Origin of the sequence: Brasilonema octagenarum UFV-OR1 (assembly GCF_963888615.1) — a bacterium.
Classification (GTDB): Bacteria; Cyanobacteriota; Cyanobacteriia; order Cyanobacteriales; family Nostocaceae; genus Brasilonema; species Brasilonema sennae.
The window spans coordinates 1-57671 of sequence record NZ_CAWPKW010000206.1 but is presented as its reverse complement, the minus strand read 5'-3'; the positions used below and the strand labels follow the sequence as shown (position 1 = coordinate 57671).

Genomic DNA, 57671 nt, shown 5'->3' with positions numbered 1-57671 from the left:
ATCTAAAATCAGGATTGGTGGATCTGTGACAATGGCTCGTGCGATCGCCAATCGTTGACGTTGTCCACCTGAAATATTTGCGCCAAATTCCCCTAAAATAGTTTGATATTTGTCAGGAAGTCTACTAATAAAATCATCAGCATGAGCAATTTCACAAGCTCTGACAATCTGCTCAAAAGTAACGTAGGGCGTTCCTAGGCGAAAGTTTTCTACAATAGAACGGCTCCAAAAGTGAGCATCTTGGGGAACAAGAATCACCTGCTGACGTAGACAATCAAGAGAAAGATCATTCAGGTTATAAATTCCAATGCGGATATTGCCAGATTCCAGTGGATATAAACCAGCAATCACTTTAGCTAAAGAACTTTTACCACAACCAGACTTACCGATGAGGGCGATAACTTTACCACCGGGAATTGTTAGTGAAAAGTCCTGTAGCAAGTCAAGCCGACCAGCATAGTGAAAGTTCACATCTGTACAAACAATGTCAGCATCTCCAGGAAGATTAGCCAAAGGTCTTTTCCCATCGCCTTTATTTTCTGGAGTGGTGTCTATAACTTCGGTTAAGCGTTGAGTTGCCGTTTTCGCACGAGTAAATTCATCGACAAAACTAATCAAACTACCAATAAACCCGAGAAAATTACCATTCATCGAGTTAAAGGCAAAGAGTTGTCCAATACTCAAGTTTTCCGCTGGGTTAATTACTAAATTTCCACCGCACCAGAGCAAGACAACACTGCCAATAGCAGAAACTAAGCTAGAAAAGGTATGATTGATAATGCTTATCTGAATTGTGCGTAATGTCAAGCTAGCAAGACGACCAAATCTACTTTGGAACTCATCCCAAAATTGCGGTGTTGCTGTCGTCGTTTTGAGGGTCAGTGCGCCTTTAAAAGTTTCTACTAAAACGCCTTGTGTTTCTGCTTCTGTGACTAAAAGTTCACGAGTTTTTTGCTGCAAAGTCGGCTGGAATATGATTGTAGAGATTGACATGACTACAGCAAACAACACAGCCACCAATGTCAGTTTCCAGCTATAAAAAAGCATGAAAGCAAAAGAAACCAGCGCAATAAAAAATTGGCTGGGTAAACCAACAACGATTTGAGCAACTAACTGATTAATCTGGTCAATATCCCGCAGACGGCTAACGATTTCTCCACTGCGACGAGATTCATAATAAGAAAGAGGTAAGTGCAGAATAGATCTTCCAAATTCCAGAACTAACCCTAATTGCAAACGTTGGGCAAAGTGAGCGATTAAATGAGACTGGACATAAGAAAGGCTGCTGGAAATAAAATGCATCACAACCACACAAATTGCTACAGTTGTGAGCAGCTTGGTGTCACCGCGAACCAGTACATCATCAGTAAGAATTTGCAGCAGAAAAGGCGAAGCTAAAGAGAGTAGTCCCAAGATGAGGTTTAAGGGGAACGCTTGCGCCAGAATTGAGCGAAAAGTCCAAACGCGCTTAAAGAAACGCCAAAACCCACCAACTTGATCATTTTCTTGAGCAAAAAAGCGTATTGGATCTGGTTCCAATAACAGCATCAACCAATCTGTCCAATTCTCTGCTAAATCTTGTTTAGAGAGATAACGGATACCTACAGCAGGATCAGCGACAACACATTTTCTGCCTTTCTTACCATATAGTACAACCCAATGATTTCCCTTCCAGTGAATAATTGCTGGAAGGGGTGCTTCTTTTATCCGATCTAACAATTCTGGAGAAGTTTTGACTGGACGAGCATTAAACCCAAGTGTTTCTGCACCTCGCCTCAGCCCCAATAAAGTTGTACCTAATTGTCCAGTACCTACGGCTTCACGGATATGATTTACAGTAAAAGTACGTCCATAATGTTTGGCTATTGAAGCTAAACAAGCTGCACCGCAGTCTTCCTCACTATGCTGTCGAATAAACTGGTATTTCATCGGCAAATCACCCAAAAGAATAAAACCTAGAGGTGTGGTTCATCTTTTGATCTCAGTTAATGCGTGTATATATTACAGTTTTTAAACTAAAGAAAAAACACAGAATCCAGCAGTCAGTAGTCAGAATCAGAAACTCATTACAAAAGTCGAATGACTCTCGCTGACGCTGTCAAATTCCCTAATTTTCTAGAGATGCATTCTGTGTTTTGCGCTCTTGTTAACTACCTGGCTGATACTATCATCAAGAGTGCAAAAGAGTGTAAAGCAAGAAAGATAAGAAATTATTACCACTCAAACCTCTTGATCTACGGCTGCGTCCACTACCCATAAACAAAGAACCAATTGCGAGAGTAGTTTGTGAATACATATATCCACTTTGATCTGAGAGGGAAGCGCCACTCTGCAAAGCATTAAAGCCGCTATTTGCAAAACTTCTTACGTTTGTCCTTTGAAAGAAAAAATCGCGTAACTCAAATGATGAACGTGAACGTCCACCTGATACAACCTCCTGTTCTTGCTCAGACAACTCTGTTAGCAATTCACAATTCTTAGATGTGATATCGTTAGACATACTCTTACCTTTCTGATTTGGCAGTCCGTGTACTTTACAATAGTATAAGGATTAGACAAATCTTTTCGTTCTACAAAACCGACCTGGTAGTAATAATAAAGAGTGGTAGAGAGGTGAGAAATTGCCTCTCTACTATTGCTCTCAATCTAGCTGATAGCTAATAGTAGCTAACTCATCTAGACAAAGCTACCCAATTCTTCGCTTAAGAAAGAAATTCAGTCTACCGAATTAGATCGTTACTTTCAGCTCACTTATACCAAGGCTAGCAAGTTGTTGGAAGGCTGTCTGAGACGCTGTTGCAGCGCCACCAGGACCTGCAGCAGTTCCTACTTGTCTAATTGCAGCCAAGGCATTAAATTGGCTGAGGTCTTTAGTTAAGGCATCCAGACCTTGACCACCAGCTACGATTTCTTGTTGCTCTGCGGATAAATCGGTAAATAGTTGAGACATGGTTGAAAACCTCTTAAGTTTATGTTGACTTGTCGCTCGTCGTTGATTGCCTCTTTTTGGCTGTTCAACTCCTCGCTTGATTAATACGATATATGCAAGCAACTAACTGAGTCATTCCCTTTTTATGCAAACTTAAGTACCAAATTTGGAAAGAGGAATTACACAATTCTGAAGCGCGGCATTTCCGAAAAATACATAAGAATGTGTTATTTTAGCTAACACAAGTAACCACAAAAGGTTGATAAAGATATTGTAAATGATTAAGCTCAAAATAAACTTTTAAAATTACTGCTACTTTGATAAAGATATTGTAAATTATTAAGCAACAAAACAATACTAAGTTGCGTTGAGATGACACACAAACCCTCACCGCAACCCCTACCTTAAGCTGTGCATACAGGGATTTCGGGCTTCTGTGACAAATCAGCGCACTTGGGATAGATTCGGCACTTATGCAAACAAATGAAAGAAATCAAGTTTTTGGCTTGTGTTAAATTCCTCAGTGACACCTCAACGTTTGTAAGGATAGCTCAAATCTTGCGCCATACTTATAGCAGTCGCCAACTCTATTAGGACATATAACAGGGAACAGGGTTGAAAATTTAGTGATGTCCGTATTTTATTATTAGTTCATGTCCTAATCTACCTGGCAACGGCTATATCGTCTGCCAAGAAATAAATTTCTTGGCTCAAAGTTCAAGTGAGTTAAAACTGACTGGGTAAGTCTTTTAGTCCGTTTTAACTCACTTGAATTATTAGCCTTGAACTTGAGTTCAAGGGGTACTATGGGTAAGGTGCAAGATCCGAGATAGGGCGGGTGGGGTTATCTGTCGCAAACATTTTTTGAATGGATATTAGTTACCTTTGGTGAAAGCCTTGCTATATAGGGATTATAGAATGTGTATCCTAAGCCCGCCCCATCAGTATCGATAAGCCCTTGGCTGATCGCATGTGGTATCGCGCAAAGCAACAGACGCTGCTAGGCGTATCGCCACCCACTACGAATAAAAGAAACACTCTTTCCCTGTTCCCTGTTCCCTGTGCATCTTCACAGTTAACCAGTGATAGTTTGATTATGGGAAACATGTCAGATTTTTTCAGAAAAACTTATTCTATAAATAAGCAAAAACCTTTATAGTAGAGCAATGAGTAACTTCCACCGTGGGCAATCACGTCGTGATACCTCAAAAGATATAAAGAAAGCGTCCTTTCTTAAGACACTGCAAGAACTTGGCGGAACTTTAGGTGAAGTCAGTTCTCAAATCAGTGAGGATATGGTTAGCGAGGTAACAAAGTTAAAGCGAGACATTGTCCAATCAGTTAAGTCAGCTACAGATTTTGGACAAGACGTGGTGCAATCTGCGATTGAACGAGGGAAAACAGCACAACAGGAAACACGTCAGTTTTTTGGAAACAAGCTGGAACAGAATCAAGAATCTCTCAGGAAGAAACTAGACGAGAACCAAACAGCAAAGGAAGCTGCTGCAAGGGCACATATCGAACTGATTGATCTAGATGCAGTTGAGAAATTTGTCACTCTTGTTTTAACAAAATCTCCCAACGCAACGCCTGAACAAATGACTCAGCGTCTGCTTCGCCGACAGCTTTTCCGCGTCAGCAGAACTTCTGTAGTCATGAGTGTTGTTCCATCAAAAATGGCAGAGTCTGTGGGAGTTGATCATGTTGAAATTGCTCTGATCCAAGCTGAAATTATTTTTCAGATCGCAGTCGCTTACGGTTTTGAACTACAAATTCCAGAGTGTAAAAATGAAGCGTTTGCAATTCTTGATCGCGTACTGAGAGCCAATAGATTAGCCACAATCGGTTTAAGTGCAACACAAATGATTCCAGTTGCTGGAGGATTTATTAATACAGGAACTGATACTTATTTAGTTTATCAAATTGGAAATACGGCTCAGCAGTTCTATAAATCTTTAACTGAAGAAGAGGTTCCGGGCGAAACTTTAGAGGTTTTTATAGAAGAGACACAAAGGCGCTACAACCAACGTTTATGGTAGGAGGAAATTAATTGGATTGTAACGAATTGTATAAGATATCCGACTTCTTTAAAAAGTCGGATATTTGGCTTAACTTGACACAAATAACTCTAAGCTTACCCCACAACATTTATCTTGCACTCAAGCAAGAACCGGGATATTTGCTATCTCAAAACCAATACTCTTAAAATTTGCCAACATCAACTCATCACGTTTGTGCCAAACGCTAAATATTTTTTGCCTACCATCATAGAGTGTTTCAGAGTCAATTTGATAAACTGCATTATTTATCCGCTTCAGCTTTAACCCTAATAAACTCAACAGTTGCTTAAGTATTTTTATAGGTGAAATATACTCTTTTTGCTGCAATAAATTAATACCAATGGATCTTTTGATATGTTGACTACATTGAAAAGTTACATTTCTCAACAATAATAAATCTGCATCATTTTCACTAAAAACTCGTTTTGGTTCGAGATACTGTAGCACTCCTAATGCTCTCAAAGCTTCAACTTTAAGTTTATAAGTCTTCAAATCTGGCAGAAAAACTTTACCTTCACCCCAAGTTAATTGCTGATACCATTCTTGCTTGTCTCTCAGGCAGAGATACTCGCTTTCATGAGTTAGATAATAATGTATTAATAGTTGGTAATAATATCCTTTGTCGTCACGTAATTTCAGTAAGGGAGTGACTTCGACACCATACTTTTGTCTCAGAATATATTTCTGAATTTGATTACGTTCCTCTTCAGTCAACGAGTGTTTCAGCAATAGCTGCTCATATTCTACATAATCAATATCTTTAGCATCAGCTACAGTAGTTGCAGATCCTAATTGATTGCGTTGCTTAATTTCTCTGATTTTCTCATCAATCTCTTTTGATTTTTTCCGACTTTTAAACCAATCTTTTTGAACTTGGAATATTTCTAGGATTAATCTTTTACGGGTTATTATGTCGCTAGGTTCAGTTGCTAAAAAGGCTAGACGTAAATCTCGGATAATATTCTTTTGAACATCATTACCTCGTACATGAATTTGATGTCCATCAGCTATCAAACCGTCTTTCAGAGATTTACGGTAAAGCGTAATAGAAGCATTGACTCTAGCAGACAATTTTGCCCAAGTTCGTAGATGAATAGGATCATACACCAATGGTAAATCGACATCAACTTTATGTAGTGGACTGAGCAAAGCTATGTTTTCTTTTTGATTTTCTTGATACCAATAAGACAATGAACGATAATTTGTACTACCACTACCAATTAAGCCAATTCCTCGCTTTGCACACCAGACAATACGCGGCACATCGTCGCGTACTCTTGCTAAAGCTTGTCGTGCTTCACAGTCAGGAATAACGCCTTGAAAAATACCATAAACGCGGTCAAAATGTTGAACATCAATACTAATTCCAGTACCAAGGGTAGGAGTCACAAAAACAGCGTTATATTCAGTTACTTTTTGATTTATACCTGCAACAAAATCAACCGCTTCATGACCTAGTGTATTTGTTGTGTGACTACTAACAACCAAAGTTTTTGGAAATTCTTTTTGCAATCTTTCTAAACGTTCTTGAAGATAACGTTCAATCGTTTCACAACTGTAACGTCCAGAGCGACTATCCGTCGTCACATAACATTTGTGTCCTGTAATTAAATCCAATTCCAACTGATGAATTAAGGGAGTTGGGTTAGGAGAATCATAGAAAGTCACATCCCAACCTTGCTGGGGTTTCCACTGATTTTCAACAATCCAAGGAATGATTTTCATTCCTGCCAATCCTTGTAAATATTCTAAGGAAACATTTGATAAATCTGCATCTTGGGCAATCACTAATCCTCCACTTATCAACACGGTAGAAATAAGCTGCTGGAAGACTTTTAAAATTTTGACGCGTTTATCTTTACAAGTGTTGCTGTTAAGTAAATGCCATAAAGACTGTTCTACTTCGTCCAAAATGATGATTGCCCCTCGCCAATCCTCTGGATTTAGCTTCCAAATAGAATCAATACATAATCCAAGAGAATCAGGAGATGAAGAGAGTGTGGGAGTGTGGGAAAATATCCTTCCCTCCTTCCTTTTCTCTCTCCTTCCCATTCCCCACTGAATGCCAATTTTTTCGCATAAAAAACGTCCCAGTTGGATTCTGTGAGTAATGAGTAATACGGGTTTGTTTCTACTTTTGGCTTGATTCACAACAGTTTGCAGTGTTGTGGTTTTTCCTGTTCCTTTTGCAGAATTGACTGCAACTAATCCAGAGGAGGGGAACGGTATTTCTCCTAAATAGCGACGGTTGAGGGTGAGTGCAGCCGGAATGGTTAACTCGGTGTGAGGCTTGGTTTGAGCAAGGTAAACTTCTAAATCAACACTTTGGCGGTAGACTGTCTCAAAAGCACTTGCACCTTTGGCGACGAGAAAGTCATCAATCCCTTTTTCTATTCCTGGAAGTTTGATGACTCGCACGGAACAATTTTTTGCTTGAAACAGAAATCCTAGCTGGGAGATAGCATTAGTGACTGCTGCAATTTTCTTAGGTTCAGTTTCAAAATCAAAGCAGATGTAAAAGATACGCTCAGTGTTCGCAAATGCTGCTAAATCTGGGATAAGCTGGCGACTGATAACTTTGCCAAAGCCATCCTTGATGACGCGGTAACCACTGGTAATTCCAGGGATAGCAACAGCTGCATATCCTTGTGTCAATAGTGCTGCAGCTTTCTTAACACCTTCGCAAATAATAATGGGAATGTTCCGTTCCATCACCCATTGCCAAAAGCTTTCAGCTTCACCATTGCCAGCAATGTTGATACTGTTGGGCATGGGTACATTGTAACGTTGAGCCACTTGCTGCCAGATATCGAGTGATACTCGCAGACAAAATACTCGCGTTGCTGTAGTAGGGGGATGTTCGTACTTTACCAACTTGCCATTTTCATTTAATCGAGGTTGGTTGGGCTTAAAACACCCCCACTCCATGGCTTGCCAATGATTTAGGGAGTCAAGTCCAGAACACCACCAACCACCTTCAGTGATGTGGGCATAACGCTGTAACCACCCATTTTTGACCATCCCAGTATTTGTGCGGGGAAGATGTTCAGAAATTAGCAGGTAATCATAAGTGTTTCTGCCTTTCAAAGACACAAAATTGAGTTTTGCAAGGTTTAAATCTATACCGCTACCTTGGACTAATTCCTCAAGGTGTTGGGACTCTAGATAGTACAAATGCATTAGTTACGGCGTTCGGAAAAAACAGTGCATAACACCTTATCATGCATATGCAATTTTGAGATGAGGGAGTATGAAAGTACTGTGAGGCTTATTACACCATTCCAAAGAATACACTGAAAATGATGGTTTAATCTAAATTGATAACTGCTATCTTGAACTGCCAGAAGTCATACGTTTATAGACAAGAGCAGACATCTTGGGGAAAATCTGTCCATCATCAGCGTATGCCGAATCTGGAGCAAAAACTGCCAAAATATAAGCAGTTTTGTTATCTTCTGTAACAACCATTGCGGCTTCTGATCGAGAAGCAGAAGTCGCCCCTGCTTTAGAATAGAATCGAACACGAGTGTCGGGTAAAGATTCACCAAAAAAACTGCGTACCGGGTTGAAATCATAAGAATCTGGTGGTTGCCAAATTTTAGGATTTAAATCTCTTTTGAGCCATCCACACATTTTTCTGCTGGCTTGCAAAGAGACAGCGTGTTCAGCGTAACACATTTCATACAATAGTCTGGCTGCGTGTTTTGTCGTTATCTTATTCCAATTTCCAACTGGGTTATTAAGTAGCTGCGATTCACTTCCCTCAGGCTCTTGAAGATTAAGATAGTCAACGGGAAATGTTTTTTGAATAATATTAAGATTTTTGTAACCTGCTTCTTGAAAAAATCGATTAAGTTGTTGGCGTTTGTTTTTCCAAAGTTGAAATTTTTCGCTCTTTAGTTCTGATTCCGAACGTGTTCCTGTGACTTGATCTATAATAAAGCTAGCAGCCTCATTATCAGACTCCTGAATCATTTTAGCCAAATAAGGAGCAAAATCTCTTTCATTTTGCCAAATACCGCTATCTATTTGGGCATATAAAACCACCATCCAAAACATCTTAACTACGCTCGCAGGATATCTTGGTATATCTTGTTGGTATCCGGCTGTTTCACCAGTTTTTGCATTTATTAAGGTAACAGATAAAGCCTCTTTAGGCAGATTTTCGTCAGCAGCAAGCTCCACAAGATTGTTAACAATCCCTTGCAACTCTTGAGAGTCTTTAAAATTTGGAGGTTTTTTGAGGTTGTAGACGACTTGTGAATTTTGTTTCCCAGCTTGACGAGAGGGAATAGACAGTGATTTGGCGATCGGCGTAGCGTCAAGCCTCCGGCTTATCGCCCAATCAGGAACTGGCACAGCTGGAGTTACTGATTTCGAATTTTGTTTGCTGGATGATTTGACAGCAACTTGGATAACAGGAATTGGCGAAGTGGCTGTTGGTGCATGTAACGATTGTTGGGTAGATGGTTTGATAGATTGTTTTGATCCATATCTAGTTATCAAAACAGCTAGTAATACACCTAAAGTTATCACTCTTACTGTCACATGGTTTAGTTTGACAGCAAAGTTCTGCTTGGGAGATCTATTCCGGAATTTTTGAGATCGACGCCTTTTCGGCATTATGTCTGAGTTATATTTTGTTTTTAGAAGGAAAAAATCGTTAATCTGCTAAATTTTAGCAGAAGGATCTTATTTCTCACAAACATTAAAATAAATTGACAATCCACTCTTGCGACAACCAGCGTGCTCTTCTGGACATACAGCAAAAGAAGATCTGATAAAAAAGTTGGAAAAGTCCGGAACAGATGACTAAGCTTTCGTTATATTACAGTACATAAAACCAAAAGCTGCAGGTAGGTCGAGATGCAACTGGCTCCCTTTTTTCCGATTTTCTATCGCATCCTCAAACCAACGTTTCCTAACTGTCTTTGGTGTGGTGATCCAAGTTCCAAAATGATCGCACTGACATTTGATGATGGTCCACATCCTCAATACACGCCACAACTGCTGAAAGTTTTAGAGCGTTACAGTGTTAGGGCAAGTTTCTTCTGGCTAGGTGCTTGTGTTAACCGATCGCCAGGTATAGCCAAACAGGTGTGCGATCGCGGACATTGGATCGGATTGCATGGCTATGATCATCAAAATTTTCCCATGCTGTCCCCAACAGAACTTCAACAGAGCTTACAAAAAACCCAAGCTGCTATTTACAATGCTTGTGCTCTGACACCCGATAAAGTGCGCGATGTCCGTCCACCCAATGGCTTGTTTACACCTACAACATTAAAATTACTAAATCAATGGAACTATCGACCTGTTATGTGGAGCGTTGTACCGGAGGACTGGGTAAGACCAGGAATCCCCACAGTAGTGCAGCGAATTCTCCAGCAGGTGTGTAATGGTTCACTAATTGTTTTGCATGACGGTATGTGCGGCGGACAAGATGTCACCGCAACGACAGAAATCCTCATTCCTCAACTTATGGAACAAGGCTATCAATTTGTAACGGTAGACACTCTCTGGCAGGAACTGAGGGGGATGGGGGCAATGGAGGTCTTCTTTGGGGATGGGTTACAGAAATAATAACTGATCACCCTTGAGCTTGATTTTTGTACTAATGACTAACTTAGCGTTTTGGAACAGCTTCAGATTCAAAGCTGGGAGTGAGGGAAACCTCCTCTGTCCCTAATAAATGATGTATCTCGCTTAATGAACTAGGTTTTGCAGCAGGCTCCTCTAGTGAATCGCTTATATATTGAACTAAATCTTCCACTTGGCAATTCAGAGCTTTGCAAAATCTAATAATTCTCTCAATATGTTCTGTCCCCGTCCTTCCGCTTTCCCAGTTCTGAATAGTACTTTCAGTCACGCCCACGAGGCGTGAAAGCTCAAGTTGGGTCAGTCCTGCCTTTTCACGTAGAAAAGCTATCCGTGGTTTTGCCTTTTGTTTCACAGCTAAGCGCGTATATATAACCTTTAGCCGTAGATCCTAGCACCAAAAAAAACTTGTGCCCAAAAAATTTTGTCCAAAAACTTTTGTCCAGATCTTGACGCACTAAAAATCTTTGGTTAAAACATTAAGGTATAGGATTCACTTCTATCTCTAGTCATCTGTAGGGGGGAAGGGTCAACAGAGGGCAAATAAACGGCTTCAAATATTTTTCAAAAATCTTTTGGATAATTGCGGAATGATGTAACTCGACAATGTAGCTCTCAATAGCAAAACAAACAGAGAAACAAACACCACAAGGAACTCCTTAAGGTAGAAATACATCTAAATACCTACGTATAGTGACAACGGTGTTCACTCTCACAAAAAAGAACAACACACAAAAACAACACACACAACTAACAAGGTTAAAAAAATTATGTTGAACAAATCTATTGCTTTCGGTTTACTGGCTGCTGGTTTGATGATCGCTCCCACCGCCGCATTCGCCGGTCAACAATCACAGAACGTTGACCAGTACACAGAGCAAAACGCTGCTGCTACCAACGGTAGTACTGCAGTTCAAACTTCCATCACCAATAGCAGTCAAGTCCAAAATCGTACACACTCCCGTCCTGGTAACTACTACGGTGGTTCCCGCAGAACTCCTCAAGACCAAGGTGCTCGTCAAACCACCATTCAAAATGGTGCAGCACTTGATGGTTCTTACACTAACCAATACAGCGAGACCAACAACAACCAGCGTCAAAATGCTACCAATCGTGGTAGATCCTACCATCGCTAATCATTGATGTCATCAAAAGGCGTTGCCGAGTGTTTGGTATCAGTTAATTCTTTTACTATTCAAGCAACGCCACTGTTTCACAATTCATTCATAATTTAGGACATAGTTATGGTAAAGAAAACGTTGACTCTGGGTCTTTTGGTCGCTGCTGTGATGGTAATACCAACTGTAGCTTTCGCAGGCGAAGCCGTGACCAGGCAGGAGATTAATCAAAACTCTACAGTTGGTGGTGAAAATAGCCGAGTGAATCAGGCAGCGGACCAATACAGCATTCAGCAAAAAACTGGTCACCCCCGTTCTGGAAGACAAAATGCTAACCAGCGCATCGACCAAAATGCTGCCGCGCGTGATAACAGTAATGTTGACCAGTATGCTTCTCAAAAAAGCGAGCAACTGCAACGAAATAGACAAAACAGAGGATCTTCTATTCCTTACCGCCGTTAAGCCGTGCTGTACTAGTCTGTATTTAGTTTGCTGTCTCAAGCTGCTGTTGGTATTGGGTTACGCATCTGCCAAAATCCTGATGAGTTCAACTCCGGAAATATATAGCGGTTCCGGCTAATTAGCGATTGGGTCTTGCTGGATCTATGTGACAAAGCAACCCCAAATAACTCACCAGTTTACAGAAAATTGCGAGTGTCTGTTGACAGTGCGGTGGTGTGTTATAGGTGAGGAGTTGATACATATTTTACCGATTTCCTAGTTTTACTATATGAAAGTCGGTTGTATTTTAGGAACAGAGGAATTAAGCCATGCCTGCCAGACAAACTATTTCATTACTAGTGGTACTCTCAGCGCTGATTGCACTACCTGCGAAAATTGCGATCGCAGATGACATTGATGTCGAAGGTAGTACTAGTAGGGTAACAATCGATGAAGAAGGTGGTATCACAATTAGAGACAGAAGACCTACTAACAGAACCACTTATCCTTACAGTCGGGTACCCAATTCTAGAAGAAACATTCGACAATACAGTCTTGATCAGCGTCTGCGGAGTTTGAGATATCCTCGCACAACACAAAGCTACTGTAACGGCAGACGAGTAGTCCGAACAAATACTGTACGCAGTGGCTCTAACAGCGCAAATAGTACTTACAGTTCTACAACCACATCCACTTGTCAATAATACCAAGGGTACATACATGAAATCCAAACTACTTTCTCTGGGCTTTTTCTCTCTAACAGCCATATCCCCTTTCTTTATTCCTTCCTTAACCCCTTCTGCTTCAGCAGGATGTGTTGGTGTCACAGCTGGGACACAAATAGCGATTTCCAGAGAAGCAAGACAATCTACAAGAGTTAATCGTCAAAGTTCTCCAGGTTGTAGCGGTAGCACTTCTGTCAGCACAGGAAAGCAAGTTTGTATCAACAATGATGGTGCTTGCGAACAACGTCGCACTGTGAATCAAAATTTTGAAGGTGGTAACCGCAGGGGGGGTTATGACCCTGTAAAAGACATTAATGTTGATGTCAACGTTCCTGTGCACGTAAAATCACCAAGAGCACCTTTTTCCAACAGGTAAGATAGTCCTAACAACTCCTATCAAAACTCTCACCTTTCCGAAGTCCCTAGCAGGCGGGAACTTCGGTTTCATTGCTAGGGATGACTTTTGTGAAGGCAAAAACTTCTGTTGAGTTTACAGTAGCGAGTGAAATTTTTCTTCCCGCCTAATCTTTTCTCCAGCTATCAGCAGGTCATGCAATTTTTCAAATAATTGAATTGGCTAATTGTGTACCTGCTGTTACTTCAATCTGGTTCTGTCATCATGAGTAAATTAGTGATTCTTGCAAGCTGTCTAGTACTTCTAAGTGTTAGTACAGCTTTTGCACAAAATTTCGTCCGTAGTAGCCAGAAAACTTCTTCTGTCATTATTCAGACAGACAGCAATAGCGGACATAGCAGCCAGAGGACTTCCTCTGTTATTGTTCAGACAGACAACGATGACAAAAATTTTCACGATTCTTCCGTTATTGTTCCAACAGACAGTTATGACGATGACGACGAGGAAAGTAGCGAAGATTTTTCCGTTGTTGTTCCAACACACAGGAGTAGCGATATGAACAGATCGACGACATTCACTAGCCAGCAATCTAGCTTTGGTGATTCCTTTGGATATCAAAAAAGCTCACTTCAGCTAAGTGCTGCGAATTTAAGTCAACCGCATATCTTGAGCATCAATACATCAAATGCTCAAATGACGGGTGAAATTACTGTAAATGGTAAAGTTGTCAAGCAAATTAACAACGATAAAAACGTTAAGCTTAATTTGTCACCTTATTTATCAGTTGGTGAACACAAGGTGGAAGTATCAGCACGATACAATCCCCCATCATCTTCTGTGAGTGTAGAACTGAGCGGTCCTGGTACTAACGTAGCCCAACAAAATAGTGGTAATGGTGCCTTAAACTACACTATGGATGTTAACGTACGCTAAGCTCATGCGATACGCGCAAGCTAAAGCCTCCGGCTGATCGTCAATTGTGTAGCTAACCTTGAATTCATTCACTGAATCTATAAACAAGCACACGAACTCGTAGTCACTTATTCGCCCCAATAGCTTAATGGCTGCCTTGTAAAGGTTCTGCTATTTATAACTATCGCTCTTTGGCTTGCGGACTAGTAGCGAGTTTTTTCGTATTTTTTGGATCTGTTGCTGGTGTACCATACGAAAGACATACCCGTATCTCCTCCCTTGACACGAGTCCGACAAGCGCGTCAAGGGAGTGTACTATAGGTATAAGACTTCCCCTACACCCCGTAGTGGCTTCTTGTAGGGTAGGGTATTTTGAATTACTATAATATAGATCTAGTTGTACCTATTTGGCTTTCCAGATTTGCACGCATCCATAATTCTGCAACAGACCAAATCCAAAATTTATTTCGTACTTGGGCAAAATCATCATAGTTATGGGTAACAATTGCATCCAGTTTTTCATCCGTGGCACAAACGAGTTCTACAGCAGACTCAAAATCTTGAAGAGGTGAAAAACGTGCTTGTTGGAGAATAGTTTGATCGATAGTACAGACTTGGATTTTGTCTTGCAGCCAATTAATCACTAGTTCAGCGATATTTGTATTTCGCAAACGACTTGCATATGTGTGAATTTTTTGCCAACCAATATCTGTTATGTACATTTGAACCCACGGATGTACTCTATCTAATAACTCACTGACATCTCCTACAGAGTTATTACGATTCATCAAAGCCTCTAATATTAAATCAGCATCAACTAATACCCTGAACACTTTCAAACCCCATTATTAACCTATCAATATATTGCGGAGAAATAAGATATTAGACTCACTGAGTCATGAATATACTTATATACAAACTAAAAAGATAGTATTTCGGATTTACGCACAATCAATGAGAAATATAAACTAGCTTTGGCACCACTCTACTGTCTGGCTAAGATGATCAACTTTTGGTTGAGTGGCTAACATTCTATCTACGTAAGACGCCAGATAAATTTTTGTAGTTCCAAACAAGAGTAAAAGTCATTTATACCCAAAATTCCAGTCAATGTAACATCATATTTTGAATTTTTACAAAGTTAATAAATGCTTCTCACCTAGAAGTTATAAAAATAACAAAGTGATAAGCGTGATATCACTAATATCTCATAAAAGAATTCAATCAACTAATAAAAATTTATGAAGTGTTTTGATTTTTATAAATGAAATGTATAAACTCTTCTTTAAAAAGAAAAGCACAAATTTCTATCTAAAGAAGGATTGATATTAAAGTAACACTTAGTGATTGTCCAAAACCCATGACTAAAGTCATGATTAAACAAATAAAGTCCGTGTTAGAGAGCAAACTCTTGCTAGACAACAAAAATACAGCAGTTTGCAACGAGTATAAAATACAAAACCTAGGTCTAAAAACTAGATAGAAAGCGCGTTCTGTATCAAATCCGTTTGTATTGGAATTCTTTCTCTAGACCTAGTTTTTTACAAAGTCTGACTAATAATTACTATTATTGATGAGATTTAAGCAACAAATAATATAACTGCCCATGACTAACAGTCACACCAGCGCGATCGCCTGCTATCTTACCTGAACCTAAAAAATAATCTACTCGCCCCGCACCTTTAATTGCACCTCCGGTATCTTGATCAAGAACATACCGACTGACAATTCGATGCTCCATTTGTTTAGTCACAGAATTAACAAAAGGGAAGGGAGCACGAATCAACGCCAAAGCACCAGGAGGCATAAGCGATTTATCTGTTGCAATAGAGCGTTCTGCTGTTAGTGGTACTTTGATAGAACCTTCGGCGGGTGCACCGTGGTTTTCTTGAAAAAACACAAAGCTGGGATCGCGAGGGATATAAACATTTAACTGTTGTGGATACTTCTGAAAATAGTTGAGGATCTTCGGCATGGTCAAACCCTCAAGCGGTAACTTACCATCGTTCGCCAGTTCTCGCCCGATACTCTTGTAGTTGTAAGCGGTGTTACCAGCATAACCTATTGTTGTTTGAGTGCCATTAGTAAGCTGAAGTTTGGCTGAACCTTGAATCTGCACTAAATACGGTTCTAGGCGATCGCGAAACCAAAACAACTCTAACCCCCGCAATCTACCAATTGAAGCTTGCAACCCATCGGCACCTTCTAGTTCCAAGCGTGTGGGATGAGGTTTTTGCCATGAGCTAATATCAGGTGGTATGCGATAAGCAGGATAGCGATACTCTGGAGTTGGAACACGACTAGCAGCATAAACTGGTTCATAGTATGCTGTAAACAGCACCGAGCCTTTTTTGTCTCCCCCCACTGACTGGTAAAAAACAAATTCCTTTGCTATTGCTGCATTAAGTTCCACAGCAGATTTAGATTTTAATACCAGTTCTCGGAATCTTTGCAAACTTTTGATAACGCGATCGCGTGTCATTCCCACCACAGGATACTGTTGATACACCCCCGCCGCATCGCTAGAAAAAAGGTACTGCAAACTGCGATCTACAGCCGTCAACAAAGCCTTTTTATCTGGTGATTCACTGTTTTCGCCCCATAATTGACCATCCAAACAAGAAGTATCGCCCTCGCAACAAGGAAACGGTGACTTCGCAATGGGTACTAATGGAGATGGCGCTGTTTGCGGTTGAACAATTTTATCCTGTAATTGAGCTTGAGAGGATACTGGTAGTTGCCATTTTGTCACCCGACACTGTGGTGGACTCAGTGCTAAATGCCCGAAAGGTTGCATAAGTAATAACACAATTATAGGGGCTATAGGGAGACTTATGGCGATACGCTCAGCGTCAAGCTTTCGGCTTATAGTTCGTAAGGATACGGCACTTTGCCCCATTGCGACAAATGTCTTTTTGATCATTTTTTCTAAACTGCGTGACATAGGGGTGTGATGAAAATTGCTTACATCTTACCCGTAACCACTGATGACCCTTCAATTATCAGTTATCAACTGCCAATTGTCAGGCATTCAGCCCCATGAATTTATTTTTGGAGAATTGATATTCAGATGTCCGACAATTCTTACAAAGTTGGACATCTTGTTTTTTCACAAATCCTCTAAGAGTGCTATCTCACTCGTTCATATTATGATATGTAGCAACAGCAGAGGGCGATACACGATTCAAGTAACGGAAGATCCAGTATTTGAAGATCGTATCTAAAATAACTGGAAATGTAGCAATAAATAGGAATATAAAACTGTGATTTGCTGGCAATCCCCAATGGCGCGAAATACCTTCTAAAATAACTTCCCAACCATGAGGAGAGTGGAAACCCACAAAAATATCGGTAAACAAAATTATAATAAATGCCTTGGCACTGTCACTAAGACCGTAGACAATATGGTCAAAGAAATCTTTGAGTTCCGCTATTTCTTTTTTGCTAACAAGCAACAAGCAGGAAAACGCAATCACAGACAATATATCAGCAAAAACATTTTTCAGGGCATTAGAACTACTATTACTAAATTCCTCAGAAATCTCATTAGCCTTTGTTTTTATCTGATTTTCCATCTGCTCAAGAGATAATGGTTCGCCATTGAGCAGCAAGTTATCAAATTTTATTCTCTCTTCAAATTTTTCTAGTTCTTCTAGAGCTTCTTCTTCCATTTCAAAATTCAGGAACAGACCAGCTTCATTCGCAGATTCTTTATGAAAAGTACGGTCAACAATCGGTCCAACAACCAGAGCTTTTGACAATTGATGAGTCAAAATAGGAACTATAATAAGCAGAAGCAGAAATTTGACAGATATTATTGTTCTTCTTTGTGTATTACGAAAATTTTTAACGACATCTTGTTCTGCTTGGGGGTCTAACTCAACTTGCAGACGAGTAAAAGTACTAAGAATAGAACGCGGTACAACTCCTGTCGTATTTGCCTTATTTTGAGGTATATTATTGTCTAATCTCTGAGTTAAGAAATTCTGTTGTTTTAATTGATTAGTTGAGGGTTGTATTCTTATTAAACTATTATCTTTATTGATTTGAACTTGGGAATGTAATTCGTCCAAATTGGTGTATTTTGCTGTGATTTCATCAATGAATGTGAGTTTTTGTAAAATCACAGAAGGCTGTGGAAACTGTATACCAAATTCATTTGCAGCTTTTTGATTAGATTCGCTCAGAAAAAAACGGCTTGCCTTAAATTCTGTTAGCCGCATTCGGACAATTTTTAATTGTTTTTTTAGGTATGACTCAAAATAATCCATGACATTACGGCTGTACTTATTTGATGTAATGTCTATCTTATTACCATCGAAATCTTTATCTTCTATTGCCTTAATCTGCAATGCCGCTTTGTAAGCCTCGTCTAGAGAACGCTCTGAGGTGCGTAAGTACCATCTGTAAGAGGCTACTAAAAAAGGGTATATTTTTTGGCGAAAAATAGAAATAATCATTGTTGGCAATCATCCAGCATACTTTTGTGACTCTTAAACTTAAGTTAACGTACGAAGTGTCTGAAAAAATCTCCAAGGAGATATTTATGATTTGGGATTCCCTTTGGGTAACAGGACCTAGCCGCAGTGGTAAGACTGCTCGCTTGGTAAAGCAGTTTTGTAATTGGGTGTTGAGTGAAACTAGCTGCAAAGAGTCATATTATACGAAAAACCAAGGGCAAAAAAATAGCGAGAATATACCAAGACCCTTGTATCTTCATCAAACAGAACCAGGAGTCTTAGTTTTGGCAGCCAATGATGAAAATCGTCGGGGGTTAGCGGATAAAATTGTTACAGCCACTTCCGGAAAATATCCAGTACGTTGCAAGACACCCTTGGGCTTTATTCAGGATGAAGTGAGTTTGTTTTGGCCTTTGCTTATTCAGTTATTGGAGTTAAAGGCGCAATTTCCAGTACGGCTGCGTCCAGAAACTGAACAGGAACTAGCAACCAAACTTTGGCGTTCCCAATTGGACGAGGGAATTTTGCGTCGCGCGGGAGAACCGGAGTACCGATTAGTACGTCGTATCTTGGATTTATTGCAACTAGGGGCTTCTAGTGGCATAGCCTGTGAGAAAATTAATGACGTTTTGCTCAACGCCATCGCTCAGCAAGAGAATAGTACAAACCTAGAACCTGAACTCATAACATCTTTACTACTCAATTGGCGTAACTGGTGTCTAGAAAGAGGATTTCTCACCTATGGAATCATGACCGAAGTTTATGGCAAATACCTCTTAAGCGATCCAATTTATCAGCAACAGCTTAGCAAACGCTATCAAGCAGTGCTGGCTGATGATGTCCAAGATTATCCTGCCCTATCGCGTCACCTGTTTGAGTTGCTTCTAAATAACGGTGCAGTGGGGGCATTTAGCTACAATCCCGATAGTGTAGTGCGTTTGGGACTAGGAGCTGACCCCAATTATTTAGAAGGATTATCAGCACGTTGTCGGCAAGAAGTTTTGACTCAGCGTCCCTTTTCATGCCTTGGAGAAGCTAGCACCATACCGATGCAGGAGCTGATAACAGAACAGATCATGCCTTTAAGCTTACCAGCAGCAGTCCAATCCATTCAAACCAGATCCCGCGCCGAATTATTGCGGGAAACAGCAGAGGTGATTGTTAAAGCTGTTAAGGAGAAGCAGGTACAGCCAAACGAAGTGGCGATCATTGCACCAGGTTTAGATGCGATCGCCCGTTACACCCTCACAGAAATCCTCACTAAGCAAAACATCCAAGTCCAACCTCTCAACGACCAACGTCCCTTGATAAGTTAGCCGATCATCAGAGGATTGCTCACCGTTCTTGCCTTAGTTTATCCCGGCTTAGGACGCTTAGTTGACCGCGATGCTGTGGCAGAGATGTTAGTTGTGTTAAGCAAGGAAGTTTCTGGAATCGAAGCAGAAATTTCCCCCTCATTTCCCCACATTGACCCCGTCCGCGCTGGCTTGATAGCAGATTACTGCTTTGTACCCCATCCAGACCAACCCAAGTTGCTACCTGTCACGGCGTTTGACCGCTGGGATAGACTGGGCTACGCAGCAACCACGGCTTATGGTAGTATATTGGAGTGGTTAGAAACCCAAAAAACACAACAAGAACTGCGCTTGATTCCCAGTCCCATTTCTCTTTTAGATAGGGCAATTCAGCGTTTCTTGTGGAATGGCAACAATCTCCCCTACGACCAATTGGCGGCACTGCGGGAACTATTGGAAACCGCACAGCACTACTGGGAAATTGATACGAGATTGCGGCAAACCTCCTCTGTTTCTCCCCCATTAAAAGAGGAAACTCAAAACAAGAGCACTTCACCTCACTCAACAATTGCCGAATTTATCCAACTACTGCGGCGTGGTACCATTACCGCTAATCCCTACCCGGTTCATCCGATCGGGCCCAAATCAAATGCTGTCACATTGGCTACCATCTTCCAATATCGCTCTTCTAGACGGTCTCACCGTTGGCAGTTCTGGGTGGATACAGGTTCGCCTTTGTGGGCAAAAGGCGGTGCGGCAACTTTATTCGGTGCACCATTCTTCCTCCAAGAAAGGTTGGGCGAACCTTGGACAGTAGAAGATGAAAAATCGGCAGAAGAACAAAGACTGCGAACAATTCTGGCAGATTTGCTTGCTCGCGTGTCCCAAAGAGTCTATTTATGTCATAGCGATTTAGCGGTTAATGGGCAAGAACAGCTTGGTCCTTTGCTACCTTTGGTACATGCTTGCGTTTCAGTTGTTTGTGATCCTGCCGTTGTTTAACCCATTTCGGCGGAATTCAAGAGCACGCCAGGTGCTACAAGTCGGGAAACCCGCCCACCACACTGGCTCCCTACTACAACCAGTATCTGTACAATATTAAGTAAGGTAAAGAACACTCTCATAAAAAGCTAGAGTAAAAATCAATGGTGTTATTTGGATTCGGTAAAAAATTAAGCCTGCCCACTCCTGAAGAAGCTTTGTCAGGGCGAGCAGAAAAAATGCCAGTACCGGCTCGTCACTATGTTAACGGTCATCCGCTCAAGCCGCCATTTCCAGAAGGAATGGAACTTGCAACGTTTGGTATGGGTTGCTTTTGGGGTGCAGAACGCAAATTCTGGCAGCTAGAAGGAGTTTACAGCACAGCAGTTGGTTATGCTGCTGGTGTCACTCCTAACCCAACTTATAAAGAAGTGTGTTCTGGACGCACAGGTCACAATGAAGTGGTACAAGTCGTCTTTGATCCCAAAGTCATTAGTTATTCCGAGTTACTAAAAGTCTTCTGGGAAAACCACAACCCCACCCAAGGAATGCGTCAGGGTAACGACGTGGGTACTCAGTACCGTTCAGGAATTTACGTGTATTCTGAAAACCAAAGAAAGCTAGCAGAAGCATCGCAACAAGCTTATCAGAAAGCTCTCAGTGCTTCAGATTATGGAAAAATTACCACTGAAATTCTGGATGCTCCTGAATTTTACTATGCCGAGGACTACCATCAGCAGTACCTGGCGAAAAACCCCAATGGCTATTGCGGATTAGGCGGGACAAATGTTGCTTGTCCTGTGGGAATTGCTCAACTCAACGGTTAAGTCTGTGATATTCTGTTCCGTTATAGCGCAAGCTTAACGGGACATATTCTTTTCTATAGCAATCCTAAATATTCGTGATAAATAAGATCCCCGACTTCGTAGAAGTTGTCGGGGATCTGTCGTTTTTAATTCTTACAAATCAAATAGGATTACTATAGAAGTTCTCAGGAACGCTATAACCTCAACACAACCACTCGAAAGATTGATGCTAGGTAGTTCACTTCAATTTCTATCTCAAGAGTGCATAAGTCGATTTTGCTTACAACTATGAATAAGACAAGGAAAGTAAACAAGCTTAACGTCCTTTTAGTAAAGAGGTAGTACTGATCTCACATAATCAAACTTCCATTAATACTCGAGCACAAGACTACGTTTACAAAGGAGAACAAACCATGAGCCAATCGAAGTGTGAATCTTTGATAAAGCCTTGAGATCATCATGAATGAAAAATTTACAGATGAAATTACTTACATTGTCAAGCTATTTAGAATTGGAAGATTAATTCGATGATTCAGCCAAGTTTACCTCAAGACGATACCCCTGAACAACAGCAGCAGCGAAATGAACAGATCGCCCGCCAGCGAGAAGATTATCAATACGGCGAAACTGCGGGGATATTGTTGATTAAAAAATTGCCACAGTCAGAAATGTTCTCATTCAAATACTCACTGGAGCGAGATCAGGGCTTAATATCATTAATCGCGAATACCTTAGCAACCAATATCGATAATGTTTTCGATCCATTCGATAGCTTAAAAGATTACCAGGAAATGTTTCCACTCCTGCGTAAACCCTCAACGTTGCAAACATTCCGCAACGATACTGTCTTTGCTCGTCAGCGCATTGGTGGTGCGAATCCGATGGTGATTGAGCGCGTCATTGAGAAATTGCCTGATAACTTTCCAGTGACAGATGCCATCTTTCAAAAAATCATGCTGACTAAAAAGACACTGGCAGAGGCGATCGCAGAAGGCAGAATCTTCCTCACCAATTACAAAGGGCTTGATGGACTAACTCCAGGAACATACGAACAAGGAACAAAAACCATTGCTGCCCCGTTGGTGTTGTACTGCTGGAAACCTGTAGGTTATGGCGATTATCGTGGTACTTTAGCTCCCATTGCCATTCAACTCAATCAACAACCTGATCCAGAAAAAAATCCTATTTATACACCAATTGATGGGATGCATTGGTTTATGGCAAAAATCTTTGCTCAAATGGCAGATGGTAACTATCACGAAGCCATCAGCCATCTGGGAAGAACCCATCTGATGTTGGAACCGTTTGTAATGGCAACTGCTAATGAACTAGCGCCCAATCATCCCCTCTCAGTCTTACTAAAACCCCATTTTCAATTCACTCTGGCAATCAATGAACTGGCACGAGAACAATTGATCAGCCCAGGTGGCTATGCAGATACTCTGTTAGCTGGAACTTTGGAAGCCTCCATCAGTGTTATTAAAGGAGCTATCAAAGAATCTCTCGAAAACTTCAGTGAGTTTGCCCTACCTAAAGAGCTAAGTCGGCGAGGAGTTGGAGAAACCGATCTTGACGAACAGGGAGAAAACTTTTTGCCAGATTACCCCTACCGGGATGATGCTTTATTATTGTGGAGAGCTATTGAGTCTTACGTTAGCGATTACCTAGAGCTGTACTACACATCTCCAGTCCAGATTTTGGAAGATACAGAGCTACAGAATTGGGTGCGGAAACTAATATCTCCAGAGGGGGGTAATGTTAAAGGATTAGTGGCTAATGGTAGACTAGAGAGTGTCGAACAGTTAGTGGCGATCGCCACCCAGCTTATTTTTATTAGTGGACCCCAGCACGGTGCGGTGAACTATCCCCAATACGACTACATCGCCTTTGCCCCCAACATGCCGTTAGCTACGTATGCGCCCCCTCCCAGTCGTGATCAAGAAATTGATGAAGCCACAATCCTGAAGATTCTCCCTCCACAAAAGCTAGCGGCAAAGCAATTGGAGTTGATGAAAACTCTCACTGTTTTCTTGCCAAATCGTCTGGGCTATCCAGACAAGAACTTTGTTGATGTCCGCGCTCAAAAGGTTTTGCTGCAATTCCAGACAAAATTACAAGAAATTGAGCAAGTGATTCATGAGCGGAATCAAAACCGGCTTGAACCGTACACCTTTCTTTTACCCTCGAATGTACCCAATAGCTTAAACATATAGCAATCCTAAATATTCGTGAGAAACAAGATCCCTGACTTCTTGAAGAAGTTGGGGATTTGTCGTTTGCGTTTCTGGCAACAAAAAACATGCCAGCGCTCGTTCTCCGGCTCAGCTTGGGAACGAGAAAAAAATCTTCGGCTGATCCAAAACTTTCCCTGTTCATGCACCTGTTCATCTATGAGGATGGTGTCACCTGCCCACAGGGGTGTCCGTTCGCACTCGCGTTGGCGCTCTTAGCGTCCTATGGCTCTGGCTAAGCTCGCGTCTTTTGCCTTTAACCTGAATCCTTACGCTTTTCTCGCCTTTGGCGATCAAAACTAATTTAAAGTTCACACAAGCGTGCATAAACCTTCAACCCTCATCCCTATCAAAATGCAGAAGCAAAAAACGAGTCCAAGACGCCAAACAAACTTACGGCGGACAAAGACACAAACCAAAACCAAAACTATTTCATGAGGTAAAGAAAATGATTGTCGTCATCAAATCCCAAACTCCCGCATCTGAAATCGAAAGAATCATTCAAGAACTGAGCCAGTATTCCGCAACAATCGAAAAAGTAATTGGTAAAGACAAAGTTGTCATTGGCTTGGTGGGTGATACAAGTGTTATTTCTCCAGAACACGTCCAACAAATCAGTCCATTTATCGAACAGGTGGTTCGCGTGAAACAGCCTTTCAAACGGGTTTCGTTAGAATATCGCTATGGTGAACCAAGCGAAGTCGTTGTCCCAACTCCCAATGGTCCAGTCACTTTTGGTCAAAATCATCCTTTAATTGTAGTCGCTGGACCTTGTTCAGTCGAAAATGAAGAAATGATTGTGGAAACAGCACAAGTCGTAAAAGCCACTGGTGCACAGTTTCTCCGGGGAGGAGCGTACAAACCTCGTAGCTCACCTTATGCTTTCCAAGGACATGGCGAAAGCGCTTTATCTCTGTTAGCAACAGCCCGCGAAGTCACTGGACTAGGAATTATCACAGAAGTGATGGATACAGCGGACTTAGACAAAGTTGCAGAAGTTGCTGATGTGGTGCAAATTGGTGCCCGCAATATGCAGAACTTCTCCCTACTGAAGAAAGCAGGCGCTACTGGTAAACCAATTCTGCTCAAGCGGGGGCTGTCTGCAACAATTGAAGAATGGTTGATGGCTGCTGAATACATTCTGGCTGCTGGTAATCCAAATGTGATTTTGTGTGAACGCGGAATTCGCAGCTTTGACAAGCAATATACAAGGAATGTTCTAGATCTATCTGTGGTACCTGTCTTGCGTGGACTGACCCATTTGCCAATTATGATTGATCCCAGTCATGCCACCGGCTACTCTAAGTTTGTACCAACAATGGCAAAGGCAGCTATAGCAGCTGGTACAGATTCCTTGATGATTGAAGTTCACCCCAATCCCTCCAAAGCACTATCAGATGGTCCTCAATCTCTAACACCACCGGATTTTGTCGAACTCATGCAGGAACTTGCTTCCCTTGCCCAATTCTTCGGACGTGGAACAAAGTCTGCCTTCACAACCACACCATTTGCTACCAAAACTCTTTCGACTGTAGGTGTCTAAGTTGAGCAATCATCAGTGGTTTTTCTAGGGTAGGTAATATCATGTTTACACCAATGACTCATCGATTTGCCTACCTGAGATTCTTTAATCATTCTGAAATTCTTTCGTTAAGGCAATCATGTGTGCGTATTATTCTTTCAGCTTGACTAGAAATACAGTAGGAAAATACGCACAAACTAATTTACTCGCATTTTCTCATTCTAAAACTATAATTGACACTGCTGTTAAATCTTAAGAAATTTAATACCGACAACAACTTGACAAAACTCCTGAATTTCTAACCAAATCTTTTGTAGATACCAAAATGACTATAGGCGCAATAGATATTTTGATACTGAACGCTCCAGAAGCATTTACTTCTCAAAACTGCATAAGTCAAATTGAACTACATCTATTTAATATCGGGTAGTTGCTGTCAACCAACAATCACTCAGAAAAACAGTGTCCTGCACTCAACTTTCTCAGCAAGTCGTCAAATTATTCTGGTGATGATTTTTAAACAAACTTTAAGAGGGTCATATCTATGTATTCTGACGCACAATCCTACACAACTCAAGGTGGAATATTTGTATCACGCTCCGTAACGAATACTTCTATAGAGTCGGCAATTGATGAGGTTTTGATACGTCTGGATTCCCAACGCGGAGGGTTGTTGGCAAGTAGCTATGAATACCCAGGACGCTACAAACGCTGGGCGATCGGTTTTGTTAATCCACCTTTAGAACTTGTTACCCGCGATAACACTTTTACCATTACGGCTCATAATGAGCGAGGCAAGATACTGCTAGATTATCTAGCACAGAACCTGTTGGATCAACCATATCTTCAAGCTGTTAATAAAGAGAACAAGCGTATTATCGGCTCTGTCAAACCAACTGAACGTCTCTTCTCAGAAGAAGAACGCAGTAGACAACCTTCTGTTTTCAGTGTTGTTCGCGAGATATTATCTGTCTTCCACAGTCCACTAGATGAAAACTTGGGACTTTATGGTGCATTTGGCTATGACTTAGTTTTCCAATTTGAGCAAATGCCAAAGCATCTGGAACGTTCAGCAGACCAAAGAGACTTGGTACTATATCTACCTGATGAGTTGTTAGTTGTTGACTATCACCTGCAACAGGCATTCAGAGTGCAATATGATTTTGTCACCAACAATGGTAGCACTCGGGATTTACCTCGCACGGGTGAAGTTATGGATTACCGAGGTCAGCGTTTAAGTGTAACTCAAACCTCTGATCATGCGCCTGGTGAATATGAACAACAAGTCACCAAAGCACTCGATTACTTCCGTCGCGGTGATTTATTTGAGGTTGTTCCCAGTCAAAGCTTTTTTCAAGCTTGTGAAAAACCCCCAACGGAACTTTTCCGCACTCTCAAAGAGATTAATCCCAGTCCCTATGGATTTCTCTTTAATTTAGGTGGAGAATATCTAATTGGTGCATCTCCAGAAATGTTTGTGCGTGTTGACGGCAGACGTGTTGAAACTTGCCCAATCAGTGGTACAATCCGTCGAGGAGAAACTGCGATTGATGATGCAGCGCAAATCCAGAAGCTGCTGAACTCGCGTAAAGATGAATCCGAACTCACCATGTGTACCGATGTAGACCGCAATGATAAGTCGCGGATTTGTGAGCCGGGTTCTGTACGAGTGATTGGTCGTCGCCAAATTGAATTGTACAGCCATCTCATCCACACAGTAGACCATGTGGAAGGGGTGCTGCAACCAGAAGCTGATGCTTTGGATGCATTCCTCACACATCTGTGGGCAGTTACAGTCACAGGAGCACCAAAACGCTCAGCCATGCAGTTTCTTGAACAAAATGAGCGCAGTCCAAGACGTTGGTATGGTGGAGCCGTTGGATGCTTGAGTTTTAAAGGCAACTTGAATACTGGTCTGATTTTAAGAACTATCCGACTGAAAGACTCAGTTGCACAGGTGCGAGTTGGTGCAACAGTTCTTTATGACTCAGAGCCAGAAGCGGAAGCTCAAGAAACTATTACTAAAGCTGGTGCCTTATTCCAAACGCTTCGCGTCGTTGAACACAAAAGTGCAGATTTGTCAAGGCTGTCAGGTCTTGACATTCAACAAGCAAATCCAGGGGCGGGCAAACGTGTCTTGTTAGTTGACTATGAAGACTCATTTCTTCATACCCTAGCAAATTACATCCGTCAAACTGGTGCCACAGTCACAACACTACGGCATGGTTTTGCTGAATCAGTTTTTGATACAGAAAAACCTGACTTGGTTGTATTATCTCCTGGTCCTGGAAGACCAAGTGACTTTCATGTAGCAGAGACGATCGCAGCCTGTAAAAAACGGCAAATTCCCATATTTGGTGTGTGCTTGGGCTTACAAGGAATAGTTGAAGCACACGGCGGAAAACTGGGAGTTTTAGATTATCCCCAGCATGGTAAAGTATCAATGGTATCTGTTGTTGATCCAGATTCTGTTACCTTCAAAGGTCTACCACAATCGTTTGAAGTTGGTAGATACCACTCGTTGTATGCACTACCGGAAAGCTTACCCGCAGAACTCAAAGTGACCGCCATGTCCGCAGATGGTGTGATTATGGGCATTGAGCATCGCACATTACCAATTGCCGCCGTTCAGTTCCATCCAGAATCTATCATGACTTTGGCAGGAGGAATAGGCTTAACAATTGTTACAAATGTAGTCCAAGAATTCATGGCTACAATTCCCTCCTCAGCGCTTGCATAATCACCTCTGTTATAACCCTCTCTAATCGCTTTTCACTTCACCCCCGCCTTTAGCTACGCAAAAATCTTTCCCTCTCCTTTATAAGGAGAGCCAGTGCGTTGCGGGGGTTCCCCCCGTTGTAGCACCTGGCGTGAGGGATGCCCGACAGGGCAGGGTGAGGTTCTGAATTTTGGATTAACTCTCCCTTTGTTGAACTAATAACCACTATAAACAAATGCTAAATATTCACGAGCAATCAACTCAAGCAACTGCATCTACCAAACCGCGCCATATTCTCGAAGAAATTGTTGAGCATAAACAACAAGAAGTTGCGCTCATGAAAGAGCAACTGCCAATAGACGAGTTAAAACTTCAGATCAATCTTGCTCCCCCCGTACGAAATTTCTTGAATGCCATACGGCAAAATTCTACTCCTCCCAGCATTATTGCGGAGGTTAAAAAAGCTTCACCAAGTAAAGGAGTTATTCGTGCTGATTTTGAACCAGTAAAAATTGCCCAAGCATATGAGCGAGGCGGCGCGACTTGTATTTCTGTGCTAACTGACGAAAAATTTTTTCAGGGCGGTTTTAAGAATTTGCGACTCATTAGAAATAATGTAGAGTTGCCGCTACTTTGCAAAGAGTTTGTTATAGATCCTTACCAAATTTATCTAGCGCGAGTCAACGGTGCAGATGCAGTGCTACTCATTGCTGCTATTTTAAACGACGAAACACTGCAAGATTTTCTAAACATTATTCAGCATTTGGGCATGACTCCATTGGTGGAAGTGCATACCTTGACTGAACTTGACCGAGTATTGGCATTATCAAATGTGCAGCTTGTCGGAATTAACAACCGCAATTTGGAAAACTTTACCCTTGACATAGAAATCACAAAACACCTGTTGGTAGAACGTCAACAAAAGTTAAGTGATTTAGATATTACAATCGTGAGTGAGTCTGGTTTGTACACATCTTCTGATTTAGCTTTTGTATCTCAGGCGGGAGCTAAAGCTGTGTTAGTAGGAGAATCTTTAGTCAAGCAAGCTGATTTAGAGCAAGCTGTCAAGGAATTAAGAATGTAAAATCATTCTTGACCTCATCGTGAATTTTGCATTTTTGATTCTGCTTTTTCCCTATTAACTTATTGTCCACTTTTAGGATTTAATTAAGATGACTTCTATCTCAGAACAGTTTGAATATTTACGCACAAAAAACCAATGTGCTTTAATACCCTTCATCACAGCAGGCGATCCAGATTTGGAAACAACAGCCGAAGCCCTAAAAATATTAGACGCCAATGGTGCAGATTTCATAGAACTAGGAGTACCCTACTCAGATCCCTTGGCGGATGGGCCAGTGATTCAAGCGGCTGCTACTCGTGCGCTTAAGGGGGGAACTCGACTAGCTCATGTTTTAGAAATGGCACAAACAGCCACTAAGAGTGTGCGATCGCCCATCATCCTCTTCATTTATTACAACCCAATTTTAAATCTCGGCATCCAACAATTCCTCAAGCGAGTTGCTGATTCTGGAATCAAGGGATTAGTCGTACCGGATTTACCCTTAGAAGAAGCAGACAATTTATTGAAATGTGCGGATGCTGTAGGAATTGAAGTCACACTATTAGTCACTCCCAACACTCCCAAACAGCGAATTGAGGCGATCGCTCGTCAATCTCGTGGGTTTATTTACTTAGTTAGTGTCACAGGTGTCACAGGCGTACGTTCACAAATCCATACACGCGTAAAAGATGTCCTCAAAGAAATCCGCAGCGTCACAAACAAGCCAATAGCCGTTGGTTTTGGTATCTCCCAACCAGAACAAGCTCATCAAGTTCAAGACTGGGGCGCAGATGGAGTGGTTGTGGGAAGCGCCTTTGTGCAACGCTTGGGAGAAAACACACCGAACCAAGGACTGCGAGTTATTAAAGATTTCTGTACCGATTTGAAAGCAGCAATTACCCCCACTGCGGGAATTAGAAAGTAATATTTTCGGAGTTACGCATTTTCATCTTTTTCTCTCTACCTGCTGCAGTGAAATTAATTGAACTTTTTGATAGTTTTAGCATAAGTCTTGAAAATTCAGTTCCAAATTTCACGCATCAGGAGCCGACTCCTTTGGTGAAGCAGGAAATTAATGAGAAAGTGATCAATTTAAAATAAGTTTTACGGAGCAGATTCCATGTTAGCAGATACACCTAGAACGACTCAGCAACCCGATGCATTAGGCAGATTTGGTCAATTTGGGGGCAAGTATGTACCCGAAACATTAATGCCTGCACTTTCGGAATTAGAAACAGCGTATCAAAAATACCGCAACGATCCAGATTTTCAGGATGAACTACAGGGACTACTACGCGACTACGTAGGACGTGCTACCCCTCTATACCATGCCGAACGCCTAACAGCACACTACGCCAAACCAGATGGAACCGGACCACAAATTTACTTAAAAAGAGAAGACTTAAACCATACCGGCGCACATAAAATTAATAACGCCTTAGCTCAGGTATTACTCGCCAAACGTATGGGCAAACAGCGGATCATAGCTGAAACCGGAGCCGGTCAGCATGGTGTTGCAACCGCCACAGTCTGCGCTCGTTTTGGCTTAAAATGCATGATATACATGGGCGTCCATGACATGGAACGCCAAGCCTTGAATGTATTTCGGATGCGCTTGATGGGAGCAGAAGTTCGTCCAGTGGAAGCAGGAACTGGAACCCTGAAGGATGCAACATCAGAAGCGATTCGGGATTGGGTGACAAATGTCGAAACTACCCATTACATTTTAGGTTCTGTTGCAGGTCCCCATCCATACCCGATGATCGTGCGAGACTTTCAAGCAATCATTGGTAAAGAAACTCGCACCCAGTCTCAAGAAAAATGGGGTGGACTACCAGATATTCTGCTTGCTTGTGTTGGCGGAGGTTCAAATGCAATTGGGCTTTTCCATGAATTTGTCAATGAACCATCTGTACGTCTGATTGGAGTTGAGGCGGCGGGTGAAGGAATTAATACTGAAAAACACGCAGCTACTTTGACACTAGGTAGAGTCGGTGTTTTGCACGGCGCAATGAGTTATGTTCTGCAAGATGAGGATGGTCAAATTACAGAAGCACACTCTATCAGTGCTGGGTTAGATTATCCTGGTGTAGGTCCAGAACATAGTTATTTGAAGGATATAGAACGTGCTGAATACTACAGTGTGACTGACCAGCAGGCGTTGGAGGCGTTTAAACGTGTGTCGCTACTGGAGGGGATTATTCCAGCACTGGAGACTTCTCATGCGATCGCTTTGTTGGAAACTCTTTGTCCACAACTGACTGGTTCTCCTAAAATTGTGATCAATTTTTCTGGACGTGGTGACAAGGATGTGCATACTGTTGCAAAATTCTTGGATACTTTTTAAATGTCTTGAAGGGTTTGAAACAGGTTTCTAGTAAACATTGTTATTCAAAAACAACTGACGGGGGCGATCTCCGTCAGTTTCATAGTAAACGTTTACAGGAGGCTAGTAGTCCACCATACTAACTTTGCGGGGTAAACCCATTTTTATATTTATTCTTCTTTCTCTTCCTTTGCGTTCTTGGCGCTTTGGCGGTTCGTTCTTAACTCATCAAAGTTGCTGTGGTCGAGTACTAGCTCACGCTTTTGCCAAGCGATAAGCCCGAGGCTTAACGCTTGGCGTATCGCACCACCGTTATAAATTAGGGTGTCACTTTTGGCACTGTATAGATTTGTAAAAGAGCACTACAAGGTTTGTAGTAAGCACATAGCGTACTGATATAAGCGCTATACTTACTACAAACTTATTTTCATAGGTTTAAATTATCAAGTTCGATAGATAATTGTTACTAATTATTTCAAGCCTCATGCAAGATACTCAAATTTTTGATTTCAATACCTGGCCTGCTTTTTTTTCAGTTACTTTTATTAGATAATAAGCTTGTTGTTGAACAAGTTTTTTCAACTTACAGTGGTTTGCGACTGGATAAAATACAAAAATACAGGTGCAATATACCCTCGAAAGAAGTAGGGGAGCCAGTGCGAATGACGGCTTTCCCGACAGAGGCATCTGGCGTTGAGCATTGCAATGCCCCCCCTACACCAGATGTGTATTTGAGTGAGTGAAAAAGTTCTATTTAAGAGACTTTGATCCGCATTTGTTACAAGTTATGCAATCGCAATTTTCACAAGCTTTAGACAGATAAAAATTGGGGCACCCTTGACAATGCACCAATTTTTGACAAAGTGTTGAATGGCTCATTTTACCGTTCATCCAAGTCAGATAAGTCTTTGTGAAATCGTGGTGAGAAATCCGGACTTTAAACCAAAGTGTGTTACTTTGTGATTTTTTGTTCAAGTAAAAGTTGAATTTTGGTCTCAAAAATAAATAACGAAATGCAGAAGAAAAAAGTGTCTGAGAATACGATTGTAAAAACTGAAGTTTGCGAAAGATTTTTGACTCATACAATTGCTTCTGGAGTCAGCCTGCTCAGTTTATTACTTTTAGGAACATGTTCAACAAAGGCTCAAATGCCTCCCACTTCAGGTGGTACACCAAATTTTGTCAGTCAAAACCAGGGAAAAAAAAGTACATCTGGAATGAATCAGGTGACAAATGTCAATCAACTGAGTGATGTTCAACCCACCGATTGGGCATTTCAGGCGTTGCAGTCTCTGGTTGAACGTTATGGTTGTATAGCAGGATATCCGAATGGTACCTTTCGGGGAAATCGGGCAATGACGCGTTATGAGTTTGCAGCTGGACTGAATGCGTGCTTAAACCGTGTCAATGAACTCGTAGCTACCGCAACAACAGATTTGGTGAGAAAAGAAGACTTGGCAAGTTTGCAAAAGCTACAAGAAGACTTTACTGCTGAGTTAGCAACTTTACGAGGTAGAGTAGATACTCTAGAAGCACACACAGCCGAACTCGAAGCCAATCAATTTTCCACAACGACCAAGCTACAAGGTCAGGCTATTATTTCTGTGAATTCTGGTGGGTTTGATGGTAGACGCATCATTGACCCCGCGCAACCCCCGACAGCTAATCCAATTACCAGCCAACCCAATACTACAGTTTTGTATCGAGCCGGTGTAGATTTAAACACCAGCTTCTTTGGAACTGACTTGCTCAAAATTCGCCTTGATACTGGAAGTGGTATTGATGCTAGTCCAGCGAATGCTGGAAAAGACAACACTGCAGGTTTGCTGGAGCCAAATTTTGGTAGTGTTATAGACTACTCCGTCAAGCCACCCACAAATGGTGATATAGAAATCAGCAGACTGTATTACAGCTTTCAACTCGCTAATGACTTTAAAGTCACTATTGGTCCAAGTTTTTTCCCGACTGATTTTGTTGACTTCAACAGTTACGCTTACCTCAGCTTCCGAGACTTTAGCACTCTGGCTTTTGTCAATAACTTTGTTCTTTTCCCAATTAACGGTGCGAGTGCAGGTGCTGCAATTGATTGGAAGCCAGGTAATGGAGCATTTTCTGTGCGGGCTTTGTATGCTGCAACAGACTCAGCAAATCCTCTCCAACAGGGACCAGGAGTCATTCAGGGTCTTTCACCATTCACAAATATCTTATATTCCAGGCAATTTCGTGCTGCTGGTGGAGATCGCACCATTGATCCCAGTATTACAGGCGATCGCGGCTTCTTTGGAGATACCTATCAAGGTACGGTAGAAGTAGAATACGCACCCTCCAAAGCCTTTGCCTTGCGTCTGCAATACAGTGGTGGCGAACTTTTTAAAAACCGTTTTGATAGTTATGGCGTGAATGTTGAATTAACCCTCTCACAAAAGTTTGGTATTTTTGGTCGCTACGGTTACGGTAACTTTGATAACACCGACTTTGGCGACATCAAACCCAATTACTGGATGGCGGGCGTTGGAGTGCGAGACTTATTTACACGTGGTGCTTTAGCTGGGGTTGCTGTCGGTCAGCCATTTGTTGTCAATCAAATCGGGGATTCCACTCAGACTAATTTCGAGGCGTTTTATAACTTCCCGTTTAGTCGAGAGATCCAAGTCACACCATCAATTCAAGTGATTACCCATGCTGGAAATCAAGAAAGCAACGGCACAATTGTAACAGGTACACTTCGGACGGTATTTTCGTTTTAGCTTAAAGCGCCATTTATCCCAGTGCCAACTTTGTGGGCTAGCACTGGGATAGCGGGACTTATATATAGTTTTTTCCGATGCAAAGGGTCGAGTAGTTATATTTCTCTCGACCCTAACATAATAAAAACGCTTCATGTTGAAAATTAGTTTTACAGCTTTAGCCATTCACAACTCTCAATTTTTTAGAAGTATGCAGCAAACCAAACACAACAACTGTGATGATAATAAGAACTACACTTGCATAAAAGACTCCTTGTATTCCCCAAGCACCGTAAGCAAGACCTGCGAATAAAGGACCTAATGCTCTTCCTAGTGATTGAACTGTAACATTGAGTGCCATAAATCCAGCGCGGTAACCTTCTGGGGCAATTCCTGCTAACGTTGCTTGCAGAGGTGGAAAAATCAAGGCTACAGAAACACCAAATATAACAGAAGGAATGATTAGCAACCAAGCGTTATTAATAGCAGGCATAATCAGGAGTGACAAACCACAGAGAAGAAAACCTAACATGATTAACTTTTTTTCTGAAAACTGATTTGCCAAAAATCCCACTTGGGAAGCAACAAAGGAAAAAACGAGTGACTGACAGCAAATGATAATACCAATTTCTACTCCGGAAGCGCCTAATTGAGTTCCAGCAAGGATCGGGACATAGGTATAGAAAGTTCCTAACTCAATGACGAAGAGGGAAAAAACCGCAAACAGTAGCGCAAACACTTGAGGATTTTTGATATTGTTAAAGGTATTTTTGATATAGTTGCTGAAATTCAAATTTCCAGTGCTTTTTTGCTTGGTTGGTACTTTCAGATTCTTAGAAATCAACAGTGCAACAGGGAAGGCTAAGATTGATAGTAAAAACGGATATCGCCAACTTAACTCTCCTAATACGCCACCAATCAGAGGATAAATTGTAGCTGCAACCCCAATCATTGCGGAGTTAAAACCCATCGCAGTAGTGAGCATTTTACCGCTATATAAATCACTGATGAGAGTGAGTTCTAAGGACTCTAAGCTAGCAGCACCTACACCAGTTAAAAAGCGCCACTCTAGTAAGCTGTGAAAATTATTAGCGATCGCACACAATATTCCACCAACTCCAAACAATAACAAAGAAGGAATAAGAACTTTCTTTCTACCAATACGGTCTGCTAATGCTCCAAAAATCAAAGTTCCAACTGTCGTCGGCATCAAAAAAGTTGTCATGATCAATCCAACTTCTTGCGTTGGAATATTGAGAGATTTAGCAATGTTTGGCATGATTGGATTAATACCAACCACTCCACTTATTGCTACTAACGATATAGAAACAATCAGTAAAAGATTAGCATCAATTTGTATGCTCTTAGCATTACTGTCAATTCTACTGAGTGATGAAGTCATATTCTTATCTCCTTATTTTTTTTACTTACTTTGGACTAAGCTTTGATTGATTAACTATGAGTTCATTACCAGCAGAAAATGATGATTATGCAGCACCAACTCAGAACAAACACATTTTTTTTCTAAAGTGGTAGGCGCGTTGCGGTTCAATGACCTCACCAGGTGCTGTTTCGCTGAATTCGGTCGTTCCAAATGAAAAAGAAAATTTTTTTTAATCAGCGAATTTGAGCGTAAGCGCAAAGCGCACTCGCGAGTGGAGAGGTGTCCCCGAGGGCGCAGTGAGATTATCTATAGTATCAAGTTCGCTTAATCGCTTATAAAGCGCGCATTAACCGTGTTAAGCGTTAAGCGTTCCCTATTCCCCAAGTGAAGATGCTTCCTGATAAGTTCACACATCAAGTGCATAAAAAAAGTTTATGACCAGTATAAAACTTTTAAATCAATTTATTTACTGGAGGAACCGGAACATGGATACCACAACAATGCTCGATATGTGCAAATTGGCAAACTTCCCTGAAAGTAAGCACATCACCATTCTAGGCGCGGGAATTGCTGGCTTAGTTGCAGCCTACGAATTGGAACGTCTAGGTCATCAAGTAGATATTATGGAAGCTAGCCCACGTATCGGTGGTCGAGTTTGGACTCATCGTTTTGGTAATGAACCTGAGGCACCCTATGCAGAACTGGGAGCAATGCGTATTCCCAGCGAACATAAGTATACACTGCACTACGTCTCGCAAATGGGCTTAGATGATAAACTTTGCAAATTTGTCACAGTCTTTGAAGAACAAAACGCCTTCATGAACATCCAAGGAAAAATTTTCCGGATGAAAGACGCGCCCCGGCTGTTCCAAGAACGTTATCAAGGAATCTATACAGACAATCGTTATAGCGAGAAAACTCAACTCTTTGCTGCATGGCTGAAAACCATCATTGATACTATTTCTCCTGGTAACTTGCGTGAAAGTTTGGAACAAGATCTCAAATCACACTTAATGGATGAATTGGAAAGACTGAATTTAGAACCTTACTTTAGCGAAGACGGCGAAACTATCGACTTACAGGGATTCATTAAAGATAACCCAAGTTTTCGCGCTCGTTGCAGCAAAGCTTTGGATATGTTTCTGGGCGACATCTTAGTTGAAACCAGTCACGATTTATTACAACTCAAAGGCGGAATGGATCAACTCATCCAGCGTCTGGTATCATCCATCAAAGCTAATATTCAGTGCAACCAACAAGTAGTAGGACTGCGCGTACGTCAAGAGCACGTAGAAGTGGATTACTTGGTAAATGGACAGTTGCATACTCGTCACTGCGACTATGTGTTGTGCACCATTCCCTTCTCAGTCTTGCGGAAAATAGAGTTGAGCGGATTTGACGACAGAAAACTCGAATCAATCCACAATACTATATATTGTCCAGCAACCAAGGTTGCATTTCACACACAACAAGCTTTTTGGGAAAAACAAGGTATCAAGGGTGGTGCATCCTTCAGCGGTGATGGCGTTCGTCAAACATACTATCCTTCTGTGAAATTCAACCCCGAACGTGGTAGTACGATGCTTGCAAGTTATACTATCGGGGACGATGCACAACGCTTGGGAATGATGTCTGGACAAGAACGTCACGCTTACGTCAAGAACGTTGTTAGCAAAGTTCACCCAGAACTTCAAACTCCTGGTATGGTCTTAGATGTAGCTTCTATTGCCTGGGGTAATTACGAGTGGAGTGCTGGTGGATGCACTGTTCATTGGAGTGATGATATGTCTGATGAGTCTAACTATACTATCAGTTACTTAGAAGCTGCCAGACCGCAAAACACTCTCTTCTTTGCTGGCGAACATTGTTCTAAATATCCTGCTTGGCTTCAGGGTTCTATTGAGTCTGCACTTGAAGCTTTGTACGATATTATTTCTCACCGACAGCTAAAGAAAAGCACAACACAACACCCCGTTACCAAGAAGACAAATGTCAAGACTCTACAAAACAATCAACATCTGGAATATCCCGCAGCTTAATCATCTCGACTCGCCCCCTCAACAGGTTTGGATGGGGGCACTTAACAATTCAAAATTCAAAAATAAAGAATTGTAAATCTTGAAAATAATTTAAGAAATGTCACAAAATCTATAGATTTTATAGCTTTTGAGTCAGGACTTAGGCAAAGAAACCCGGTTTTTACCAAAAATCGTCTGTTTCGCAACCAAAGACGAACGAAGAAACCCGGTTTAACAGCAGATGGTGCGTAAGTCCTATGAGTTCTGGACGAGCTTACCCTGCTTGATCAAACAATCAAGCGCTCATCATACCTGCTTTTTTCTCTTCTTGGCTGCTTCGTCCCCGTGCATCACCTACGCATCCTTTAAATCTGTGACTGCATAAGTTGAATTCACTCAACTCTATATACTTCTAGTGACTTTCTGGCTATCAACCCTGACTCGTTCAAGGAGCGCTATTTATGAAGAAAAACAAAAGAAAACACGATAGTAGTATTTGAAACAACCACAATATATTAGGGAGCACAATAAAAATGTATCTACAATAATACCTAAAAGTAAATATGAGAGTGAGTTAATTTATGTATGAAAAATAACAAAAAACATGCTTATCAAGAAAACTAATACTTCACAAGCTTGCTGTCAATGATGTGTTTTTGTAACATAAATCTGGGCTGAAAGCTTTGCAGATAGGCTGAATTTTTACGAAAATCTCACATTATATTCCATTTGCAACAGAAATCAGCATTGTTCGAGAAAACAAAATCTTTGTTTCTTTCAAGTCCGATAACGGACAAACTTCCTGACTTTCCAAATGTACATGATGATTCAGTAAAGTGTTTTTTGTTTCCTAACTTCGTCTTTTTTATCCAAAGTCCTAAAAGTGGTTTTTTAAAATGAGTATTTTAGATTTTCCCCGCCTACACTTACTCGGTTTTGCCCGCATCCACGCCCCCACAGGACATAAAAATGGTCTCGTAGATGTCAGTAGCAACACCTGCTACATGAATGGTAAGCCCTTTGATGACCACCGTGGGGCGTCCGAGTACCACGAATACCTTCAAAATTTGGGACCTCGGTTTAACCAGCAAGGAGAATTGGATGAAAATGGTCCCTTCAGTATGGCGATGGGATGGGATTTTGGCGGTAACGGTCACTTTTCCATCGAAGCACAAATTGTTAGCACACAACGTGAGTTTGGACAGATTGACCAACGTGATCCAATAGTAGGACGCAGTGTTGATTTATGGGGTCACCATAACGACTACGTCAAAACAAGTTTCAATCGCGCCCGCTTTTTTGAGTCCGATCCAGCTTCCAACTGGACAAACACAATCATGTTGGGACACTTGACTTTCGGACGCCTTGGTGCTTCCAACGAAGTTCCATATATGGTTTCTGCACCAATTTCTGGGATGCAGTTAGCCCGTTGGCAAAATTTCGATCATATCCGCGAATTACCTGAACACTGCCTCAACAGCGAGTTTAAACGAGCAGCAGTTTATCAATTTACTATCCCCAAAGATGCTAAAGATTTCCTCTGGGGTGAAGAAGTCGCCCAGTCACCAACTGTATCTTTACTGCGGGAAGCAATGAATCGTGACGATGTGTTGGGACTGGTGGTGCAATTGGGCATTAGTAATATGTCTGCACCAGTGCAACCCGACTTACCAACGTTCTGGGAACTGCACGGAACTATTGGTTTGTGGTGTAAAGACCAACTCAGCACTTATCCTCACGGACGGTTACTCACTCCTCGACGTGCTGCTGAGTCGGAAACCAAATCAGCACAAATGTCTAACCTCACGCTGCAAGTGACTCCCCAAGGTGTGAGTTTAAATATGGTCACAGCCGTACCTTGTGTCGGACGCGCCCCTAAACCAGGACCCGGACCAACTCATGGGATTGGTCCCAAACTCGACCTCGGTGATTTGGAAGTACGTACTGTTGATAGCAAACGGCTGATAGCACGGATTCCTAAAGAAGAATATCAACGGGAAGCGCATCAACTTAAAAGTGGAATTGTAGATGTTCCACTAGTAGAAGAATTTGAGAATCTGCGCGACGAGATAGAACAGCAAGGTCTGTGTATCATCCAGACAGCAGCTAACGGACAACAGCAAATTCTTGTTAAAGAAGAAGAAATCAATCTTCAGGTAGATGACGCGTCTTTATTTTTAGAACATCCCAACTGGAAACTGGGTGAAGACCATGCAGTTGAGTTAGAAGTACGGTCTTTTGTCCGGGGACGCCCGACTCAAGTTGAGTCTGTCTACCTGCGTCAGTTCTACAACCCAAGAGCATTCCCCCAGCTACGTTACGAATTTGAAAGTAACCCTACCAACGCAGGTAAAACTTTCCACTTTCCCCGTAACTCTGAAATGGAAATTGTCCACTTCAAGCAAGGGTTGCAGAATTCTGAGGGAGAATTTACCCCCACATGTGCAATTTCCACCAATCACGAGGGGCGTGGTTGGGTAACTGTGCGCGGTGGTAGATCGGGAACAACACGGGTGCTGTTATCTGCTCACCCTGATGATTTACCTTGTGACCCTCATAACTTAGATGAAGCGGAAATTGCTTACGACAATGATGATAAACTGGGCTTCTGGTCTGGTGCTGGCTTCTTGGCCGTGCGGGTGTTAAGTGATGACTGGCACTTGGACGAAATTCAAAATGCAGCTGTAGATTTTAACTTAATTTACGAACACGTCCTCGCTTTCTACGAGTTAAGTTTCTCGTTCATGAAAGTGGATGTTTTTAGTCTCGCTGACCAATGCAAGGTAGAAACCTATGCACGTCTGATGTGGCAGATGTCTGACCCCCGCAACAAATATAAGACTTACTATATGCCGCCAACGCGGGATATGTCCCAAGCTAAGTCGATGCTTCTGCTGAAGTTTCTGCAAAATCAGCAGCGAGTCGGCTATGTTCCGCCTGCAACTCCAGAACCAAAGCGTAGCCAACGCACACTCCAGACACGCGAGGAGTTAGTAAGTGCCTTGAAACAGGCGGCGGAGTTGGAAGTTGCTGTGATGTTGCAATACATTTATGCAGGATACTCTGTTCCTAACTACGTCACAGGTGAGGAATACGTACGTCGAGGTTTGTGGACTCCCGAACAGTTACATTTAGCTTGTGGCGACGGGAAAGAAGTCCGAAGTTATGGGATGCGGGGTGTACTGCTGGAAGTCTCCCGCGAGGAAATGATTCACTTTTTGATGGTAAATAATATATTGATGGCAATTGGGGAACCTTTTTATCCAGCAGTTCCCAACTTCAGGGAACTCAACGGACGCTTTCCCATTGATGTAGACTTTGCCCTAGAACCATTGAACGCCACCTCCCTACAGCGTTTTATGCGTTTGGAGATGCCCGACTTTTTGGAAGAAAACCTAAACGACAAGTCTGGAGGAGGGGATCCGACAGTTCACCGCCTACATGGTTATGGTTCTTTAAGCGAACTGTATCACCAGATTCGGGAAGGGCTGAAGAATATTCCAGATTTATTCATGGTCAAAAAGGGTCAAGTAGGCGGCGAACATCGTTTATTTATACGCGATGACTTTAACAAAGTTCACCCAGATTACCAGTTTCAGGTAGACGACCTCAAGAGCGCACTTTTCGCGATCGACCTCATTGTCGAACAAGGAGAAGGATGTCACGCCCAATCACCAAAATTTGAGCGTTCTCACTATCAACAATTTCGTCGTCTGGCTGAAGCACTTTCTCATCAACAGGTGAGTGATGGCGAGACGAAAGGCAAAGCCCCGTGGAACCCCTCTTATCCTGGTTTGCGTAATCCCTCCTTAAATTACCGAGATTACAACACTAACGTTGTGACAGTCCCCCAAACCAGAGCAGTCATGGAAATATTTAACGAAAGTTATTTTCTAATGACGCAACTTATGGTACAACACTTTGGGTTAATGCCCACTGGTAGCCTGCGGCGCTCAAAGCTGATGAATGCTGGTATTGACGTGATGACTGGTATGATGCGTCCTTTAGGAGAAGTGCTGATGAGTATGCCTTCAGGCAAAAACGGTAAAACAGCCGGACCATCCTTTGAGATAGAATCTCCTAGTTATATCCCGACGCCAGAAGTGGCACTTCAAATCATTGCCCGTCGATTTGAGCGACTAGGACAGCGATCGCGTGAGTGCGAAGCCATCCCCAACAGCGTCTGCGAAATCTTTGATTTCTACGCCAAATTCTTTGATGATTTAGCTCGTCATCCCCAGTCGTTGGCTCATTGAGTCAGTGAACAGTGAGTCCAGCGCTGCAGGCGGGTTTCCCGCCGTAGGCGACTGGCGAACCCGAAGGGTGAACAGTTATCAGTTATCGGTTTTCTAATTTTCTTGTCCGCGAGTACAAAAAAAATGCATAAACTCATTTTTCCGACGGTATGGATAACTATCAACCGATAACAACTGGGTAACTGAGTCATGAAACTGTACTACGCTCCTGCATCATCTTATTCCCAACGAGTCCTAATCGCCCTGTACGAGAAGGGAGTTGATTTTACAGCGATTCCGGTAAATCTTTTTGACCCCGAAAGCCGTGAAGAGTATATGCAAATTAACCTTTTTGCCAAGATACCCACCTTAGTAACTGACAAAGGAAATGTCATATTTGAGGCTAATATAATCATTGAATACCTTGACCAACGTTTTCCAAATACATCCCGCCTCATTCCTGTTGATTCAGAAGAAGCCCTAGAGGTGCGGATGGTGGAACGGATGATTGATGTGTACATTAACAATGGACGGGAGGCGTTGTTTGCTGATACCCAACGTCCGGTTGAGGAACGAGGCAAAAAAGAGGTTATCAAAGCAAAGCGGTTATTGGAAACAGCGATCGCCATGCTTGATGAAAAACTCGCCACTCGTACCTGGCTGGGAGGCGAAGAGTTTACAATCGCTGATTGTGCTGCTGCCCCCACCTTCGCTTACCTGCGCATGGTTTACAACTACAAACACTTTCCCAATTTGACAAATTACGTCAAACGTTTGGAGTCCAGATTATCCGTAGCGCAAGTTTTTAACTCCGGACGTAACCAGATGACACAGATGCTGTCTGAACTGCGCAATCCCCTGCAACTGGTGCCCTTGGAAAGTTAGAAATCTCTAACTAGCGCAGGAAACTGCAAGCAACATATGAAAAAAACACTCTTTTCCCCGTTTCCTGTTAAGCGTTCCCTATTCCCTACTTCTAACCCCTGATTCAAAACTTTTTATTGGAGATAAAAAATGTCTAGTTCAACAATTGAAAGATTAAACCCGTTTATAAAAGAAGTTATCCAAGATCCCTACACCGTCTATCGTCGCTACAGAGAGGAAGATCCCGTTCATTGGGGAGTATCAGCGAATCCCAAGTTGCCTGGTGCTTGGTACATCTTCCGTCATGAAGATGTCATGAAAGTTCTCGAAGACCGGAGATTTGGTCGCGAGACTTTGAACGAACGAGAAGATGTTGAAACCACGCCAGTGCCAACAGCATATAACGCGTTCTTGGCTCTCGTCAGTAATTGGATAGTCTTCCGGGAACCACCCAATCACACACGACTAAAATCGCTGGCTAGCAAGGCATTCACCCCAAGAATTGTTGAAAACATCCGTCCAGCCATCTACGAAATTGCAGACAATCTGTTGGATAAAGTTCAGAACCGTGGTGAGTTGGACTTGGTTGAGGAGTTCGCTTTCCCTCTGCCAACTAAGGTCGTTGCTATTATGCTAGGTGCTGATCCCGAAGATTTGCCGTTGTTCCGTGAATGGGCACTAGCGATGCAACATGCCAGCGCCTCTCGTTTGCAACCACCACCAGAAGTCTACCAACGTGCAAACGAGGCTGCTCAATCATTCGTCGATTATTTCACGCCTTTAATCACAGAACGACGTACCAATCCACGTGAGGATCTGATTTCAGCTTTAGTTAAAGCTGCTGATGAGGGCGACAAGCTGAGCGACTTTGAAATTGTCGCCACATGCACCCACCTGCTGACAGCAGGACACGAAACCACAATTAACCTGATTGCCAAGGGTGCACTGGCGTTACTCCAACATCCAGAAGCACTCAAAAAGTTACGCTCTCACCCCGAACTCATTCCTGCTGCAATAGAAGAGTTCGTCCGCTACGACACGCCAATCCAGATGGTTACACGCTGGGCTTATGCAGACGTTGAGGTTGGCGGCAAGTTGATTAAGCGTGGGGATAGCGTAGGAGTGATGCTTGGCTCAGCTAACCGAGATCCTCGCCAATTCAAGAACCCCGATGTTCTGGATATACAGCGTGCAGAAAACAAACACAGTGCCTATGGCGGCGGTATCCATTACTGTCTTGGTTCATCGCTAGCTCGTGCTGAAGGTCAAATTGCCATGAATGTCTTGCTCAACCGTTTGCCTGAGCTTCGTTTGGCAGATGAAAAAATTGAGTGGGCAAACAACATTGTGTTTCATGGTCCTAATCATTTGCACGTTAGTTTTAAAAAACCTGCGATCGCTTAATTCACAAATTTTAGATTTTAGATCCCCTCTAAAATTTAGGCGTTGCTTTCGAGTAAGTATGACAGAAAAAAATCAAATGTCTCAAACACAAGTTCTGCAGTGCCTTCACGCCTTACCGTTAATCAGCAACGCCTAAATCAAAAATTAAAAATCTAAAATCTAAAATCATACAAACTCTGCCCATAAAAAAATTGCAAATAAGGTACAATCATCATGAACGTTATACAAGGTTTGACAAAAGCTCTCGTCTACGTCACAGACATAGACAAACAAATTGATTTTTATCAAAATAAATTGGGTTTAACAATCAAATGTCGGCAAAGTATAGAAGGACGTATTGATAAACAATGGGTGGAGTTTATCACAGGTGAATGTACCTTGGTTTTGCACGGCAATATGCAGAAGCAAATTGGTACAGATAAACCCACACTCTTAGCATTTCATGTAGATGATATTGATGCTGCTTATAAAGAATTGACAGAACGCGGCGTGAAACTTAGCGCAATTCGTTCTCCCTCGCCTGGGTTAAAAATTGCCGAAGGTATTGATCCAGAAGGTAACCCGTTCAGTATTGATTGTCAAAAATGAATGATTGTCAGCAATAGAAATAAAACCAAAATAGATAAATATAGAAACTATGATGGGACAACATTCAACACAACCGGAAAAGAAAACTTGCCCCCATCTTGGGGAAAAATACCAACCATTTGTCAACCCACAACTTGACGATCCATATTCGTTTTATAAAGTTGCAAGACAAGAAGAGCCGCTATTTCATAGCCCATTATTAAACGGCTATGTTCTGACTAGCTATGATGAAATCTTAAAGGTACTTAAAGACCCAGCAAGATTTTCTTCAATGGATACTCTTGCTCCGGTGATCAAATTCACGCCTCAAACAGTTGAAGCCCTCAAGCAAGGTGTCCCCAAAGTTCGTGATTTGGTGAATAGTGACGGCGAAGATCACAAACGCTTGCGTGCTCCTTTCATGAGAGTATTTGCACCAGAGCGGATTGAGGCAATGGAAGGACCAATTCACACTATTGCTAACAGATTGGTAGACAATTTTGTTAATGATGGTCACGCCGACATCATACGGCAATTTTCCTATCCACTGCCGCTTGAAGCCATCCTCACCATGTATGGTATTCCTTCAGACAGGATGAAAGATCTTAAGAAGTGGTGCTATGACATGGATGAGTTGCTGTCAACGCCAATGACGCCAGAACGTCAGTTAGAATGCGCTCAAAGTTTTGTGTCAATGCAGCACTACGTTGTTAGTCTCATTGAGGAGCGACGGAAATCACCTCAAGACGATCTCATTAGCAATGTGCTGTCCTCTGACCTGAACATGGTAGAGTTAGTCAGTATTTTATGTGGGTTAGTACAAGCAGGACATAAGACGAGTTCTCATCTAATTGGGAATGCATTAAAACACTTGCTAGAGCAGCCTCATTTATGGCAAACTATTTGTGATAATCCTGCACTCATTCCTGTTGCTCTTGAAGAGATACTAAGGTATGATGCTCCTGTCACATCAATGACTCGCACAACTACCCAAGAAGTTGAGCTAGCGGGAGTCATGCTGCCCAAGGGTACTCGAATCTATTTGATATATGGCTCTGCCAATCGGGATGAAACTAAATACAGCAATGCTGATAGTGTTGATTTAGAACGCTTTAAAGAGGTTACCCCCAACCATCTAGCGTTTGGTCATGGAACCCATCGTTGCATTGGTTCGCACTTTGCTCGTCGGGAAGCAAGGATTGGGCTGGAGATCTTATCTAAGAGATTGCCAAATCTGCGACTGCGTCCCAATCAAGAACTAACCCACTCTCCAAATATGATATTCCGTGGTTACTCACACCTAAAGGTGGAGTGGGATGTCGTGTGACAGGTTGAGTCAACCCGTCCATAAAAAGCTTTGGTAACGTAGCCTGCTTACAGTACCTATGTGCCACTGAATTGAAGCCATTCAGTAAAAACTGAGCTTCAAAATGTTCATTCATATGTAGTTTCAAGGAGAAACACAACAATGAGTACACCTCCAATTTTAAAACTTGGTTCTGTCGATGCATCTGTCTCACAACTGCAAAATGATTTGTCTGCAAAGGGATATCTCGACGCGACTGCAGTTAACGGCATATTTGATCAAGCAACCGAAGAAGCAGTCAAAAAATTTCAACAGGACAACGACCTAACAGTGGATGGTGTTGTTGGACCTCAAACTGGTCAAAAATTAGGTGGTGGTCCTCCTGCATAAAACTCACAAGTCTCCCCTATAGAAAAGTAGGAAGGATGAAAGTTAAAGAATCACAAATCTATATTTCTTTTTGGACTTCATACTTCTTACTTATTTTTGAAATCTCAATTTCACACAATAGTTGATTTTGTCACTCATTCAGGAGAAATAGAACAATGGGTATGCCTCCAACCTTAAGTCGTGGTTCCACAGGTGATTTTGTACAAGGACTGCAACGTGACCTTTCTGCAAAGGGATATCTTGACACCAGTGCAGTTAGTGGCACATTTGATCAAGCCACTGAAGAAGCAGTTAAAGCATTTCAACAGGACAATGGCTTAACACCAGATGGAGTTGTCGGACCGCAAACAGGTCAAAAATTAGGTGGTCCTCCTGTCTAACCTAAACTCGTATAACTTAAATTATGATAACAACGCGGGTTGACGACTCAACCCGTGTTGTATAGTGTTTTACTTTAAAGAGATGGAGAGTTAAAAATGAGTACCCTTGAGAAAACTTCTGAATCTAATTTGTTAGAAAAACCACCATCTTCTGGAATGAATAGCATTCAGAGTGAGGCTTTTAAACGCAGTCTTCTGTGGCATGGTATTTTGTTCTGTACCTTAGGATTTATCCTTGGCTTGTTGATCCCTTTGTATGCCAATCCACGTGCGGGGCTAGCAGCCCATGCACTTTCAATCACACAGGGAATGTTCTTAGCAATCATCGGTTTATCTTATCCATACCTCAAGTTACCACTGTGGATTGCTAGAGCAAGTTTTTGGTCGTTTCTCATCAGTGCTTATATTGGTGTGATTGGTCAGATTCTGGCAGCAGCATTTGCTTTAGTGAGGATTTTTCCGATGACAGGACAGGGACTTCCCGAAGGTCCTGCGTGGTTGGAGACCGCTGTCGAAATACCTACCAAACTCATGACCACTTTTCTCCTTTTAGCCTGTTTTGTGATTCTCTATGGCTTAAGGCAAACTAAAAGTGGTTCCGCTTCACCAGAAGAATCTATTTAGTCATTGCCATGTCATAGCACAATAATAGACTTCTGCGAAAATTAGATTTGAACTCAAGCAAAATAAGGAGTTACGTCTTATTTTCAAAGATATCTATTATTTTTAGACACTGGTTTAGGGAGAATTAAATGAAGTTTTTATCTTCGTTAATTACTATGATCTGATTGGGTACTACTTTAACTTATAGTATTGAAGCCAGACAATCAAAACTTAGCCAAAATCAGCCAAAATGTCATATTCCCCAGATTCGGTCGAATATCTAACCTCTCCTGAGACCACATCTATGAATCTTCCCTTTTCGGAAGCAGTACGTGTTGGTAACATGCTTTACCTCTCAGGGGTTATCGGAAACATCCCTGGGAAAAAGCAGCTTGTCACTGGTGGAATAAAAGCTGAGACAAAGCAAACTATGGACAATATTAAACGTATTATTGAGAGACATGGTTCATCAATTGACCGAATTATTCAATGCAAGGTAATGCTTGCGGATATACAAGAGTGGGACCCTATGAACGAGGTTTATCTTAGTTATTTCTCACCGTCACGATTGCCTGCAAGAAGTGCCTTAGCCGCAACCGGTTTAGCTTTAAATGCACGAGTGGAAATGGAATGTATAGCGACACTCACTCCTATGATAGAAAGTTAAATTACCAGAATTGTCAAGCGAAGTATTAGTCAGGAGAGGGTAAACACAAACCATGAATCAGTCAAGCACAAGAAACCAACCGAAAAGTTCAACAAACATCTTCCAAGATAAAAATTTTTACATCATAAATCTTGTGACAGTGGTGGGAATTTTAGGGGGAACCCTCTATAACCCCGCACTACCAACCATACAAGACAAAATTTTTCATGTTACACCAGAGGAAGCTTCATGGATCTCGACACTTTTCCAGTTGCCCGGTGCGGTTATTACTCCAATATTTGGAATTTTAGCTGACGTTTTAGGCAGAAAGCAAGTCCTGATTCCTTCGCTGCTGGTGTTTGCCCTTGGTGCTGGGTTAAGCGGCTGGGCATCTAATTTCACGACCAATGTAACACAGCAATTTAGAATCCATTTAGGAGGGCGATTTGTACAGGGTGTTGGTGCTGCTAGCTTAGAACCGCTACAACTTACCGTTCTTAGCGATCTTTACCAAGGCAGAAAACTAGGCGCTGCAATGGCATTTAATGCCGCTTTGATTGGTATGAGTGGGGCACTTTTTCCGCTTATTGGTGGGATATTAGGCCAGATTAACTGGCAATATACGTTTTTACCAGGATTGGTTGCCATTCCAATAGCATTTTTGGTACTGGTGACACTAAGATTACCAAGAAGACCACAGAACACAGAGAAATTTCAACTCAAATCTTATCTACAAAGCACTTGGAACAGCATAAACAATCGTCACGTACTAGGGCTGTTGTTCGCAGTTATGTCTCTGTTCTTGCTGCAAACTTTATGTTTAACTTATATTCCATTCTTGGCGACAAAGAACTTCCAAACAACAGATTTGCAAAATGGGATTATCCTGACGAGTATGTCAATTGCGCTGGCGTTATTCGCTGCTCAATTGGGACGCTTGACTCAGAGTCTCTCGGAAATTAAACTCATCAAACTTTCTTTTATTCTCTTTGCAGTTGCGCTGTTGATTCTTCCTATTATTCCTAACTTTTGGTTGATATTCATCCCAATGATTTTATTGGGTGCTGCTCAAGGTATCGCTCTTCCATCTTCCCAAGCACTGTTAGGAGGACTTTCTGCACAAGATTCTCGGGCAGGATTTATGGCGGTAAATACCTCAATTATGTCATGGGGACAAACACTTGGTCCGTTTCTTGGAAGTTTAGCCATCACATTTTGGGGACTACCAGCAGTCTTTTACTCCAGCGCCGTTTTTGCCGTTATTTCATTTGCAGTTTTCAATTATTTCCTAACAACTAAAATATTCAATTTCACTGCAAAAACCGTACAGGTCGAGCTTCCTGTAAACACCGATGAAACAACTTTAATTCCACCACAACCTGCATCTCCAACAAATATACAAACATCTATTGCACAGCTATTACATGTCCAAACTAACAGAGTCTTTGAATTGCCGGATAATTTTCAGGTCATTAATATCGGCAAGTCCAGCAATCGCATTATTCCCGAAGTGGATCTTTCAGATTTACCTAGTTCTGAACTTGTCTCACGTGTTCATGCCCAGATTCGTTTTGACGGAAACGAATACTATATCCAAGATCTGAACAGTTCAAACGGCACTTACATTAACAATTATCCAGTCATACCAGGTGTTTGGTACAAGTTAAAACCAGGTATTCGCATTGATATTGGGCGGCGAGACACGATAACATTCATGTTTGCGCTTGATGAGTAGCTATTATCGGTGCTCACAAGACTTTGATTTGTATTTATCAAATAGTATTCGTGTTTGCCGATGGAAATCAGGCATTCGTTTTAGTTTGGGTTAGTTCATCAAAATAGACGAACAGGTTTGGAATTAAGACGCTCAGCAATAGGTTTTAGCTGCTTAATTAAAGAAATCATATTTTTATAGTCAGGGGGTTCTGCATTTGGTACATATCCAACGTCTTGAACTATATTAGGAGGAGCATCTTTCATATAATTACGAATCAACTGTTGACGATTTATTTCGACATTCGGCCCAATCAAAACAGAACCAGATGGAACATTTTGAGAATCAGTGAATAATATACGAAATTTTGCTGCACCTAATTTCGTTTTATAAAAATTGTATTCTGTTGACGAAATGGCACCAGCCGCAGCCTTTCCTTGTGCCACCAATTCAAGCACTGTTTTTGGTGTAGGAGCAGATAAAATCTCTGTCAATGTGAAACCGGAAAGATTACGCAATGGGAAATAATATCCAGTGGCGGAACCTGGTTGACCTAAGGCAATTGTCTTACCCTGTAAATCTTTTAATTTTTGTAGAGGACTGTCTTCGCGTACAACAAATATTGCTTGTGGATAGTCCTGGTTTTCAAGACTGAAAATTGGTGAATATTGATAGTTAGCACTTGCAATTGCAGCCAAACCTGGAGGAGCAAAAACTAATGACCAAGCACCACGCTGAATGCGCTCAAGGGCTATGTTTTCATTCAAAGTTGGCTCTAATTGAATAATTGCTTTCGTCTTAGCACCCAAATATTCACGGAAGCGAACAAATCGTTCTAGCGTTTGTTTTCCATCTCCATAGCTAATCATGCCAATTACTAACTCAAGTTCTTGATTTGATGTTTTTTCTGCTGCACAAGCGGTGAACAGAAGCAATGTCTGTAAAAGAAATAAACGTCGGGAAAGTTGAGATGACATCAAAGGTTTTTAGCAAAGATTTTTGGGATACTTTGTTATTATCTAATAATATTAAGCATTAAATCATTTTTCTACAAAAATGTTATAATGATATAAAAAATAAAAAATTTTGATTCAGCAATAAAAACCATGAAAATACAAAATAAGGTTAATCTCATCTTAATAATAGTTTTTATTATTGGTATTTTTGGTAGTGGAATAATTTTAGAAAATGTATTTAAAAAAAATGCAGAGAATGAGGTAAGTTCTCAAGCCGAGATTCTCATGCAAATTGTCAACTCAGTTAGAAAGTATACTAACGACCGTGTACAACCTTTACTATTACCGCAGTTAGATACTCAACAGCAGTTCATTGCAGAATCCATACCATCTTATTCCGTTAGAGAGGTGTTTGAACTTTTCCGTAAAAATAAAGAATACGAAAAATTTGTCTACAAAGACGCTACACTGAATCCAACAAATTTGCGAGATAAAGCTGACGAATTTGAAACTAAAATCGTTGAAGATTTTATTCAAAAGCCGGATTCAAAACCCCGACATGATTTCCGAACCTTCTCTGGAGAAAAACGATTTTATATCGCCCGACCTTTTAAAATAGAACAACAGACTTGTTTGCGCTGTCATAACACTCCTGAAGAAGCTCCAAAAAGTCAAATAGCAACCTACGGACAAGAGCATGGTTTTGGATGGAAGCTCAATCAAATTGTTGCAGCACAAATAGTTTATGTTCCAGCTTCAAGTATTTTGAGCAAAGCTCGTAGCTCATGGGTTCAGATGATGGGAGTTGTAGCGATTATTTTTACAGTTATCCTTATTGTCGTAAATCAGTTGTTGAAAAAGACTGTACTACTGCGTATTAAAAAAATTGCTAATGTGGCAGAACAAGTTAGCGTTGGTGATATGAATGCCAATTTTGAAAAACAATCTAAAGATGAAGTCGGAGATTTAGCAGAAGCGTTCAATCGAATGAAGTACAGTTTAGAAATGGCTATGAATATGTTAAATAAAAATCGTAATTAGCCGTCTGAAATTGCGCTCAGCCGCAGACATCAAAAACCTTTTTAGCTGAGTAGCTTCTGCTATTTTCTACAGAAGTCTATTGACTGAGCATACGCCGCTCAAACTCTAAAGCTTGTTTGGTTTCGGGAATGTTCTTCGCTAATTTACTGATAAACTCCGTTAAGGAAATCTGCGGGTGAGATTGTAGAATATCTTTCACGACAAATTTAGCAATTGGACCAATTGAATAAGCCAACTCACGCTCGCATTTGGTAATAAAGTTGGCATCAATACCGGGAAGGAAATTTAGCTGGGATTGTTTGGTTGCTGAAACACGAACATCAGAATTAGAACGAGAAAAAGACTTCTGCGTTTGTGAATGCTCTGGTGAAGATAAGGAAGGAATTCGAGAAGGTGGATTGGAGAATAAATTTTCGTTGTGTTGCCATTTGAAGTCAGGCTTGTTCAGCAACACGCAAGCATCATCTTCCTGTTTGTTTTTCTCATTTTCAGTTTCTTTTGGCTTCTGCAAATCTTGAAAAATCGTGGCAATATTACCAGGTAAAATATCTATAACTGCTTGTGTACCTGATAGCCAAACATGCAGATTAATACCTTTACTTTGGAAAAAGGTTTGTAATTGAGCAATCCATTTAACAATTGATAAGCCAGCTTGCGAATTTGCTGCAACAAGGGTTTCTAGAAGCGTTTGAGAAAATAACTCTGGTTGCTTAGCCAGTGTTGCAGCAGCTATTAAACATTGTCCATACTCTGTGTCACATTGCAAATCTTCTATCCAATTCTCCACAGAAGTAGCTTCAGAAGAATCTGAAATAATGAAATCTAAGATAATGATTTGTTGAGTTTTTTGAGCACGGCGCAATTCTTGTCTTAAGGAAGAACGACTCAAGCGTGTTCCATCACTCAAAACTAACCAGGCTTCTTCGTGTTCAATTTCTTCGATGCGCCCGCGCAAATATAATAAGCATGTTGGTATATTGACGATTTTAGACAGTAAAAAAGGTTTTATTTCTGAATGATTATGCCAACGAGTCAATTCTTGAATAGTTCTCCGTATCTCTGACAAACTTTTACCTTGTCCTGGAAGATACTCAACTTCAAAACCGCCAGCACCAGCAAATAATCGACTCAACTCAATAGTTGTTTTGCTGTTAGAAAGTCCATCGAGTACAACCGCACGTCGCTGCTTGTAAGATTCAACTTTTGTTGGCTTGAATCCAACAATTAATTCTCCTACTCCTTCTACAATTCGTTTAGGTGTTTGCTGAGGATATTCTGGATATAATTGACGCTCTCCACGGTTGAGTTTTTGTTGATTAATCAAACGCAGTTGCTGATTTAATTTATCTATATATTGCTGGGTCTTGCGGTAAACATATTTGTAAAGTCCGTCTGCTTCAATCATTCCAGATGAATCAGCAGCCTCACCCAAAATTCCCCGCATTAAATAGTAAGTGAATACTCCATGTCCTAATTCCGGAAACTCCCAAGACTTTTGTCCTTGATCACAAGATAGCAAGGCACAAAATCCCTTACTTTGAGCAGCACGTTGTCTCAAGGCATTCATCATTACTTGCGTTGTAGGAGTGAGTGAAGTATTAGGGACATCTCCATCTCTGGCGGTACCACGGTTTCCCCCCAACAACTTCAAGTCACCGCTATGACAGGTATCTAAACAAAGTAACTGTTGATTAGCGGAACTAGTCCCTAACATCTGCAACAGATTTTGCATACCTAAGCCTGTACCCAGCAAGTTATCTTTATGGGTATCTGCCAAACACAGGACAGACTGCTGAGTATTAGGCTCTAACATTCCATGCCCTGAGAAATATAACAGGATGGTATCCTGGGATTTCGATTGTGAAACAATTTTTTGCAGGCTCCCACGAATCTTTTGCAAGGTAGGAGCTTGTGCTGCAAAATCGTGATGAACAATCACTTCTTTATTAGGAAATCCCTGGGTGGCTTTGCTAAGCGCTTCTCCTAACCCTTGGCAATCTAACGCTGGGTAGCGCAAAGAAGGCAAGGTTTGATCTTGGTATTCGTTAACGCCTACCAAGAGAATCCAAAGCTTGGCTTCTCCTGTTTTCAATATAGTAGTTGAGTCACTAGAACCACTAGAACTAATACCGAGGGGGCACATAATTACTACTTAATCCTAAAAAGAACTACGATAATTTTCTATAAGTCTGTTGAGTAAATCCTTATGAACTTGAGTTTTTCACTTCAGCAAATTGTTTTACTTTCGTCTAATCTAGCAAATTGATTGCGTTAAAGCACTCAAAGGAAAATTGATTTTCCACTCCTTTGCTAACTAAGGCACTTGAGCGTCATAACATCCACAACCTTTGCCCAGCCCAGATGACTGAGTTTAAGTACTTATTATATTTTTATACAGTTATTAACGAATAATCTTTAAGGGTCTTACTTTTTGGTTAGCCTTCAATATTAAATACGCTTTTCCTCCGAAAATCAAATACTTTTACCTATATATTTAGTCACTGTGATTTTGATCAATTACGCCAATATTTACAAAACTTAATGACGAAAACAACGAAAACAGAAAAGTTATTATTAATTGTTATAACAAAAGGAAAAAACGGACTGTTATACTATTTCACGAAATGTTTGATATAGGAACCTGGTTTGATTTGGTGAGTCCAGCGCTGCGGGAAGGTTTCCAACGCTAGATACCTACGGAGGCTACGCAGACTAACAGAAGATAAGGGATTTTCAACTCGCTAATACCACTATGATCTGAAAGTCTTTGTCCTTTATACTTCTCCATTCAGATGACCAAACTCATTGAATACGAACAAGCCAGTGACGAAGTGCGTGTCGTATATGACGACATCCGCGCCACTCGTAAGACTGATTACATTAACAATTTTTGGAAAGCGATCGCCAATCATCCCCCCACTCTACGGCGAACGTGGGAGACACTCAAAGAAGTGATGACTACTCCCGGCGAACTCGATCCGTTGATGCGCGAACTGATTTATATTGCGGTGAGTGTGACAAATGGTTGTGAGTACTGCATCGCCTCGCATACAGCAGGGGCATATGCAAAAGGCATGAGCGATGTTATGTTCGCCGAACTTATGGGGATTATTGCTACAGCAAATACAACCAATCGCCTTGCCAATGGCTACCAAATTCCAGTGGATGAGCAATTCAAGACGTAGAGGCTTATCCTCACAGCAATAATTCTTTCAATTGTTAGGAATTTTTCTCTCAAATCACAATGAAATAATCAGCTTTAAGTAAAAGGGAAAAGGCTAAAAGTCAAAAGATTTATATTTCCTTTTTTCTTTTTCCTTTTCCTTGCTTTACACCTGATGCTTACTTAATATTAGCTCTAGCATCCCTAACTGCAGCAACAAAAAATAATCCTGTCAGTGGAATACTTATTGCCAGGATAATTGCAGTTATTTCAGTACCCAAGTCTGGTTGTCCAGAACCGAGTTCAAACATTGAACCGACTGCGGCTATAGCCGTAATACAAGAACCAGCGAGAAATAAACCGCTTTTTGGAGTCATTATATTCATTAGCGGACCACCCTATCTATTGGTTTTACAGCCTGATGTGAAAATCCATGCTTAGATAGCTCTTGCGTCAAAGCTAAAGAGTTTTCTACACGATCTACAAATACCACGCCGTTGAGGTGATCCATTTCATGCTGGATGCATCGTCCAAGTAAATCTCCAGCTTTTAATGTCCGGGGACGCCCGTGTTCATCTTTATAAGAAATTTCTACAACTTGCGGACGCTTTACATCCATGTAAACCCCTGGAATACTCAAACATCCCTCTTGCGCCATACAAATTTCACGGCTAACCTTTGTGATCGTGGGATTGATTAAAACCAGTGGTGGGTTAGCTGGGTTATCTGGTTCGCAGTCGATGACAATGAGTTGTTTGTTAACTCCCACTTGAGGCGCAGCCAAACCAATGCCATCCTTGCTGTACATAGTTTGTAGCATTTCCCGTACCACTTGACGAATTTCCTCATCAACTTTAGATACGCGCTTAGTTGCTTGACGTAGAACGCGATCGCCTAAGTAATGAAGTTCTAATGGCGGATTTTGTAACTTTTTCTTTTCAACAGCGATTTCTATAGGCATGGTCTTGTAACTCAGTTGTGCTAACTAGGTTTTAATATATTGTCAGTTTTTTGATCTTAACAATTCCAGTCCCTTTCCTGAATTGGGTAAAACCCACCATTAACGGATGTAATGCCCATATCTGCTCTCAAGTTTATTTTGGTATAAGCTGGGCGATTGCACGCTCGGGCTGTCTCCCACCGGTACAAAAACTATTTACTCCTATGTAAAGACATACATCAGGGTGTATGAGTTTAATCCATTGAGTGACTTTTACTTATCTCAAGTAACAAATTATTTGTTACCTGACAGCGATATATTATATAAGATAAGTCAATCAAAAAAAGTTAACAAAAGTGGAACGCCCAATCAAGAAATCTGAGCGTCAGTCTTCTGAAGGCACTGACACCAAGTCAGAAAAATTGGATTCTATGCCGATTCCCCAACCCAGTCGCAAAAACTCAAAACAGAGTGATGACCGCTCTGAGGGTAGGGGCAGAAAAGCATCCTTTGGGGATGAATCAAGGCAACCGGTTAATCCGGCTTTGGCGCGTGGCCCCAAACCCGTTAAGCCGAAAGCTAATATCAAAACTGAGCCGGAAACCGAATTAGAACTTATTTCTGATGAGTCTCAAGATGAAAAAGTAGAATGATTAGGATAGTTCAAATAATGCCAGTTGAATAGCTTGGGATGTTTGGACATTATCAAGATTTGATAGTGAAATGCCCAGTAGCCGAATACTGCGATCGCTTAGTTCAATTGCTTCAAATAGTTCCCTTGCGACATAAGCGATAAGCCAGAAGCTTGACGCTAAGCGTATCGCACTCAATTATCTAATAAGAAAATGTACTTTTTATAAGGTATAATGTCTGATTCATAACTAAAAATTTATAATTATGCGATCGCAATGGGAATCTTTGCTGAAAAACCTCGGTGAATGGCAAGGTTCATTTACCCGTATCTCGCCTCAAGGTGAAATTCTAGAAGATACTCCCAGCGTAGTTTCCTTGGAAGGGTTAAACAACAACCAAACAATCCGCCAAACAATTCGCTTCCCTCAGGAAAATGAAAAAGCTTTTGAATACTCGTCCTTAGGACGTAGTGTGCTGTTTTTTGAAAATGGGGCGTTTTCTCAAGGTTCAACACAGCTTGGTCCATTTTCAGAATTTGGGGCAGAACTAGGTTTAATTTGGGAAAATCGTCGCTTACGTCTGGTTCAGTTATTTGACAAAAACCTCCAACTAGACAAACTCACCCTCATTCGAGAACATCTGGCTGGAACCCAACCAGTACAACGTCCATCTTTAACAGTAGATGACCTTTTGGGAGAATGGCAGGGTGAAGCAGTGACAATATATCCAGATTGGCGTTCACCCCAAACTAACTCCACTAAAATGCAGCTACAACTTGATGGTGCTGGGCGATTAACACAAAGCTTAACTTTTGGCGAACGCACAATCACTTCAACCGCGACTGTTAAAGACTCTATCATCCACTTCAACCAAGATCCTCAAAAGCAGATACAAGTCCTACTTCTACCTGATGGTGCTTCTGCAACCTCTTTACTCAAGTTGCAATTACGTCAACCACTTTTTCTTGAAGTCGGTTGGCTTATCCAACCAGACTTACGCCAACGAATGATTCGCAGCTACGACGACAAAGGTGAATGGGTTACGCTGACTTTGGTAACAGAACATAGAGTCAACAAGTAGGGGTATAGGGGTGTAGGGGAGCCAGTACTGTTCGCGCAGCGTGGCACTTTGTGCCATAGGAGGGTTTCCCGACAGAGGTA

Annotated in this window: 45 protein-coding genes and 1 pseudogene (1 of these 46 running past the window's edge); 31 read left to right on the top strand and 15 right to left on the bottom strand. The window is 41.6% G+C overall.

What is annotated here, in order from left to right:
- The 3 genes from AC5590_RS15535 to AC5590_RS15525 all read right to left on the bottom strand — a co-directional run.
- On the bottom strand, positions 1 to 1929 hold the 5' portion of the coding sequence (locus AC5590_RS15535) for a peptidase domain-containing ABC transporter (protein ID WP_169264496.1). It extends 222 nt beyond the left edge of the window; only the first 1929 of its 2151 coding nucleotides appear in the window; the start codon lies at positions 1927 to 1929; the stop codon falls past the left edge of the window.
- Between the two features lie 241 nt (positions 1930 to 2170).
- Complete coding sequence (locus tag AC5590_RS15530; RefSeq protein WP_169264495.1) at positions 2171 to 2500, bottom strand: CTB family bacteriocin; 330 nt, start codon at positions 2498 to 2500, stop codon at positions 2171 to 2173.
- A 228-nt stretch (positions 2501 to 2728) separates the two neighbouring features.
- Complete coding sequence (locus tag AC5590_RS15525) at positions 2729 to 2950, bottom strand: CTB family bacteriocin (RefSeq protein ID WP_169264494.1); 222 nt, start codon at positions 2948 to 2950, stop codon at positions 2729 to 2731.
- 1145 nt (positions 2951 to 4095) lie between these two features.
- Between AC5590_RS15525 and AC5590_RS15520 the strand changes: the two genes are divergently transcribed.
- A complete protein-coding gene (locus AC5590_RS15520; RefSeq protein WP_169264493.1) occupies positions 4096 to 4968 on the top strand; it encodes a hypothetical protein in 873 nt (290 codons plus the stop codon).
- Positions 4969 to 5088: 120 nt separating this feature from the next.
- On the opposite strand, the gene AC5590_RS15515 is transcribed toward AC5590_RS15520, so the two are convergent.
- The gene (locus AC5590_RS15515) at positions 5089 to 8169 is read right to left on the bottom strand and encodes a plasmid replication protein, CyRepA1 family (RefSeq protein WP_169264492.1); all 3081 of its coding nucleotides are present in this window, start codon (positions 8167 to 8169) and stop codon (positions 5089 to 5091) included.
- A 147-nt stretch (positions 8170 to 8316) separates the two neighbouring features.
- Positions 8317 to 9612, bottom strand: a complete 1296-nt coding sequence (locus tag AC5590_RS15510; protein WP_169264491.1) for a serine hydrolase — start codon at positions 9610 to 9612, stop codon at positions 8317 to 8319.
- A gap of 243 nt (positions 9613 to 9855) precedes the next feature.
- Between AC5590_RS15510 and AC5590_RS15505 the strand changes: the two genes are divergently transcribed.
- The gene (locus AC5590_RS15505) at positions 9856 to 10572 is read left to right on the top strand and encodes a polysaccharide deacetylase family protein (protein ID WP_169264490.1); all 717 of its coding nucleotides are present in this window, start codon (positions 9856 to 9858) and stop codon (positions 10570 to 10572) included.
- A 43-nt stretch (positions 10573 to 10615) separates the two neighbouring features.
- Here AC5590_RS15505 and AC5590_RS15500 read toward each other — a convergent pair whose 3' ends face one another.
- Positions 10616 to 10942: a helix-turn-helix transcriptional regulator gene (locus tag AC5590_RS15500; RefSeq protein ID WP_169264489.1), complete on the bottom strand. Its 327-nt coding sequence runs from the start codon at positions 10940 to 10942 to the stop codon at positions 10616 to 10618.
- Between the two features lie 415 nt (positions 10943 to 11357).
- On the opposite strand from AC5590_RS15500, the gene AC5590_RS15495 reads away from it, so the two are divergent.
- The 5 genes from AC5590_RS15495 to AC5590_RS15475 all read left to right on the top strand — a co-directional run bounded on the left by AC5590_RS15495 (position 11358) and on the right by AC5590_RS15475 (position 14159).
- Complete coding sequence (locus tag AC5590_RS15495; RefSeq protein ID WP_248277200.1) at positions 11358 to 11723, top strand: hypothetical protein; 366 nt, start codon at positions 11358 to 11360, stop codon at positions 11721 to 11723.
- Between the two features lie 108 nt (positions 11724 to 11831).
- A complete protein-coding gene (locus tag AC5590_RS15490; RefSeq protein ID WP_169264488.1) occupies positions 11832 to 12167 on the top strand; it encodes a hypothetical protein in 336 nt (111 codons plus the stop codon).
- Positions 12168 to 12475: 308 nt separating this feature from the next.
- Positions 12476 to 12850 (top strand): hypothetical protein, encoded by a 375-nt coding sequence (locus AC5590_RS15485; protein WP_169264487.1) that lies wholly within the window; start codon positions 12476 to 12478, stop codon positions 12848 to 12850.
- A 16-nt stretch (positions 12851 to 12866) separates the two neighbouring features.
- A complete protein-coding gene (locus AC5590_RS15480) occupies positions 12867 to 13247 on the top strand; it encodes a hypothetical protein (RefSeq protein WP_169264486.1) in 381 nt (126 codons plus the stop codon).
- A gap of 243 nt (positions 13248 to 13490) precedes the next feature.
- Positions 13491 to 14159: a hypothetical protein gene (locus tag AC5590_RS15475; protein ID WP_211178381.1), complete on the top strand. Its 669-nt coding sequence runs from the start codon at positions 13491 to 13493 to the stop codon at positions 14157 to 14159.
- Positions 14160 to 14518: 359 nt separating this feature from the next.
- Here AC5590_RS15475 and AC5590_RS15470 read toward each other — a convergent pair whose 3' ends face one another.
- From AC5590_RS15470 to AC5590_RS15460, 3 genes are all read right to left on the bottom strand, one after another.
- Entirely contained in the window at positions 14519 to 14971 is a 453-nt protein-coding gene (locus tag AC5590_RS15470) for a PIN domain-containing protein (protein ID WP_169264485.1), read from the bottom strand.
- Positions 14972 to 15705: 734 nt separating this feature from the next.
- Positions 15706 to 17037 (bottom strand): murein transglycosylase A, encoded by a 1332-nt coding sequence (mltA, locus tag AC5590_RS15465; protein ID WP_171978184.1) that lies wholly within the window; start codon positions 17035 to 17037, stop codon positions 15706 to 15708.
- 235 nt (positions 17038 to 17272) lie between these two features.
- Positions 17273 to 18598: a proton extrusion protein PcxA gene (locus AC5590_RS15460; RefSeq protein WP_169264484.1), complete on the bottom strand. Its 1326-nt coding sequence runs from the start codon at positions 18596 to 18598 to the stop codon at positions 17273 to 17275.
- 86 nt (positions 18599 to 18684) lie between these two features.
- Between AC5590_RS15460 and AC5590_RS15455 the strand changes: the two are divergent.
- The 9 genes and pseudogenes from AC5590_RS15455 (at position 18685) to AC5590_RS15415 (ending at position 34288) form a co-directional block, all read left to right on the top strand.
- A pseudogene (locus AC5590_RS15455) lies at positions 18685 to 20895 on the top strand (recombinase family protein).
- A gap of 143 nt (positions 20896 to 21038) precedes the next feature.
- Positions 21039 to 21701, top strand: a complete 663-nt coding sequence (gene msrA / locus AC5590_RS15450) for a peptide-methionine (S)-S-oxide reductase MsrA (RefSeq protein WP_169264483.1) — start codon at positions 21039 to 21041, stop codon at positions 21699 to 21701.
- 506 nt (positions 21702 to 22207) lie between these two features.
- Positions 22208 to 23893 carry a lipoxygenase family protein gene (locus tag AC5590_RS15445; protein ID WP_169264482.1) on the top strand — a complete coding sequence of 562 codons (1686 nt, stop codon included), beginning with the start codon at positions 22208 to 22210 and terminating at the stop codon, positions 23891 to 23893.
- A 466-nt stretch (positions 23894 to 24359) separates the two neighbouring features.
- Complete coding sequence (aroF, locus tag AC5590_RS15440; RefSeq protein ID WP_169264481.1) at positions 24360 to 25454, top strand: 3-deoxy-7-phosphoheptulonate synthase; 1095 nt, start codon at positions 24360 to 24362, stop codon at positions 25452 to 25454.
- Positions 25455 to 25977: 523 nt separating this feature from the next.
- Positions 25978 to 28173 (top strand): anthranilate synthase, encoded by a 2196-nt coding sequence (locus AC5590_RS15435; RefSeq protein WP_169264480.1) that lies wholly within the window; start codon positions 25978 to 25980, stop codon positions 28171 to 28173.
- A 214-nt stretch (positions 28174 to 28387) separates the two neighbouring features.
- Complete coding sequence (gene trpC, locus AC5590_RS15430) at positions 28388 to 29236, top strand: indole-3-glycerol phosphate synthase TrpC (protein WP_169264479.1); 849 nt, start codon at positions 28388 to 28390, stop codon at positions 29234 to 29236.
- A gap of 88 nt (positions 29237 to 29324) precedes the next feature.
- Positions 29325 to 30140: a tryptophan synthase subunit alpha gene (trpA, locus tag AC5590_RS15425; protein WP_169264478.1), complete on the top strand. Its 816-nt coding sequence runs from the start codon at positions 29325 to 29327 to the stop codon at positions 30138 to 30140.
- 195 nt (positions 30141 to 30335) lie between these two features.
- Positions 30336 to 31562 carry a tryptophan synthase subunit beta gene (gene trpB / locus AC5590_RS15420; protein ID WP_169264477.1) on the top strand — a complete coding sequence of 409 codons (1227 nt, stop codon included), beginning with the start codon at positions 30336 to 30338 and terminating at the stop codon, positions 31560 to 31562.
- Positions 31563 to 32554: 992 nt separating this feature from the next.
- Entirely contained in the window at positions 32555 to 34288 is a 1734-nt protein-coding gene (locus AC5590_RS15415; RefSeq protein ID WP_169264476.1) for an iron uptake porin, read from the top strand.
- A gap of 157 nt (positions 34289 to 34445) precedes the next feature.
- Here AC5590_RS15415 and AC5590_RS15410 read toward each other — a convergent pair whose 3' ends face one another.
- The gene (locus AC5590_RS15410; RefSeq protein WP_169264475.1) at positions 34446 to 35669 is read right to left on the bottom strand and encodes an MFS transporter; all 1224 of its coding nucleotides are present in this window, start codon (positions 35667 to 35669) and stop codon (positions 34446 to 34448) included.
- Positions 35670 to 36136: 467 nt separating this feature from the next.
- Here AC5590_RS15410 and AC5590_RS15405 point away from each other — a divergent pair, with 467 nt between their 5' ends.
- The 11 genes from AC5590_RS15405 to AC5590_RS15355 all read left to right on the top strand — a co-directional run bounded on the left by AC5590_RS15405 (position 36137) and on the right by AC5590_RS15355 (position 49799).
- Positions 36137 to 37690, top strand: a complete 1554-nt coding sequence (locus AC5590_RS15405; RefSeq protein ID WP_169264474.1) for a flavin monoamine oxidase family protein — start codon at positions 36137 to 36139, stop codon at positions 37688 to 37690.
- Between the two features lie 875 nt (positions 37691 to 38565).
- Positions 38566 to 41925, top strand: coding sequence for a ferritin-like domain-containing protein (locus AC5590_RS15400; protein WP_169264473.1), 3360 nt, complete (start codon positions 38566 to 38568; stop codon positions 41923 to 41925).
- A 189-nt stretch (positions 41926 to 42114) separates the two neighbouring features.
- Entirely contained in the window at positions 42115 to 42789 is a 675-nt protein-coding gene (locus AC5590_RS15395; RefSeq protein WP_169264472.1) for a glutathione S-transferase family protein, read from the top strand.
- A 129-nt stretch (positions 42790 to 42918) separates the two neighbouring features.
- Complete coding sequence (locus AC5590_RS15390) at positions 42919 to 44172, top strand: cytochrome P450 (RefSeq protein ID WP_169264471.1); 1254 nt, start codon at positions 42919 to 42921, stop codon at positions 44170 to 44172.
- A gap of 213 nt (positions 44173 to 44385) precedes the next feature.
- Positions 44386 to 44760, top strand: coding sequence for a VOC family protein (locus AC5590_RS15385; protein WP_169264470.1), 375 nt, complete (start codon positions 44386 to 44388; stop codon positions 44758 to 44760).
- A gap of 49 nt (positions 44761 to 44809) precedes the next feature.
- A complete protein-coding gene (locus AC5590_RS15380; protein WP_169264469.1) occupies positions 44810 to 46066 on the top strand; it encodes a cytochrome P450 in 1257 nt (418 codons plus the stop codon).
- Between the two features lie 141 nt (positions 46067 to 46207).
- Positions 46208 to 46435, top strand: coding sequence for a peptidoglycan-binding domain-containing protein (locus tag AC5590_RS15375; protein ID WP_169264468.1), 228 nt, complete (start codon positions 46208 to 46210; stop codon positions 46433 to 46435).
- A gap of 155 nt (positions 46436 to 46590) precedes the next feature.
- Positions 46591 to 46815, top strand: a complete 225-nt coding sequence (locus AC5590_RS15370; protein ID WP_169264467.1) for a peptidoglycan-binding domain-containing protein — start codon at positions 46591 to 46593, stop codon at positions 46813 to 46815.
- A gap of 96 nt (positions 46816 to 46911) precedes the next feature.
- The gene (locus AC5590_RS15365; protein WP_169264466.1) at positions 46912 to 47439 is read left to right on the top strand and encodes a styrene oxide isomerase; all 528 of its coding nucleotides are present in this window, start codon (positions 46912 to 46914) and stop codon (positions 47437 to 47439) included.
- 283 nt (positions 47440 to 47722) lie between these two features.
- Complete coding sequence (locus tag AC5590_RS15360; protein WP_248277199.1) at positions 47723 to 48085, top strand: RidA family protein; 363 nt, start codon at positions 47723 to 47725, stop codon at positions 48083 to 48085.
- 52 nt (positions 48086 to 48137) lie between these two features.
- On the top strand, positions 48138 to 49799 hold the full coding sequence (locus AC5590_RS15355; protein ID WP_169264464.1) for an MFS transporter: 1662 nt from the start codon (positions 48138 to 48140) through the stop codon (positions 49797 to 49799).
- Positions 49800 to 49897: 98 nt separating this feature from the next.
- Here the strand turns inward: AC5590_RS15355 and AC5590_RS15350 are convergent, their stop codons facing one another.
- The gene (locus tag AC5590_RS15350; protein WP_169264463.1) at positions 49898 to 50755 is read right to left on the bottom strand and encodes a phosphate/phosphite/phosphonate ABC transporter substrate-binding protein; all 858 of its coding nucleotides are present in this window, start codon (positions 50753 to 50755) and stop codon (positions 49898 to 49900) included.
- Between the two features lie 129 nt (positions 50756 to 50884).
- Between AC5590_RS15350 and AC5590_RS15345 the strand changes: the two genes are divergently transcribed.
- Positions 50885 to 51775, top strand: a complete 891-nt coding sequence (locus tag AC5590_RS15345) for a c-type heme family protein (RefSeq protein WP_169264462.1) — start codon at positions 50885 to 50887, stop codon at positions 51773 to 51775.
- Positions 51776 to 51851: 76 nt separating this feature from the next.
- Here AC5590_RS15345 and AC5590_RS15340 read toward each other — a convergent pair whose 3' ends face one another.
- On the bottom strand, positions 51852 to 53918 hold the full coding sequence (locus tag AC5590_RS15340; protein ID WP_169264461.1) for a caspase family protein: 2067 nt from the start codon (positions 53916 to 53918) through the stop codon (positions 51852 to 51854).
- 649 nt (positions 53919 to 54567) lie between these two features.
- Between AC5590_RS15340 and AC5590_RS15335 the strand changes: the two genes are divergently transcribed.
- Complete coding sequence (locus AC5590_RS15335; protein ID WP_169264460.1) at positions 54568 to 54960, top strand: carboxymuconolactone decarboxylase family protein; 393 nt, start codon at positions 54568 to 54570, stop codon at positions 54958 to 54960.
- Positions 54961 to 55117: 157 nt separating this feature from the next.
- On the opposite strand, the gene AC5590_RS15330 is transcribed toward AC5590_RS15335, so the two are convergent.
- Both AC5590_RS15330 and def read right to left on the bottom strand, forming a co-directional pair.
- Positions 55118 to 55315, bottom strand: coding sequence for a hypothetical protein (locus tag AC5590_RS15330; RefSeq protein WP_169264503.1), 198 nt, complete (start codon positions 55313 to 55315; stop codon positions 55118 to 55120).
- Positions 55316 to 55323: 8 nt separating this feature from the next.
- Positions 55324 to 55899 carry a peptide deformylase gene (def, locus tag AC5590_RS15325; protein ID WP_169264459.1) on the bottom strand — a complete coding sequence of 192 codons (576 nt, stop codon included), beginning with the start codon at positions 55897 to 55899 and terminating at the stop codon, positions 55324 to 55326.
- A gap of 335 nt (positions 55900 to 56234) precedes the next feature.
- Between def and AC5590_RS15320 the strand changes: the two genes are divergently transcribed.
- Positions 56235 to 56531 carry a hypothetical protein gene (locus AC5590_RS15320; protein ID WP_169264458.1) on the top strand — a complete coding sequence of 99 codons (297 nt, stop codon included), beginning with the start codon at positions 56235 to 56237 and terminating at the stop codon, positions 56529 to 56531.
- Here the strand turns inward: AC5590_RS15320 and AC5590_RS15315 are convergent, their stop codons facing one another.
- Positions 56532 to 56708, bottom strand: coding sequence for a DinB/UmuC family translesion DNA polymerase (locus AC5590_RS15315; protein ID WP_169264457.1), 177 nt, complete (start codon positions 56706 to 56708; stop codon positions 56532 to 56534). It abuts the gene before it with no gap.
- A gap of 67 nt (positions 56709 to 56775) precedes the next feature.
- Between AC5590_RS15315 and AC5590_RS15310 the strand changes: the two genes are divergently transcribed.
- Entirely contained in the window at positions 56776 to 57591 is an 816-nt protein-coding gene (locus AC5590_RS15310) for a DUF3598 family protein (protein ID WP_169264456.1), read from the top strand.
- Positions 57592 to 57671: the final 80 nt, after the last annotated feature.

Coding starts and splice junctions, on each gene's coding strand:
- trpB (WP_169264477.1), top strand. CDS start 30,336: ATGTTAGCAGATACACCTAGAACGACTCAGCAACCCGATGCATTAGGC.
- AC5590_RS15310 (WP_169264456.1), top strand. CDS start 56,776: ATGCGATCGCAATGGGAATCTTTGCTGAAAAACCTCGGTGAATGGCAA.
- AC5590_RS15480 (WP_169264486.1), top strand. CDS start 12,867: ATGAAATCCAAACTACTTTCTCTGGGCTTTTTCTCTCTAACAGCCATA.
- AC5590_RS15410 (WP_169264475.1), bottom strand. CDS start 35,669: ATGACTTCATCACTCAGTAGAATTGACAGTAATGCTAAGAGCATACAA.
- trpC (WP_169264479.1), top strand. CDS start 28,388: ATGCTAAATATTCACGAGCAATCAACTCAAGCAACTGCATCTACCAAA.
- def (WP_169264459.1), bottom strand. CDS start 55,899: ATGCCTATAGAAATCGCTGTTGAAAAGAAAAAGTTACAAAATCCGCCA.
- AC5590_RS15445 (WP_169264482.1), top strand. CDS start 22,208: ATGATTCAGCCAAGTTTACCTCAAGACGATACCCCTGAACAACAGCAG.
- AC5590_RS15350 (WP_169264463.1), bottom strand. CDS start 50,755: ATGTCATCTCAACTTTCCCGACGTTTATTTCTTTTACAGACATTGCTT.
- AC5590_RS15525 (WP_169264494.1), bottom strand. CDS start 2,950: ATGTCTCAACTATTTACCGATTTATCCGCAGAGCAACAAGAAATCGTA.
- AC5590_RS15530 (WP_169264495.1), bottom strand. CDS start 2,500: ATGTCTAACGATATCACATCTAAGAATTGTGAATTGCTAACAGAGTTG.
- trpA (WP_169264478.1), top strand. CDS start 29,325: ATGACTTCTATCTCAGAACAGTTTGAATATTTACGCACAAAAAACCAA.
- AC5590_RS15490 (WP_169264488.1), top strand. CDS start 11,832: ATGGTAAAGAAAACGTTGACTCTGGGTCTTTTGGTCGCTGCTGTGATG.
- AC5590_RS15340 (WP_169264461.1), bottom strand. CDS start 53,918: ATGTGCCCCCTCGGTATTAGTTCTAGTGGTTCTAGTGACTCAACTACT.
- AC5590_RS15395 (WP_169264472.1), top strand. CDS start 42,115: ATGAAACTGTACTACGCTCCTGCATCATCTTATTCCCAACGAGTCCTA.
- AC5590_RS15370 (WP_169264467.1), top strand. CDS start 46,591: ATGGGTATGCCTCCAACCTTAAGTCGTGGTTCCACAGGTGATTTTGTA.
- AC5590_RS15375 (WP_169264468.1), top strand. CDS start 46,208: ATGAGTACACCTCCAATTTTAAAACTTGGTTCTGTCGATGCATCTGTC.
- aroF (WP_169264481.1), top strand. CDS start 24,360: ATGATTGTCGTCATCAAATCCCAAACTCCCGCATCTGAAATCGAAAGA.
- AC5590_RS15400 (WP_169264473.1), top strand. CDS start 38,566: ATGAGTATTTTAGATTTTCCCCGCCTACACTTACTCGGTTTTGCCCGC.
- AC5590_RS15355 (WP_169264464.1), top strand. CDS start 48,138: ATGAATCAGTCAAGCACAAGAAACCAACCGAAAAGTTCAACAAACATC.
- AC5590_RS15380 (WP_169264469.1), top strand. CDS start 44,810: ATGATGGGACAACATTCAACACAACCGGAAAAGAAAACTTGCCCCCAT.
- AC5590_RS15460 (WP_169264484.1), bottom strand. CDS start 18,598: ATGATTATTTCTATTTTTCGCCAAAAAATATACCCTTTTTTAGTAGCC.
- AC5590_RS15515 (WP_169264492.1), bottom strand. CDS start 8,169: ATGCATTTGTACTATCTAGAGTCCCAACACCTTGAGGAATTAGTCCAA.
- AC5590_RS15495 (WP_248277200.1), top strand. CDS start 11,358: ATGTTGAACAAATCTATTGCTTTCGGTTTACTGGCTGCTGGTTTGATG.
- AC5590_RS15505 (WP_169264490.1), top strand. CDS start 9,856: ATGCAACTGGCTCCCTTTTTTCCGATTTTCTATCGCATCCTCAAACCA.
- AC5590_RS15510 (WP_169264491.1), bottom strand. CDS start 9,612: ATGCCGAAAAGGCGTCGATCTCAAAAATTCCGGAATAGATCTCCCAAG.
- AC5590_RS15485 (WP_169264487.1), top strand. CDS start 12,476: ATGCCTGCCAGACAAACTATTTCATTACTAGTGGTACTCTCAGCGCTG.
- AC5590_RS15390 (WP_169264471.1), top strand. CDS start 42,919: ATGTCTAGTTCAACAATTGAAAGATTAAACCCGTTTATAAAAGAAGTT.
- AC5590_RS15360 (WP_248277199.1), top strand. CDS start 47,723: ATGAATCTTCCCTTTTCGGAAGCAGTACGTGTTGGTAACATGCTTTAC.
- AC5590_RS15335 (WP_169264460.1), top strand. CDS start 54,568: ATGACCAAACTCATTGAATACGAACAAGCCAGTGACGAAGTGCGTGTC.
- AC5590_RS15435 (WP_169264480.1), top strand. CDS start 25,978: ATGTATTCTGACGCACAATCCTACACAACTCAAGGTGGAATATTTGTA.
- AC5590_RS15405 (WP_169264474.1), top strand. CDS start 36,137: ATGGATACCACAACAATGCTCGATATGTGCAAATTGGCAAACTTCCCT.
- AC5590_RS15345 (WP_169264462.1), top strand. CDS start 50,885: ATGAAAATACAAAATAAGGTTAATCTCATCTTAATAATAGTTTTTATT.
- AC5590_RS15330 (WP_169264503.1), bottom strand. CDS start 55,315: ATGACTCCAAAAAGCGGTTTATTTCTCGCTGGTTCTTGTATTACGGCT.
- mltA (WP_171978184.1), bottom strand. CDS start 17,037: ATGGGGCAAAGTGCCGTATCCTTACGAACTATAAGCCGAAAGCTTGAC.
- msrA (WP_169264483.1), top strand. CDS start 21,039: ATGGTGTTATTTGGATTCGGTAAAAAATTAAGCCTGCCCACTCCTGAA.
- AC5590_RS15475 (WP_211178381.1), top strand. CDS start 13,491: ATGAGTAAATTAGTGATTCTTGCAAGCTGTCTAGTACTTCTAAGTGTT.
- AC5590_RS15365 (WP_169264466.1), top strand. CDS start 46,912: ATGAGTACCCTTGAGAAAACTTCTGAATCTAATTTGTTAGAAAAACCA.
- AC5590_RS15385 (WP_169264470.1), top strand. CDS start 44,386: ATGAACGTTATACAAGGTTTGACAAAAGCTCTCGTCTACGTCACAGAC.
- AC5590_RS15415 (WP_169264476.1), top strand. CDS start 32,555: ATGCAGAAGAAAAAAGTGTCTGAGAATACGATTGTAAAAACTGAAGTT.
- AC5590_RS15520 (WP_169264493.1), top strand. CDS start 4,096: ATGAGTAACTTCCACCGTGGGCAATCACGTCGTGATACCTCAAAAGAT.